Annotated in this window: 56 protein-coding genes and 1 pseudogene (1 of these 57 cut by a window edge); 11 read left to right on the forward strand and 46 right to left on the reverse strand. The window is 60.8% G+C overall.

Translation table 11 applies throughout. The annotated features are described in order from the left end of the window. Window positions 1-236: 236 nt before the first annotated feature. Window positions 237-1,436, forward strand: a complete 1,200-nt coding sequence (locus JKV55_RS05710) for an NnrS family protein (protein WP_202083085.1) — start codon at window positions 237-239, stop codon at window positions 1,434-1,436. A gap of 65 nt (window positions 1,437-1,501) precedes the next feature. On the opposite strand, the gene clpB is transcribed toward JKV55_RS05710, so the two are convergent. The 3 genes from clpB to rluD all read right to left on the reverse strand — a co-directional run bounded on the left by clpB (window position 1,502) and on the right by rluD (window position 5,882). Next, window positions 1,502-4,075, reverse strand: coding sequence for an ATP-dependent chaperone ClpB (gene clpB / locus JKV55_RS05715; RefSeq protein ID WP_202083087.1), 2,574 nt, complete (start codon window positions 4,073-4,075; stop codon window positions 1,502-1,504). Window positions 4,076-4,185: 110 nt separating this feature from the next. Further along, window positions 4,186-4,911 (reverse strand): purine nucleoside phosphorylase YfiH, encoded by a 726-nt coding sequence (yfiH, locus tag JKV55_RS05720; protein WP_202083089.1) that lies wholly within the window; start codon window positions 4,909-4,911, stop codon window positions 4,186-4,188. Then, window positions 4,902-5,882, reverse strand: coding sequence for a 23S rRNA pseudouridine(1911/1915/1917) synthase RluD (gene rluD / locus JKV55_RS05725; protein ID WP_202083091.1), 981 nt, complete (start codon window positions 5,880-5,882; stop codon window positions 4,902-4,904). Before rluD ends, yfiH begins: the two co-directional genes overlap by 10 nt. Before the next feature lie 113 nt (window positions 5,883-5,995). Between rluD and JKV55_RS05730 the strand changes: the two genes are divergently transcribed. Beyond that, entirely contained in the window at window positions 5,996-6,742 is a 747-nt protein-coding gene (locus JKV55_RS05730; protein WP_202083093.1) for an outer membrane protein assembly factor BamD, read from the forward strand. A 72-nt stretch (window positions 6,743-6,814) separates the two neighbouring features. Here the strand turns inward: JKV55_RS05730 and gshA are convergent, their stop codons facing one another. The 3 genes from gshA to JKV55_RS05745 are packed head-to-tail and all read right to left on the reverse strand — an operon-like array spanning window position 6,815 to window position 12,235. Further along, complete coding sequence (gshA, locus tag JKV55_RS05735) at window positions 6,815-8,407, reverse strand: glutamate--cysteine ligase (RefSeq protein WP_202083095.1); 1,593 nt, start codon at window positions 8,405-8,407, stop codon at window positions 6,815-6,817. Window positions 8,408-8,467: 60 nt separating this feature from the next. Continuing rightward, a complete protein-coding gene (locus JKV55_RS05740) occupies window positions 8,468-11,272 on the reverse strand; it encodes a M16 family metallopeptidase (RefSeq protein WP_202083097.1) in 2,805 nt (934 codons plus the stop codon). Between the two features lie 30 nt (window positions 11,273-11,302). Then, complete coding sequence (locus tag JKV55_RS05745) at window positions 11,303-12,235, reverse strand: NADP-dependent oxidoreductase (RefSeq protein ID WP_202083099.1); 933 nt, start codon at window positions 12,233-12,235, stop codon at window positions 11,303-11,305. A 167-nt stretch (window positions 12,236-12,402) separates the two neighbouring features. Here JKV55_RS05745 and JKV55_RS05750 point away from each other — a divergent pair, with 167 nt between their 5' ends. Continuing rightward, window positions 12,403-12,570, forward strand: coding sequence for a hypothetical protein (locus JKV55_RS05750; RefSeq protein WP_202083101.1), 168 nt, complete (start codon window positions 12,403-12,405; stop codon window positions 12,568-12,570). 68 nt (window positions 12,571-12,638) lie between these two features. On the opposite strand, the gene JKV55_RS05755 is transcribed toward JKV55_RS05750, so the two are convergent. The 15 genes from JKV55_RS05755 to JKV55_RS05825 form a co-directional block, all read right to left on the reverse strand. Continuing rightward, on the reverse strand, window positions 12,639-13,376 hold the full coding sequence (locus tag JKV55_RS05755) for an FAD-binding oxidoreductase (protein ID WP_202083103.1): 738 nt from the start codon (window positions 13,374-13,376) through the stop codon (window positions 12,639-12,641). Window positions 13,377-13,471: 95 nt separating this feature from the next. Next, a complete protein-coding gene (rplI, locus tag JKV55_RS05760) occupies window positions 13,472-13,921 on the reverse strand; it encodes a 50S ribosomal protein L9 (protein ID WP_202083105.1) in 450 nt (149 codons plus the stop codon). 37 nt (window positions 13,922-13,958) lie between these two features. Continuing rightward, window positions 13,959-14,186, reverse strand: a complete 228-nt coding sequence (gene rpsR, locus JKV55_RS05765) for a 30S ribosomal protein S18 (RefSeq protein WP_202083107.1) — start codon at window positions 14,184-14,186, stop codon at window positions 13,959-13,961. Between the two features lie 27 nt (window positions 14,187-14,213). Next, window positions 14,214-14,582 (reverse strand): 30S ribosomal protein S6, encoded by a 369-nt coding sequence (gene rpsF, locus JKV55_RS05770; protein WP_094040829.1) that lies wholly within the window; start codon window positions 14,580-14,582, stop codon window positions 14,214-14,216. Between the two features lie 275 nt (window positions 14,583-14,857). Beyond that, window positions 14,858-15,721 (reverse strand): DMT family transporter, encoded by an 864-nt coding sequence (locus JKV55_RS05775; protein ID WP_202083110.1) that lies wholly within the window; start codon window positions 15,719-15,721, stop codon window positions 14,858-14,860. Then, the gene (locus JKV55_RS05780; RefSeq protein ID WP_202083112.1) at window positions 15,709-16,167 is read right to left on the reverse strand and encodes a GNAT family N-acetyltransferase; all 459 of its coding nucleotides are present in this window, start codon (window positions 16,165-16,167) and stop codon (window positions 15,709-15,711) included. Before JKV55_RS05780 ends, JKV55_RS05775 begins: the two co-directional genes overlap by 13 nt. 133 nt (window positions 16,168-16,300) lie before the next feature. Continuing rightward, window positions 16,301-17,038: a 23S rRNA (guanosine(2251)-2'-O)-methyltransferase RlmB gene (gene rlmB / locus JKV55_RS05785; RefSeq protein ID WP_202083114.1), complete on the reverse strand. Its 738-nt coding sequence runs from the start codon at window positions 17,036-17,038 to the stop codon at window positions 16,301-16,303. Window positions 17,039-17,121: 83 nt separating this feature from the next. Beyond that, window positions 17,122-19,443 carry a ribonuclease R gene (gene rnr, locus JKV55_RS05790; protein WP_202083116.1) on the reverse strand — a complete coding sequence of 774 codons (2,322 nt, stop codon included), beginning with the start codon at window positions 19,441-19,443 and terminating at the stop codon, window positions 17,122-17,124. A 127-nt stretch (window positions 19,444-19,570) separates the two neighbouring features. Beyond that, on the reverse strand, window positions 19,571-20,080 hold the full coding sequence (gene luxS / locus JKV55_RS05795) for an S-ribosylhomocysteine lyase (RefSeq protein WP_202083118.1): 510 nt from the start codon (window positions 20,078-20,080) through the stop codon (window positions 19,571-19,573). 130 nt (window positions 20,081-20,210) lie between these two features. Then, window positions 20,211-20,549, reverse strand: a complete 339-nt coding sequence (glnB, locus tag JKV55_RS05800) for a nitrogen regulatory protein P-II (RefSeq protein WP_202083124.1) — start codon at window positions 20,547-20,549, stop codon at window positions 20,211-20,213. 10 nt (window positions 20,550-20,559) lie between these two features. Then, window positions 20,560-22,179 (reverse strand): NAD+ synthase, encoded by a 1,620-nt coding sequence (locus tag JKV55_RS05805; protein ID WP_202083126.1) that lies wholly within the window; start codon window positions 22,177-22,179, stop codon window positions 20,560-20,562. Between the two features lie 73 nt (window positions 22,180-22,252). Beyond that, window positions 22,253-23,875: a type IV pilus modification PilV family protein gene (locus JKV55_RS05810; RefSeq protein ID WP_202083128.1), complete on the reverse strand. Its 1,623-nt coding sequence runs from the start codon at window positions 23,873-23,875 to the stop codon at window positions 22,253-22,255. 3 nt (window positions 23,876-23,878) lie between these two features. Next, entirely contained in the window at window positions 23,879-25,033 is a 1,155-nt protein-coding gene (locus JKV55_RS05815) for a hypothetical protein (RefSeq protein ID WP_202083130.1), read from the reverse strand. A 1-nt stretch (window position 25,034) separates the two neighbouring features. Continuing rightward, window positions 25,035-25,700 (reverse strand): PilW family protein, encoded by a 666-nt coding sequence (locus JKV55_RS05820; RefSeq protein ID WP_202083132.1) that lies wholly within the window; start codon window positions 25,698-25,700, stop codon window positions 25,035-25,037. Then, window positions 25,694-26,179 (reverse strand): GspH/FimT family pseudopilin, encoded by a 486-nt coding sequence (locus tag JKV55_RS05825; protein ID WP_202083134.1) that lies wholly within the window; start codon window positions 26,177-26,179, stop codon window positions 25,694-25,696. The genes JKV55_RS05820 and JKV55_RS05825 overlap by 7 nt, the downstream gene beginning before the upstream one ends. 93 nt (window positions 26,180-26,272) lie before the next feature. Here JKV55_RS05825 and JKV55_RS05830 point away from each other — a divergent pair, with 93 nt between their 5' ends. Beyond that, window positions 26,273-26,665 carry a type IV pilin protein gene (locus JKV55_RS05830; protein WP_202083136.1) on the forward strand — a complete coding sequence of 131 codons (393 nt, stop codon included), beginning with the start codon at window positions 26,273-26,275 and terminating at the stop codon, window positions 26,663-26,665. Window positions 26,666-26,853: 188 nt separating this feature from the next. Beyond that, on the forward strand, window positions 26,854-27,876 hold the full coding sequence (locus tag JKV55_RS05835) for a sensor domain-containing diguanylate cyclase (RefSeq protein ID WP_202083139.1): 1,023 nt from the start codon (window positions 26,854-26,856) through the stop codon (window positions 27,874-27,876). Window positions 27,877-27,895: 19 nt separating this feature from the next. Here the strand turns inward: JKV55_RS05835 and ispH (JKV55_RS19905) are convergent. Beyond that, window positions 27,896-28,009, reverse strand: a pseudogene (gene ispH, locus JKV55_RS19905) (4-hydroxy-3-methylbut-2-enyl diphosphate reductase); the annotation flags it as partial. A gap of 69 nt (window positions 28,010-28,078) precedes the next feature. Between ispH (JKV55_RS19905) and JKV55_RS05840 the strand changes: the two are divergent. Further along, the gene (locus JKV55_RS05840) at window positions 28,079-28,612 is read left to right on the forward strand and encodes a GGDEF domain-containing protein (protein WP_237332705.1); all 534 of its coding nucleotides are present in this window, start codon (window positions 28,079-28,081) and stop codon (window positions 28,610-28,612) included. Window positions 28,613-28,631: 19 nt separating this feature from the next. Here JKV55_RS05840 and ispH (JKV55_RS05845) read toward each other — a convergent pair whose 3' ends face one another. The 6 genes from ispH (JKV55_RS05845) to murJ form a co-directional block, all read right to left on the reverse strand. Next, window positions 28,632-29,576: a 4-hydroxy-3-methylbut-2-enyl diphosphate reductase gene (ispH, locus tag JKV55_RS05845; protein ID WP_202083143.1), complete on the reverse strand. Its 945-nt coding sequence runs from the start codon at window positions 29,574-29,576 to the stop codon at window positions 28,632-28,634. A gap of 1 nt (window position 29,577) precedes the next feature. Continuing rightward, on the reverse strand, window positions 29,578-30,024 hold the full coding sequence (fkpB, locus tag JKV55_RS05850) for an FKBP-type peptidyl-prolyl cis-trans isomerase (protein ID WP_202083145.1): 447 nt from the start codon (window positions 30,022-30,024) through the stop codon (window positions 29,578-29,580). Further along, window positions 30,021-30,509 (reverse strand): signal peptidase II, encoded by a 489-nt coding sequence (gene lspA / locus JKV55_RS05855; protein WP_202083147.1) that lies wholly within the window; start codon window positions 30,507-30,509, stop codon window positions 30,021-30,023. The genes fkpB and lspA overlap by 4 nt, the downstream gene beginning before the upstream one ends. Further along, window positions 30,509-33,334, reverse strand: a complete 2,826-nt coding sequence (gene ileS, locus JKV55_RS05860; RefSeq protein WP_202083149.1) for an isoleucine--tRNA ligase — start codon at window positions 33,332-33,334, stop codon at window positions 30,509-30,511. Before ileS ends, lspA begins: the two co-directional genes overlap by 1 nt. A 5-nt stretch (window positions 33,335-33,339) precedes the next feature. Further along, entirely contained in the window at window positions 33,340-34,287 is a 948-nt protein-coding gene (ribF, locus tag JKV55_RS05865; RefSeq protein WP_202083151.1) for a bifunctional riboflavin kinase/FAD synthetase, read from the reverse strand. A 67-nt stretch (window positions 34,288-34,354) separates the two neighbouring features. After that, window positions 34,355-35,911, reverse strand: coding sequence for a murein biosynthesis integral membrane protein MurJ (murJ, locus tag JKV55_RS05870; protein ID WP_202083153.1), 1,557 nt, complete (start codon window positions 35,909-35,911; stop codon window positions 34,355-34,357). A 197-nt stretch (window positions 35,912-36,108) separates the two neighbouring features. On the opposite strand from murJ, the gene rpsT reads away from it, so the two are divergent. Beyond that, window positions 36,109-36,369, forward strand: coding sequence for a 30S ribosomal protein S20 (rpsT, locus tag JKV55_RS05875; RefSeq protein ID WP_094039150.1), 261 nt, complete (start codon window positions 36,109-36,111; stop codon window positions 36,367-36,369). Window positions 36,370-36,528: 159 nt separating this feature from the next. Here rpsT and JKV55_RS05880 read toward each other — a convergent pair whose 3' ends face one another. The 9 genes from JKV55_RS05880 to rppH form a co-directional block, all read right to left on the reverse strand. After that, entirely contained in the window at window positions 36,529-36,828 is a 300-nt protein-coding gene (locus JKV55_RS05880; RefSeq protein WP_202083310.1) for an ArsR/SmtB family transcription factor, read from the reverse strand. Between the two features lie 28 nt (window positions 36,829-36,856). Next, complete coding sequence (gene nhaR, locus JKV55_RS05885; RefSeq protein WP_202083155.1) at window positions 36,857-37,801, reverse strand: transcriptional activator NhaR; 945 nt, start codon at window positions 37,799-37,801, stop codon at window positions 36,857-36,859. Between the two features lie 87 nt (window positions 37,802-37,888). Next, the gene (gene nhaA, locus JKV55_RS05890; RefSeq protein WP_202083157.1) at window positions 37,889-39,085 is read right to left on the reverse strand and encodes a Na+/H+ antiporter NhaA; all 1,197 of its coding nucleotides are present in this window, start codon (window positions 39,083-39,085) and stop codon (window positions 37,889-37,891) included. 178 nt (window positions 39,086-39,263) lie between these two features. Further along, window positions 39,264-39,479 (reverse strand): thymidylate synthase, encoded by a 216-nt coding sequence (locus tag JKV55_RS20220; RefSeq protein ID WP_202083159.1) that lies wholly within the window; start codon window positions 39,477-39,479, stop codon window positions 39,264-39,266. A gap of 54 nt (window positions 39,480-39,533) precedes the next feature. Beyond that, on the reverse strand, window positions 39,534-40,724 hold the full coding sequence (gene nhaA, locus JKV55_RS05900) for a Na+/H+ antiporter NhaA (RefSeq protein WP_202083161.1): 1,191 nt from the start codon (window positions 40,722-40,724) through the stop codon (window positions 39,534-39,536). 181 nt (window positions 40,725-40,905) lie between these two features. Further along, window positions 40,906-41,700 carry a thymidylate synthase gene (thyA, locus tag JKV55_RS05905; RefSeq protein ID WP_202083163.1) on the reverse strand — a complete coding sequence of 265 codons (795 nt, stop codon included), beginning with the start codon at window positions 41,698-41,700 and terminating at the stop codon, window positions 40,906-40,908. After that, window positions 41,697-42,515: a prolipoprotein diacylglyceryl transferase gene (gene lgt / locus JKV55_RS05910; protein WP_202083164.1), complete on the reverse strand. Its 819-nt coding sequence runs from the start codon at window positions 42,513-42,515 to the stop codon at window positions 41,697-41,699. The genes thyA and lgt overlap by 4 nt, the downstream gene beginning before the upstream one ends. A gap of 97 nt (window positions 42,516-42,612) precedes the next feature. Continuing rightward, complete coding sequence (gene ptsP, locus JKV55_RS05915) at window positions 42,613-44,871, reverse strand: phosphoenolpyruvate--protein phosphotransferase (RefSeq protein ID WP_202083166.1); 2,259 nt, start codon at window positions 44,869-44,871, stop codon at window positions 42,613-42,615. Between the two features lie 26 nt (window positions 44,872-44,897). Then, on the reverse strand, window positions 44,898-45,410 hold the full coding sequence (rppH, locus tag JKV55_RS05920) for an RNA pyrophosphohydrolase (RefSeq protein ID WP_202083168.1): 513 nt from the start codon (window positions 45,408-45,410) through the stop codon (window positions 44,898-44,900). A 677-nt stretch (window positions 45,411-46,087) separates the two neighbouring features. On the opposite strand from rppH, the gene mutH reads away from it, so the two are divergent. Then, window positions 46,088-46,765: a DNA mismatch repair endonuclease MutH gene (mutH, locus tag JKV55_RS05925; RefSeq protein WP_202083170.1), complete on the forward strand. Its 678-nt coding sequence runs from the start codon at window positions 46,088-46,090 to the stop codon at window positions 46,763-46,765. Between the two features lie 206 nt (window positions 46,766-46,971). Here mutH and rplS read toward each other — a convergent pair whose 3' ends face one another. The 5 genes from rplS to ffh all read right to left on the reverse strand — a co-directional run bounded on the left by rplS (window position 46,972) and on the right by ffh (window position 50,484). Next, a complete protein-coding gene (gene rplS / locus JKV55_RS05930) occupies window positions 46,972-47,334 on the reverse strand; it encodes a 50S ribosomal protein L19 (RefSeq protein WP_202083172.1) in 363 nt (120 codons plus the stop codon). Window positions 47,335-47,366: 32 nt separating this feature from the next. Beyond that, window positions 47,367-48,113, reverse strand: a complete 747-nt coding sequence (gene trmD / locus JKV55_RS05935; RefSeq protein ID WP_202083174.1) for a tRNA (guanosine(37)-N1)-methyltransferase TrmD — start codon at window positions 48,111-48,113, stop codon at window positions 47,367-47,369. A gap of 27 nt (window positions 48,114-48,140) precedes the next feature. Then, a complete protein-coding gene (gene rimM, locus JKV55_RS05940; protein ID WP_202083176.1) occupies window positions 48,141-48,662 on the reverse strand; it encodes a ribosome maturation factor RimM in 522 nt (173 codons plus the stop codon). Window positions 48,663-48,685: 23 nt separating this feature from the next. Continuing rightward, window positions 48,686-48,937, reverse strand: coding sequence for a 30S ribosomal protein S16 (rpsP, locus tag JKV55_RS05945; protein ID WP_202083178.1), 252 nt, complete (start codon window positions 48,935-48,937; stop codon window positions 48,686-48,688). Between the two features lie 164 nt (window positions 48,938-49,101). After that, window positions 49,102-50,484: a signal recognition particle protein gene (gene ffh / locus JKV55_RS05950; RefSeq protein WP_202083180.1), complete on the reverse strand. Its 1,383-nt coding sequence runs from the start codon at window positions 50,482-50,484 to the stop codon at window positions 49,102-49,104. 145 nt (window positions 50,485-50,629) lie between these two features. Here ffh and JKV55_RS05955 point away from each other — a divergent pair, with 145 nt between their 5' ends. Together JKV55_RS05955 and JKV55_RS05960 are read left to right on the forward strand one after the other, a co-directional pair. Next, complete coding sequence (locus tag JKV55_RS05955; RefSeq protein WP_202083189.1) at window positions 50,630-51,418, forward strand: cytochrome C assembly family protein; 789 nt, start codon at window positions 50,630-50,632, stop codon at window positions 51,416-51,418. 68 nt (window positions 51,419-51,486) lie between these two features. Continuing rightward, window positions 51,487-52,755, forward strand: a complete 1,269-nt coding sequence (locus JKV55_RS05960) for an HlyC/CorC family transporter (protein WP_202083194.1) — start codon at window positions 51,487-51,489, stop codon at window positions 52,753-52,755. Here JKV55_RS05960 and nsrR read toward each other — a convergent pair. Continuing rightward, window positions 52,752-53,201, reverse strand: a complete 450-nt coding sequence (nsrR, locus tag JKV55_RS05965) for a nitric oxide-sensing transcriptional repressor NsrR (protein WP_202083196.1) — start codon at window positions 53,199-53,201, stop codon at window positions 52,752-52,754. The two genes, JKV55_RS05960 and nsrR, sit on opposite strands and share 4 nt — an antisense overlap. Window positions 53,202-53,308: 107 nt before the next feature. Continuing rightward, complete coding sequence (locus tag JKV55_RS05970; RefSeq protein ID WP_202083198.1) at window positions 53,309-53,962, reverse strand: tetratricopeptide repeat protein; 654 nt, start codon at window positions 53,960-53,962, stop codon at window positions 53,309-53,311. A 230-nt stretch (window positions 53,963-54,192) separates the two neighbouring features. Here JKV55_RS05970 and ptsG point away from each other — a divergent pair, with 230 nt between their 5' ends. Beyond that, window positions 54,193-55,632, forward strand: coding sequence for a PTS glucose transporter subunit IIBC (gene ptsG / locus JKV55_RS05975; protein ID WP_202083200.1), 1,440 nt, complete (start codon window positions 54,193-54,195; stop codon window positions 55,630-55,632). A gap of 71 nt (window positions 55,633-55,703) precedes the next feature. Here ptsG and mazG read toward each other — a convergent pair whose 3' ends face one another. Both mazG and relA read right to left on the reverse strand, forming a co-directional pair. After that, entirely contained in the window at window positions 55,704-56,507 is an 804-nt protein-coding gene (gene mazG / locus JKV55_RS05980; protein WP_202083202.1) for a nucleoside triphosphate pyrophosphohydrolase, read from the reverse strand. A gap of 12 nt (window positions 56,508-56,519) precedes the next feature. After that, window positions 56,520-56,911, reverse strand: partial view of a GTP diphosphokinase gene (gene relA / locus JKV55_RS05985; RefSeq protein ID WP_202083204.1) — the 3' portion only. It continues 1,822 nt past the right edge of the window; 392 of the gene's 2,214 nt are visible here — the last part of the coding sequence; the start codon falls outside the window, past its right edge; the stop codon is at window positions 56,520-56,522.

Raw genomic sequence — 56,911 nt, forward strand, 5'->3', positions numbered from 1 at the left:
GTCAAGCGTTAAAACCGAAGTTTCTTTGCCGCTTGCGACCCGGCGGGTTGCGCCGTGTCAGTGGATGCGCATTATAGGCAGCCGCGTTTTTTGCGCAAGGGCTTTTTTGATAAAAAAAATCGTTCGCTCAAAAAACAGACCGAACCGGCTTTTTTACCTTGTTTTGATCCTGATCCTGTTTTCCGGTGGCCGCCACCCTATAATTGGCATATTAAATACATGTATAGGTAAACCCCATGCAAATCCTGGATGCACAGAAAGAAAACAAGATATGGCCGCTGTTCCGCCTGGGCTTCAGGGCCTTTTTCCTGGGAGGGGCCCTCTTCGCCTGTCTGGCCATGGTACTGTGGCTTCTCACCCTGTCCGGTACTAAGGTGCTGCCGGGCATCGCCAATCCCATCTGGTGGCATGCCCATGAAATGATCTTCGGTTTTGGTCTGGCCATAGTGGCCGGCTTCGTGCTGACCGCCATCCAGAACTGGACCGGTATCCCGGGGGTTCGCGGTTGGCCGCTCGCGCTGGTCGCCGGGCTCTGGCTACTGCCCCGGCTGCTAATGCCATTAAGGGGAGAGACCAATATCCTGGTAATGGTGCTCGATCTCTTCTGGCTGCCGTTGGTGGCGGGCATGCTGGCCAGGCCCATCATTCAGATCAAGCAATGGCGCAACCTGTTCTTTGTTCCCCTGCTCAGCTTTTTGACCCTGCTCAACGCCCTGAGCTATTACGCCGCCCTCAGCCACGACTGGTTGCTGGCAGAACGCGTGTTCATTACCGCCGTACTGGCCCTTTCGGCGTTGATTGCGGTAATGGGAGGACGCGTGATCCCCTTCTTTACGTCGCGTGCCACCGCCACCGACAAACCCCGCCCCCTGCCCTGGCTGGAGCAACTGAGCCTGGGGTCGCTCTGGCTGGCGACGCTGGGCTGGCTGCTGCTGCCCAGAACTGGGCTGTTCGATGGCCTGCTGGCGCTGGTGTTGCTCACCGCCGCCTTCAGTAACCTGGCTCGTCTGGCCCGCTGGAACAGCAAACTGACCTTGAACATTCCCCTGCTGTGGATATTGCATCTGGGCTATCTCTTTATACCCCTGGGCATGCTGGCCCTGGCGGCCGCCCTGTTGCAACTCGGCATCACCGTCTCCCTGGCCAGCCACTGGCTGACCGCGGGCGCCCTAGGTGCGGTGATCCTGGGCATGATCGCCCGGGTCTCGCTGGGCCATTCCGGCCGGACGCTGGAGATAGGCAAGCCCATGGTGATGGCCTTTGCCTTGATTATTCTCTCTGCCCTGTTGCGCAGCCTGCTGCCGATGTTGGCACCGGGCTTGACCATGATGGCCTATCACGGCAGCGCCCTGGCCTGGACCCTGGCTTTCGGTGTCTTCAGTTGGCTGTACTCGCCGGTGCTGACCCAGCCGAGGGCCGATGGCCGGCCCGGCTGAACCGGTGAAGCGTGAGGCGTAATGAAAGAGGGGGAAGCATGGCCTCCCCCCTCTAGTTAGCCCGGTTACTGGTTGAGCACCAGGCCGCCGCCGTTGGCATCCAGTTCCAACGGCTTGCCGGGCACCACCCGTCCCGACAGGATGGCCTGGGCCAGCGGGTCTTCCACCTTGTGCTGTATCGCCCGCTTGAGCGGCCGGGCCCCGAACAGGGGATCGAAACCGGCATGGGCCAGCTTTTCCAGCAGCCGTTCGGTGATGGTCACATCAAAGCCCATGGCTTCGAGCCGATCCACCAGCCCCTGCATCTGGATACGGGCGATGGACTTGATATGATCTTCCGCCAGCGGGTGGAACACCACTATTTCGTCGATCCTGTTGATAAATTCCGGACGGAACTGGTGCCCCAGTACCTCCAGCAGCATGGCCTTCATCTGGTCATAGTCCTTGCTGGTGCTGTGTTCCTGAATCAGATCAGAACCGATATTGGAGGTCATGATCACCACCGTATTGCGAAAGTCCACGGTGCGCCCCTGGCCATCGGTGAGGCGGCCGTCATCCAACACCTGCAGCAGGATGTTGAACACGTCCGGATGCGCTTTTTCCACTTCGTCCAGCAGGATCACCGAGTAGGGTTTGCGCCGTACCGCCTCGGTCAGATAACCGCCCTCTTCGTAGCCCACATAACCGGGAGGCGCGCCGACCAGACGAGACACCGAGTGTTTTTCCATAAATTCCGACATATCGATGCGCACCATGGCGTCGCGGCTGTCGAACAGGAAATCGGCCAGCGCCTTGCACAGTTCGGTCTTGCCCACCCCGGTCGGGCCCATAAACAGGAAGGAGCCCACCGGCCGGTTGGGATCGGACAAGCCGGCGCGGCTGCGGCGAATGGCATTGGCCACCGCATCCACCGCCTCGTTCTGGCCGATCACCTGGTCATGCAGGCTATCTTCCATGCGCAGCAGTTTTTCCTTTTCGCCTTCCAGCATCTTGGCCACCGGAATACCGGTCCAGCGCGACAGCACGTCGGCAATCTCTTCATCGGTGACCCGGTTTTTCAGCAAGTGCTGCTCCTGCATCTCGGCCTGGGCCGCCAGGTCCAGCTGTTTTTCCAGCTCGGGGATACGCCCGTACTGCAGCTCGGACATCCGCGTCAGATCGCCGGCGCGCCGGGCGACATCCAGCTCCAGCCGCACCTGCTCCAGTTCGGCCTTGATATGCTGAGTACCGGCCAGGGCCGCCTTTTCCGATTTCCAGACTTCGTCCAGCTCGGCGTATTCCTGCTCCTTCTCCGCCAGTTCGTCACGGATCAGTTGCAGCCGCTTGCGGCTGCCCTCGTCGTCCTCCTTCAGCAGCGCCTGCTCTTCCAGCTTGAGCTGGATGATACGCCGATCCAGCCGATCCAGCGGCTCGGGCTTGGAGTCGATCTGCAGCCGGATGCTGGAGGCCGCCTCGTCGATCAGGTCGATGGCCTTGTCGGGCAACTGGCGATCGGCGATATAACGATGGGACAGGGTCGCCGCCGCGACGATGGCCGGATCGGTGATCTGCACATGGTGGTGCAGCTCGTAGCGCTCCTTCAGGCCGCGCAGTATGGCGATGGTGTCCTCCACCGTCGGCTGGTTGACCAGCACCTTCTGGAACCTACGTTCGAGCGCCGCGTCCTTTTCCACGTACTGGCGGTATTCGTCCAGGGTGGTTGCGCCCACGCAGTGCAGCTCGCCCCGGGCCAGGGCCGGCTTGAGCATGTTGCCCGCATCCATGGCGCCCTCGCCCTTGCCGGCGCCGACCATGGTGTGCAGCTCGTCGACAAAGAGGATGATCTGTCCCTCCTCCTTGGCCAGCTCGTTGAGCAGCGCCTTGAGCCGCTCTTCGAACTCGCCCCGATACTTGGCGCCGGCCACCAGGGCACCCATGTCGAGCGACAGCACCCGCTTGTTCTTGAGGCCTTCCGGCACCTCGCCGTTGATGATGCGCTGGGCCAGGCCTTCGACGATGGCGGTCTTGCCCACCCCCGGCTCGCCAATCAGCACCGGGTTGTTCTTGGTGCGCCGCTGCAGCACCTGGATGGTGCGGCGGATTTCATCGTCCCGGCCAATCACCGGATCCAGCTTGCCCTGCTCGGCCCGCTCGGTGAGATCGATGGTGTATTTCTCCAGCGCCTGGCGGTTTTCCTCGGCGTTGGGATCGTCCACTTTCTGGCCGCCACGCACCTGATCGATGGCCTGGGTCAGCCTGTCCTTGGAGAGCCCCACCCGCTTGAGCAGTTCACCCAATTCCCCCTTGTCGTCCAGCGCCGCCAGCAGGAAGAGTTCCGAGGAGATGTAGGCGTCCTTGCGCTGCTGGGCCAGCTTGTCGCACTGGTTGAGCAACCGGCCCAATACCGGCGATACCTGCACGTCCATGTCGCCGCCGCTCACCCTGGGCAGCCGGCCCAGGGCCTTGTCGAGCTCGACCCGCAGGCTGTTGCTGTCCACCCCGGCGGTGGTCAGCAGCGGGCGCAGGGTGCCCCCTTCCTGGTTGAGCATGGCCACCAGCAGATGGGCCGGCTCTATGTAGGCGTGATCCCGCCCCAGCGCCATCGACTGGGCGTCTTGCAGGGCGAGTTGGAATTTACTGGTAAGACGATCAAGACGCATCAGTGCTCTCCTCGAAACACCCGCCGGATGGCGGGGACACAAGCTCAATTACTGATACTAAAGATGGGGTTTTATGGCCGGATTTCAACCGACCTGAGTATAAGTTTTTACTAATCCAGCCAGATCAGGCTGGCCATACGTCCGGTTTCCTTGTCACGCCGATAGGAGAAAAACCGCTCCGGTTCGGAGTAGGTGCAATGCTCGCCGCCGTAGATATGATGCACTCCGGCCGCCGCCAGCCGCAGCCGGGCCAGATGATAGATATCCGCCAGCCATTTCTCGCCGTGAGGTACGAAGGCATCCGCCGCCAGTGGGGAATGCCGCATAAAGGCTTCCCTGACCTCCGCCCCCACCTCGAAGGCCCTCGGGCCGATGGCCGGGCCCATCCAGGCCAGCACGGACTCCGGGTCCACCCGCATCTCTTCCAGCGTCGCCTCCAGCACACCGGCGGCCAGGCCGCGCCAACCGGCGTGGGCCGCCCCCACTACTGTGCCGGCTTCATCGCAAAACAGCACCGGCAGGCAATCGGCGGTCATCACCGCGCACACCTGCCCCGGGGTGCGGCTCACCACCGCATCGGCCGTGAAGTTGTCGTCTTTCGCCGGCAGGCTCAGCACCCGGGTGCCATGCACCTGTTCCAGCCATACCGGCTCGGCCGGCAGGTTAAGGTAGGCTCCCAGCCGCTCCCGATTGATCCGCACATAGTGCTCACCGTCACCGACATGAGACCCCAGGTTCAGGCTATGAAAAGGCGCATGGCTCACCCCGCCGGTACGGCAGCTTTGCACCGCGCACACTCTGGCCGGCGCCGGCCAATCGGGCAGAATCATATCCATACCAGATCATCCGGATTCGCCTTGGTGTCGGCCCGCAGCACCTCCACCAGCGCAATCATGTCATCGGGCACCGGGGCGTGCCATTCCATCACTTCGCCGGTGATGGGATGCTCCAGACGCAGCATCACCGCATGCAGCGCCTGGCGCTTGAACCCCCGCAGGAATTCCAGCAACTCGGGGCTGGCACTGCGCGGCGGCTTGAGCCGGCCACCGTAGACGGGATCCCCCACCAACGGATGCTTGAGGTAGGCCATGTGAACCCGGATCTGATGGGTACGGCCGGTTTCGAGCCGCAACCGCAGCCGGGTATGAGCCCGGAATTTTTCCATCACCCGGTAGTGGGTCACCGCCGGTTTGCCAGCGGGAGTGACCGCCATCTGGATACGCTGGGTCGGATGGCGACCGATATTGGCATCGACGGTGCCGCCGGCGGTCATATGGCCGATGGCCACCGCTTCGTATTCCCGGGTGATTTCCCGCGCCTGCAATGCAGCCACCAGATGAGTCTGGGCCGGAACCGTCTTGGCCACCACCATCAGCCCGGTGGTGTCCTTGTCGAGCCGGTGTACTATGCCGGCACGGGGCACCTCGACAATGCTCGGACAGTGATACAGCAGGGCATTGAGCAAGGTACCGTCGGGCGTACCGGCGCCGGGATGCACCACCAGACCGGCGGGCTTGTTGATGACCATGATGTCATCGTCTTCATAGACGATGTCCAGTTCCATGGCCTCTGGCTCGAACCGCACTTCGTCTTCCAGCTCGGCGTTGACCAGCACCTGCTGGCCCGGCAGCACCTTTTCCCGCGGTTTGCTCACGACGTCACCATCCAGCCGTACCTGCTCCTGCTGGATCCAGGTTTTTATGCGTGAACGGGAATAATCGGGGAACATTTCCGCCAACGTCTGATCCAACCGTTGACCGTATTGATGATCGGCGACCACGCCGTTCAGTTCGATTTGCTGGCTCATAGAGACCACTGGTTACCAAAAGATGTTTAATTGGGTATTCTAGCGGTTCTTGACGCTGAGCTTAATCAGTTTCCGCTTACTTAGTTTCCAACTTGCAAAAATGGACTCATTCAATGGCTAAACAACGAAGCGTATGGCTCGCCCTGACCCTGACCTTGGCGCTGGCCGCCACTGGCTGCTCCAGCACCAAGAAAGATGCGGTGCCGGACGAGCCGCCCGAGGTACTCTATCAGGAAGCCCAGGAACGCTTGCAGGCGGGCAATTTCATCCGTGCCGCCGAACTGCTGGAAGCCATGGATGCCCGTTATCCGTTTGGTGCCTATTCCAACCAGGTCCAGCTCGATCTTATCTACGCCTACTACAAACAGGACGATACCGCCCGGGCGCTGGCCAATATCGATCGCTTTATCCGCCTCAACCCCAATCACCCCAGCGTGGACTACGCCCAGTACATGCGCGGCCTGACCAATATGGCCACCGACCACAACTTCTTCCAGGAACTGCTCAATATCGACCGGGCCGACCGGGATCCGGCCTATGCCCGCCAGGCTTTCGCCGACTTCCGCCAACTGCTGCGCCAGCATCCGGACAGCGCCTATGCCGCCGACGCCCGGGCAAGGATGATCAGCCTGAAAAACCGCCTGGCCAGATACGACCTGGCCGTGGCCCAATTCTACATGAAGCGCGGCGCCTGGCTGGCCGCCGCCAACAGGGCCAAGTTCGTGGTGCAGTCCTACCCGGACACCGACACCATGCAACCGGCGCTGGAAATCATGGCCGAGTCCTATGGCACCCTGGGCCTGACCGAGATGGCCAACAACGCCAAGGCGGTGCTCAGGGCCAACTTCCCCAACAGCTGAGCCTCACCGGCGACTCCCAAAGCAACAAGCCCCGCATATGCGGGGCTTGTTGCTTGCAGGGGGTCGAAAAACTCACAACTGCTGGTTGCTGAAGTAGGCGCTCAGGAAATCATCGAAGCTCAGGGTATCGGATCGCTCTATCTTGCGCTGACGGGCCAGGGAACGAACGCCCTCTTCATCGAAGTAGCTGTCGTCCCAGAATCGGGGGCGGCTGTTGAGCAAGTGATCATGGTAACGACCGGACAGGGCCAGCCCGAAAGGCAATATGTCCTGGCCGCTCTGCAGCAGCTCGCCCAACACCCGGGCCGACAGGGTCAGGGAAGGATCGCGGATGGCCGCCAGTTGCTGGCGGTGCGCCTCCCGGTAACAGCCCCGGCCGCAACAGGAGTCCAGCAACTGGGCCACCTCGGCCAGTTCGCCGAAATAGCGCTCGCCCAGGGCCTGCAGGCCCTGGGGCTCGCCGCCGAACAGTTCCAGCTCCAGACCGGGCTTGCGCCCTTCCAGCACCACCTTGGTGAAGTTGCGCCTGTTGAGGGCGATCTCTTCCTCGCCCAGGGGCGCGGAAGGGGTCAGCAGGCACCACAGCAGGAAGGTATCCAGGAAGCGGATCTGGGACTGGTCGATGCCCACCGGCGAAAACGGATTGACGTCGATGGAGCGGACCTCGATATACTCGACACCACGTGAGTCCAGCGCCTGGGACGGCTTTTCGCCGCTCTCGGTGGTGCGCTTGGGACGGATGGGTGCGTACAGCTCGTTCTCGATCTGCAACACATTGTCGTTGAGCTGGCGGTACTCGCCCTCCACCTTCACCCCAATCCTGGCGAACTCCGCCGCATGGGTGCCGATGGCCCGGCGCAGGGACGCCACATACTGATCCAGGCTGTTGAGTGAGATATTGAGCCCGGCCTGGGCGCTGTTGGTATAGCCCAGATCCGACAACCGCAGCGAGGTGGCGTAAGGCAGGTAGAGGGTACCCTTGCCGAGGCGCTCGAACGGCAGGTGATGCTCCTTGCCCTTGAGGAAGGAGCCGCACAGGGCCGGCGAGGCCCCGAACAGATAGGGGATCAGCCAGCCGAAGCGATAGACGTTGCGGATAAGCCCCAGATAAGCCTCGGACACGAAGTCCTGCAGGCAGCCGCCGTTGCCTTCCAGTTGGTGCCATTCGCTCCAGAAGCTGTCGGGCATGGAGAAATTGAAGTGCACCCCGGCGATCACCTGCATCCGGCTGCCGTAGCGGTGGTGCAGCCCCTGGCGGTACAGGGTCTTCATCCGGCCGATATTGGAGCTGCCATACTGGGCCAGGGGAATGTGATCGTCGCCGTTCAGCAGGCAGGGCATGCTCAGCGGCCACAGTTGCTCGTTGTCCAGGTGACGTACCGTGTAACGGTGGATGTCGGTCAGTTGCGCCAGCAGAATGTCCACCGAGTCCGATACCGGGGTGATGAACTCCATCAGCGATTCGGAAAAGTCGGTGGTGATATTGGCGTGGGTCAGGGCCGAACCCAGGCTGGCCGGATGGGGCGTCTGGGCCAGGTGACCGTCTGCGGTAATGCGCAGGCACTCACGCTCGATGCCACGGCGGATGCCCTTGATGGCAGGCAAGCGTTCGGGCGCCTGCAAAGCATGGACGCGCTCGGCCAGAGAAGGGGTTATTTTCGTCATTGTTCGTCACTCTGTAACACGGAGTTCGCTCAGTCACTCCGCGGGAGGCACCCGGCCTCATCAGTCAATGGTCAAATCGTGCACCGGAAGATTGAGTTGTGCCAGCGATTTTTCAAGTTTTGCCTTGTCACCCACCACCACAATCACCATGTCCTTGAGGCTCAGCCACTGGCCGGCCACCTCGGTCAGCTCCCCGGCATCGATGCCAGAGACGATGGACTGCTGCTCACTCAGATAGTCCGGCGACAGCTCCATCATCGCCAGCTGCAGCAGAAAACCGGCTTTTTTCCCCAGGGTTTCGTAAGACAGGGCATCCTGCTGGGAATAACTGCTGCGCAGATAGGACAGCTCTTCGCTACTGGGGCCGTCGGCCTTGAATTGCCTGAATTCCGCCAGGATATTCTCGATGGCCGGCACCGTCACATCGCCGCGAACATCGGTGGCCACCACAAACACGCCCGCATCCCGGTTGCCGGTAAAGTAGGAATGAGCACCATAGGTAAAGCCCTTGTCTTCCCGCAGGTTCTGGTTGATCCGGCTGTTGAAATTGCCACCCAGGTTGAAGTTCATCAGGTTGGCGTGGAAAAAGGGGCCGGTGGCATCCAGCGGCAAGGCCCGCCGGCCGATACGCAATGCCGACTGCAGCGAGCCCGGCACATCCACCACATAGACCCCGGCCTCGGCCGGCTGGGGAAGGATCTGGACTTGCGGCACCTCGGGGGCGGCGCCCTGCCAGCGGGTCAGAAAGGCGAAAGCCTCCCGCGCCTGCTGCGGTTCAAGATCACCCGCGACTATGACATGGCCATTGGCCGGATTGTAGAAACGCTCGTAGTAATCCCGCACCTGTTCAAGGGTCAGGGCGGCCACCGCCTCCGGCAAGCCGTCGTCAGGAAAGCCCATCCGGGTCTCACCGTACATCAACTTGCGAAAGCCGTGCTGGGCCAGCCAGGAAGGCTGGTGTCGGCTCTGGGCCATGGACTCCAGTACCCGTGCCTTGACTTGTTCAAAATCCGACGCGCGCAGACCCGGGCTGAACAGCAGCTCTTCCACCAACGCCAGGGTCTGAGGCAGCTTCTCGGTCAGGCTGGTCACCTCTATCAGGCTGGTATAAAAGCCGCTGCGCACATTGACGCTGGCTCCCAGGCGCTCCAGCGCCTCGCTGAAGTCACCATTATTGAGCCGCGCCGTGCCTTGGTTCATCATGGCAGCGGTCAAGGATGCCAGCCCCAACTCCCCCTCACTTTCGGCACGTTGGCCGCCGGGCAGCGCCAGGATCACCGACACCGCCGGGATTTCATCATTGACCGTGCCCAGCAGCCGGATGTTTTCTCCCAGGGTATGACGCCACAGCGGCGGCACCTGCACCTGCACCGGCTCTCCCGCTTCCGGCATACGGCTACGATCGAAGTTGTCCACCACCTCGCGCAGCGGCAGTTCATCGATATGGGCCCGTTCCGCCAGCCGGCGCTCCGGGATGGAGTAATCGGGTTCGGCGGCCTGCCACTCGGTTTTGCCCTTGGGCACCACGCTCAGGGTGGCGCTGGGCCGGGACTGCAGATACTGGCCATAGACGGCGGCTACGTCCACCGGTGTGGTTTCGGCCAATTGCCGCCAGGCATTGATGACATAGAGCGGATCGTCTTTCAGCACCTGCCCCAGGGACAACTGGCGCGCCTTGCCCTCGGCACTGTCCAGCCCCAGGATCAGCTCGGCGCGCAACTGGGTCACCGCCTTGCTGACGTCATCGGCATTGATGCCGCGTTCGGCAATGGCGGCGATGATGCGGTCGATTTCGCGCTTGAGCGGAGCCAGGGAACCGTCCCGGGAAGGATTGGCATAGGCCCAGATGCTGAGGGTACAAGCCAGCTCGGCACAGTAGTGGCTGGCACCGGTGCTGACCGCCTGGCCGGTTTCCACCAGCTGCTGGTACAGCAAGGAGCTCTTTCCGCCCCCCAGCACATTGGCCAGCACATCCAGCGCGGCTTCGTCCTCATGTCCCAGGTAAACGGTGGGATAGGCCAGGTAGAGCATGGGCAGGCGAATCCGGGCATCTTCCAGGGTCTGGTGCCGGCTGTGCTCGAGCCGGGCCGGCCTGGGGTGGTCCCGCTCGACCGCGGGCCCCGTGGGAATGGGGCCAAAATATTTTTCAATCCAGCCGAGGGCCTGCTCGGGCTCGAAGTCACCGGAAATCACCAGGGTGGCATTGTTGGGTCCATACCAACGCAGGAAAAACGCCTTGAGGTCGTTCACATCGACCCGATCCAGATCTTCCACATAGCCGATGGGTTGCCAGCTGTAGGGATGATCGCGTGGATACAGCAGTTCGCCCATGCGCTCGCCCACCAGGCCATAGGGCTGGTTGTCGACCCGCTGGGCCCGCTCGTTCTTGACGGTGTCCCGCTGAATTTCGAACTTGCGCTGGCTCACCGCTTCCAGCAGGAAGCCCATGCGATCCGCCTCCAGCCACAGTACCTTTTCCAGATGATTGGCCGGCACCGTCTGGAAGTAATTGGTCCTGTCCTGATTGGTGGTCCCGTTCATGGAGCCACCGGCCTCGTTGATCAGGCGGAAATGCTCCTGATCCCCCACATGCTTGGAACCCTGGAACATCATGTGCTCGAAGAAGTGGGCAAAACCGGTTTGATCCGCCTCTTCACGGGCCGACCCGACATGGTAGGTCATTTCCACATGCACCAGGGGATCGGACTGGTCCGGGTTAAGAATGATGGTCAGACCATTATCCAGCCGGTACATCCGGTAGGGGATGACCAGTTCATCCTGCCCCTTGTCGGCTTCCGCCACCAGCACGGGGGCGGCGGGCGCCAGCAAGGGACACAACAGCAACAACAGGGACCAATACTTCATGGTATTTCCTTAAGTGAACAACAGGACCACTCAGCCCCGCAGCAGCAATTTGCCACGGGTATGACCACTTTCAATCTGGCGATGGGCCGCAGCTCCCTCCGCCAGGGCATAGCAATGGGTCACCACCACCTGCAAGCTGCCGTCAGCCACCGCCTGGATCAACTGCTCCAGCTGCGTATTGTCGATCCGCCGGAGCATGCCGGTAGCCTGTAGCCCAAGCGCCCCGGCGGCGGCAATAATCTGCTCGGCGGTAATGGTCGGTACCGTCACCACCCGGCCGCCAGGTTTCACATGAGACAAAAGTGTGACCCCGGAAGTTCCGCCCACCAGATCGAAGAACAGGTCCACCGGTGCCAGGCCGGCCAATTGCGGCTCATTGCGGTAATCGATGACCTCGTCCGCGCCGAGTCCGCGCAGGAAGTCGTGATTATTGGGCGACGCCAGGGCCACCACCGTCGCCCCCAGGCCCTTGGCCAGCTGCACCGCCAGATGGCCCACCCCACCGGCCGCGGCGGAGATCAGCACCCGTTCACCGGCCTGGAGCGCACCGTGATCGGTCAGTCCCTGCCAGGCGGTGGCGCCGGCCAGTGACAGCCCGGCGGCCATCTCGTCCGGCACCCCGGCCGGCACCGGCAGCAGCTCGTCGGCCTCGACCACCAGCTCTTCGCCATAACCGCCTCCGGCCACCAGACCGAATACGCGATCGGCGGGTCGATAGCGGCTCACCTCGGCCCCGGTTTCCAGCACCGAGCCCATCACTTCAAAGCCGGGCGACCAGGGCAATTTGTCCTTGATCGCCTGGGCTCCCCAGCCCAGGCCGGCACGGGTCTTGGCATCGATGGGGTTAACCCCGGCATAATGCATCTTGACCCGGATCTGGCCTGGCGCCAGGGCCGGGCGCGCGGCCTCGACCAGCCTGAGTTGATCCGCATCACCAAAGGCCTGGATGACCAATTGCTTCATGTTTCACTCCTTGTGCGTTATCAGCGAGCCCTTGAGTAACCCTGCAACATAGCACGGCTTCAACTGGCCCTGAATGATAATTGGCTCGACTATGCTCTATTGATACAGTGCACAGATGGATTAACGCCACCCCAAATTCGACGTGATTCACCAAAAGGCCTTTTGCTATGACCCGATTGTTCTTACTGCCCCTGATCCCGGCCCTGTTCTGGTACCTGTTCCTGCTCTATAACCGCATCCCCGTCAAGCAGGGCGCCAGGGTGTTCTACTGGATTATCGGCCTCGGCTGGGGGCTGGCCGCCTTCCTGAGCCTGATGATATACCTGACCCGGTGACACCAAGCTGGAAGCTGAAGTAATTCGGGCTGCTTCAAGCTTCCAGCTTAAGGCTTCCGGCTTTGTGTTCACCAGTAATTTTCCATCAGGATCTGGCCGGGTTTGCGCCGCAAGTGCTTTTCCAGCCCCCGGCGTTTGAGTTCCTGGATGGTGTCGCGCACCATTTGCGGGTTGCCGCACAGCACCACCCGGCTGTGCTCGGCACTGAAGGTCAGTCCCACCCGGGCTTCCAGCCGGCCGTCGGCGATGGCCAGGGGAATACGCCCCGACTCGGCTCCGCCCACCGGCTCCCGGGAGACAAAGGGCACATAGTGAAATCCCTTGCGCCCTTCGGTCAGGGCCAGGATCCGCTCCCGGTATCCCAGTTCATCGGCAAAGCGAACCCCGTGCACCAGCACGATATGGTCGAACCGCTCCCAACAACGGCCTTCGGCCAGAATGGAAACAAAGGGCCCCACCCCGGTGCCGGTGGCGATCAGCCAGAGATCGCGCCCCGGTGGCACTTCTTCCAGGGTCAGGAAACCGGCGGCCTGCCGCTGCACCAGCACGTCGTCGCCCACGGCAAGTGCCGCCAATTGCGGGGTCAGCTGGCCTTCGGGAATGGTCACCAGGTAAAACTCGCAGTCTTCCCCCGGGGCATTGACGTAGGAATAGGCCCGGGCCACTTTTTTACCCCCCGTATTCAACGCCAGCTTGGTGAACTGGCCGGCCTTGAACGAGGCAACCTCGGCCTCCACCACCAGCGAAAACAGATTCTCCGACCATTGCCTGCGGGCTTTTATCTTGCCCGTGATCCACTCTGCCATCGGCTTGCCTCCGTCAGGGTTTACCTCACTTTAGCCTTATTACGGGCAATAAAAAACCCGCGACCAGCGCGGGTTTTTTCAAGCGGCAGCCTGATTTAGGCGGCAACCACCTGGAGCTTGACGGTGGCCTTGACGTCGGCGTGCAGTTGCACACCCACTTCGTACTCACCGACGTTGCGCAGCACGCCGTCGTACAGGCGGACTTCGCTCTTGGCCACGGCCACACCGGCAGCGGTGATGGCGTCGGCCACGTCGCGGGCACCGATGGAGCCGAACAGTTTGCCTTCGTCACCGGACTTGGACGCGATAACCACGTTTTCCAGGGCGGACAGTTGGTCGGCACGGGCCTGAGCGGCGGCCAGTTGCTCGGCCAGCTTGGCTTCCAGCTCGGCGCGGCGGGCTTCGAAGGCCGCTACGTTGTCCTTGGTGGCCAGTACGGCTTTGCCCTGGGGCAGCAGGAAGTTACGAGCGTAGCCGGACTTAACGGTTACCTGGTCGCCCAGGCCGCCCAGTTTGGCGATTTTATCAAGCAGAATAACTTGCATTACCTTTCCTCTTTAAGTGAACGAGTTAGGCCGCTGCTTACTTGTGCAGATCGGTGTAAGGCAGCAGGGCCAGGTAACGAGCGCGTTTGATCGCACGGGCCAGCTGGCGCTGATATTTAGCGCGGGTGCCGGTGATGCGGCTCGGTACGATTTTACCGGACTCGGTGACGTAGTTTTTCAGGGTTACGATGTCTTTGTAATCGATCTCGGTAACACCGTCAGCGGTGAAACGGCAGAACTTACGACGACGGAAATAACGTGCCATGATTTTCTTCCTCAGCTAAAACGTGAATTATTCAGCGGCTTCTACACGAGCGTCGTCACGACGGGGTTGACGCTCTTCCTTGGCCTTGGCCATTTCGGAGGGCTCGGTAACCGCCTGCTTGGTGCGCATGATCATGTTGCGCAGCACGGCATCGTTATAGCGGAAGTTGGTTTCCAGCTCGTCGATCACAGCCTGGTCGGCTTCTACGTTCATCAGAACATAGTGGGCCTTGTGCAGTTTGTTGATCGGGTAAGCCAGCTGGCGACGGCCCCAGTCTTCCAGGCGGTGAACCTGGCCACCGGAAGTGGTGATGGCGCCGGTATAGCGCTCGATCATGCCGGGAACCTGTTCACTCTGATCAGGGTGAACCATAAATACGATTTCGTAATGACGCATGGATTGCTCCTTACGGGTTATAGCCTCTGCGCGGGCTCAGTCACACCAGCGGAGGCAAGGAACGTATGATGTAATGACTGATTTTAAGGCCGCGTAGTGTAAGGGATAACCGGGAGAAAAGAAAGCGTTAAGCTGTGAGCTGGAAGCCGAAAGCTGCCCGAGTGGTTTTTAAGGTTGCCTTGAACAGCGGCCTCAGCGGTGCAGGCATGAAACCACCAGCCCACAGCAATGCTGTTTGTCTTCCAGCTTCTGGCTTCAAGCTTCCAGCTAAAGCGTCAGCGCAGTCGCCGCTGCAGGCCGATGGCGAGAATGACGATAACGGCGCCCAGATAGACGTTCCAGGCCGGGAATTCGGCGAACAGCGCCATGCCCATCAGGGTGACAAAAATCAGCCCCGAATACTCGCTGGTGGCGATCTTGCTGGCGTCCGCCATGGCATAGGCCTGTACGCACACCCCTTGGTAGATGATGCCGATCAGGGTGGCTCCCACCAGCAGCCACCACACCTGCGGCGCTATCGGCTGCCAGTCGGGCAGCGCCAGGGCAAAACTCACCGGGATGGCCAGCGCCTGGGTCAGGAACAGGGTGGCCAGCACAGAGCGTCCCTTGGGCAGGCGGCGCACCAGCACATTGCTGGCCGCCATGGCGAAGGCGGTGAGCAGCGCCAGCCAGCCGGCCCAGTGCCACTGGGCCGGGTTGAGTACTACCAGTATGCCCGCGAAACCGAGCAGGCTGATGCCATAGGCCGGCAACCGCACCTGCTCCCTGCTCAGCAGGGCGGCCAGCGGCAGTGTCATCAGCGGCGCCGCGTAAAACACCGCATTGGCGGTGGCCAGGGGGAGAAACATCAGGCTGACAAAGACGCAGACCGAGCCCATCAGCAGCAGGTGCCCGCGCAACAGGTGGATTTTCCACTGACCCAGCCCCCGCCGCTCCCGTGGCAACCGCCACCAGAACGGCAGCAGCAGCAGGGAGGTCATCACAAAACGCAGAAACACATACTGATAAGGACTGACCGCCGTCTGCCCCAGCAACTTGACCAGCACATCGCCGAAAGAAATCATCAGGTTGCCGAGCACCAGCAGCAGTATCGCCAGCAGTTGCCGGTCGGCGGCCATGCGTGCCCTTATGCTTTGCACCTGAACTCCATCTGCTGATGGGGAATGCCGTCTTCCAGGTATTCAGGCCCCAGGGGCGCGAAGCCCAGCGACAGGTAGAAATCCCGCACATAGGTCTGGGCACCCAACCGCAGCGGATAGCCGGGCCAGCGCCCGGCCGCCGCCGCCATGGCACGCCGCATCAACTGGCGCGCCAGTCCCTGCCCCCGCGCCTGTGCCGCCACCGCCACCCGGCCAATCCAGACATGCTCCGGGGTATGTACCCCGGGGCCCAGCAGCCGGGCGGTGGCCAGCAGCCGTTCGCCTTGCCAGGCATTCAGGTGCAAAGTACCGGGGGCAAGATCCCGGCCGTCCAGATCCTGGTAGGCGCAGCCCTGCTCCACCACGAAAATGTCACTGCGCAGCGCCAGCATCCGATAAAGCTGGGTCGTGCTCAGTTCATTAAAGGCCGCGAGTTGCCAATGCATCAGATATCCCCGAGTGCTGTCCAGGCTCCCAGGCTCAGCCTGGGAGTGAATACCGCCTTGTTGGCAATAAATGCTGTTCCGCCGGGCGGAGGCCAGGCTGAATAACGGAGCCAAAGGTCAGGCCCGCTCCTTCTTACTGCGAACGCTGGCGCACCATCTCGAACAGGCAGACGCCGGTGGCCACCGACACGTTCAGGCTGGACACCGAGCCCGCCATGGGGATGCTCACCAGTTCGTCGCAATGTTCGCGGGTAAGGCGACGCATGCCCTTGCCCTCGGCACCCATCACCAGGGCCAGGGCGCCGGTCAGCTTGGCCTGGTACAGGCTGTGATCCGCCTCGCCGGCGGTACCGACCACCCAGATGCCCCTGTCCTGAAGATGGCGTAGGGTACGGGACAGATTGGTCACCTGAAACAGCGGCACCACCTCGGCGGCACCGCAGGCCACCTTGCGCGCCACCGGGGTCAGCCCGACGGATTTGTCCTTCGGCACTATGACGCCATGCGCCCCGGCGGCATCGGCGGTGCGCAGGCAGGCGCCCAGATTGTGCGGGTCGGTGACGCCGTCCAGCACCAGTAGCAGGGGGTTGGGCTGGCTGCCGAGCAAGGCGTCCAGATCCGCTTCGTTCAGGGTCGGGAGCCCCTTGATGCGGGCCACCACCCCCTGGTGCTGGTTGCCGTCCGCCTTGCCGTCCAGGGTTTGACGGCTGGCAAACTGCACCTTGACGCCCACTGCCTGCAACCGCGCCTGCAAGGCCTGCAAGCGGGCGTCGTCCCGCCCTTTCAGCAGCCAGACTTCCAATATATTTTCGGGATGGGATTCGAGGGTGGCATCCAGCGCATGGATACCGAAAATCAGTTCACTACTCATTGTTTTGTCTCGGGGATTGGGGAACCGGGACCGGGTACCGGGCCGGGTCAATCCCGGCCTCCTGTCCCCGGCCCCTGACGGGATCAGCGGCGCTTTTTGCTACGGGAGCGGGACTTTTCGCCCTTTTCTCCCTTGTCGCCGCTCTTGGGCTTGGCACGCTGACGCGACTTCAGGTTTTTGGCCCCTTTACCGGTCTTGGCCCCGGCCGGCAATGCCTCTTCCACCGTTTCGAAGTCGATCTTGCGATCATCCAGGTTCACCGCCATTACCCGCACCTTGACCTTGTCGCCCAGGCGATAGCGGCGGCGGAAGGTTTCGCCGATCAGCATCTGCCGGGCCGGGTCGAACTGGTAGTAATCGTTCTGCAGGCTGGAGATATGTACCAGGCCGTCGATGTGGATTTCATCCAGGCGTACGAAGAAGCCAAAACCGGTGACGTTGGCGATGGTGCCGCCAAACTCGTTGCCCACATGGTCGAGCATGTATTCACACTTCAGCCAGTCAGCCACGTCGCGGGTGGCGTCATCGGCCCGCCGCTCGGTCAGCGAACAGTGTTCGCCCATGGGCGCCACTTCATCATACTGGTAATTGATGCCGCCGGTCGGGGTTCCTTTCTGACTGGGACTGCCCTGCAATCTGGCCAGCTGATACTTGATGGCCCGGTGCAGCACCAGATCCGGATAGCGGCGGATGGGCGAAGTAAAGTGGGCATAGGATTTCAGCGCCAGGCCGAAGTGGCCCATGTTGTCCGCCTGGTACACCGCCTGTTTCATGGAGCGCAACAGCATGGTCTGGATCAGCTCCGCATCCGGCCGCTCCTTGATCTGCTCGGCCAGCAGGGCGTAGTCCGCAGGCTGAGGCTCCAGGCCACCTTTCAGCTCCAGCCCCAGCTCACCGAGGAAACTGCGGAACCCAACCAGTTTCTCCTCGCTCGGCTTGTCGTGTACCCGAAACAGGGAATGGGCCTCTTGCTTCTCGATAAAACGCGCGGCGGCCACGTTGGCCTGGATCATGCACTCTTCGATGATCTTGTGGGCATCGTTGCGCACCAGGGGAACGATGCGCTCGATCTTGCGCTGGGGATTGAACACGAAGCGGGTTTCTTCGCTTTCGAATTCCACCGCGCCACGCTGATGCCGCGCTTCCTTCATCACCTGATAGAGCCGGTTCAGTTCTTCCAGATGGGGGACCAGGGGCGCATAACGCTCCCGCAGGCCCTCGTCTCCCTCCAGGATGGCCGCTACCTTGGTATAGGTGAGGCGGGCATGGGAATTCATCACCGCTTCATAGAATTTGAAGCCGGACTGCTTGCCGGTGGCCGAGATGGTGATCTCCGCGACCATGCACAGCCGATCCACCTGGGGGTTGAGCGAGCACAGGCCGTTGGACAGGACTTCCGGCAGCATGGGGATCACCTGCTCGGGGAAATACACCGAGTTGCCGCGTTGATAACCTTCGCTGTCCAGGGCCGTGCCCGGGCGAACGTAATAGGACACATCGGCAATGGCGACCCACAGCCGCCAACCGCCGGAACGCTTGGGCTGGCAGAATACCGCATCATCGAAGTCACGGGCGTCTTCCCCGTCGATGGTGACCAGCGGCAGCTCACGCAGATCCTTGCGGCCTTTCTTGGCCTCTTCCGGCACCTGCTCGGTCAGCTTGGCGATTTCTTTCTTCACCTCTTCCGGCCACACATGGGGGATGCCGTGGCTGCGCAGGGCAATTTCGATCTCCATGCCCGGATCCATGGTTTCGCCCAGCACCTCGGTGACCTTGCCCACCCCGGTCATCCGCTTGGTCGGGCGTTGGGTAATGGAAATCACCACCACCTGGCCCATGCGCGCGCCCATGGTTTCCCCTTGCGGGATCAGAATATCCTGGGCGATACGACTGTCGTCCGGCACCACATAGCTGACGCCGTTTTCCACAAAGTAGCGGCCGACCACCTCTAGGTCTCGCGACTTGAGCAGACGCACCACCCGTGCCTCGCGGCGCCCCTTGGCGTCGAAACGCAATGGTTGCACCAGTACATAGTCGCCGTGCATCAGGGCATCCATCTCCCGCTGGGCCAGGAACAGATCGTCACCGCCGTCATCGGGGCGCAAAAAGCCGAAGCCTTCCCGGTGACCGATAACATAGCCTTTGACCAGATTGAGTTTGTCGGGCAGGGCGTAGCATTGATTGCGGGTAAAGACCAGTTGGCCGTCCCGCTCCATGGCGCGCAGGCGGCGCCGCAAGGCTTCGGCCTGCTCTTCGCCGGCCAGGGTCAGCTCGGCAAAGAGTTCGTCCCGGGAAATGGGCGTTTGCCTGGCTTTAATGTGCTCCAGGATAAATTCCCGGCTGGGAATGGGGTTTTCATATTTTTCGGCTTCCCGCTGAAGGAAAGGGTCGTAATTTTGTGACATAAAGTGGTCCATTTGAGCACTGGAATAAGAGAAGTATATCAGTAGAGAAAGAATAAAGAGTGACAAAGCGCCCGGTTAAGCCAGTGCTTGCCTGAACCGGGCGCGAGTGCCAGAGGGGGCCGGAATATTAAAGGGTTTTCAGCATATCTTCCGGCAAGGAGAGTGCCTGGTTACTGTTGATGCCGATACCACGCTCGATGATATTGCGGGCAATGGCCTTGGCTTCATCCAGCGAGTGCATCACAAAGGTGCCGCATTGATATTCATTCAACTCGGGGATCTGGGACTGATCCTCCACCTTGAGTACGTCTTCCATCGCCGCCTTCCAGGCATCGGCCACCCGTTGTTCGTCCGGCGCCCCCACCAGACTCATATAAAAACCGGTACGGCAGCCCATCGGGGAAATATCGATAATCTCCACCCCGTTGCCGTTGAGATGGTTACGCATAAAACCGGCAAACAGGTGTTCCAGGGTGTGGATGCCCTTTTCCGACAGGATTTCCTGGTTCGGCAGGCAAAAACGCAGATCAAACACGGTAATGGTGTCGTCATGGGGGGTCGCCATGGTTTTGGCTACCCGCACCGCCGGGGCCTCCATACGGGTATGGTCGACGGTAAAACTGTCCAGCAGTGGCATTTGGTATTCCTCGACTGATGATTCTATAGGTCATTGTGGCAAAAAAGCCGGGCCGTTAAAACCGGGGACTGGGGATTCGGAAATCCGTCGTGGTCGGTCGCTACCGACCAGCCCCGAGCCCCCCGGCCTGTTATACCGCTTCTTCGTTCTGCTCGCCGGTGCGGATGCGGATCACCCGGCCCACATCGAACACGAAAATCTTGCCGTCGCCGATTTTGCCGGTGCGGGCGGTGTTCTCGATGGCCTCGATACAGGCTTCGACCAGGTCGTCCTGCACCACCAGTTCCAGCTTGACCTTGGGCAGAAAATCCACCATGTATTCGGCGCCGCGATACAGTTCGGTGTGACCTTTCTGGCGGCCAAAGCCCTTGACTTCGGATACGGTCATGCCGGTGATGCCGCGTTCGGCCAGGGCTTCGCGCACGTCATCCAGCTTGAAGGGTTTGATGATGGCTTCGATCTTCTTCATCGGTGGCTCCTTACCAATTTATTTTGCCGAACCCGGAGGTGATGGGGTAACGCCGGTCCTTGCCGAAGTTGCGCGGCGTGATCCGCGGCCCCACCGCGCTCTGGCGACGTTTGTATTCGTTGATATCAACAAGCTTGATCACCCGGCGCACATCGGCTTCGGCAAAGCCGGCCGCCAACAGTTGCTCCAGGGATTTGTCCTGTTCGACATAAGCTTCAAGGATGGCGTCCAGCACATCATACGGGGGCAGGCTGTCCTGGTCGAGCTGATCCGGTGCCAGTTCGGCGGAAGGCGGCCGCTCGATCACCCGCTGGGGGATCACATAGCCCAGGCTGTTGCGGTATCTGGACAGCTCGAACACCAGGGTTTTGGGCACGTCCTTGATCGGGGCGAAACCGCCCACCATGTCGCCATAGAGGGTGCAGTAGCCCACCGCCACCTCGCTCTTGTTGCCGGTAGTCAGCACCAGGCGACGACGCTTGTTGGAAATGGCCATCAACAGCACCCCCCGGGCGCGAGCCTGCAGGTTTTCCTCGGTGGTATCGCGCTCGGTGCCCTCGAACAGGGGCGCCAACTGGCCCATAAAGGCGTCGAACATGGGCTCGATGGAAACGATATTGAACTCCACCCCCAGGTGGCGGGCCTCTTCCTCCGCGTCCTCCACGCTCATGGAGGCGGTGTAACGGAACGGCATCATCACCGCCTGCACCCTGTCCTTGCCCAGGGCGTCGACCGCGATGGCCAGGGTCAGGGCCGAGTCGATGCCGCCGGACAGGCCCAGCACGGCGCCGTTGAAGCCATTCTTGTTGACGTAGTCGCGGGTGGCCAGCACCAGAGCCTGGTATACCTCGGCCAGGGGGTCCAGTGCGGGCCGGATCTCGGCGGCCACCGGCGCCTTGTCCGTCAGTCGCACCAGGGCCAACTGCTCACCGAAGGCCGGCAGGTTCTGGGTCAGCTCGCCCGCGGCGTTGAACACCTTGGAACGACCGTCGAACACCAGTTCATCCTGTCCCCCCACCAGGTTGAGGTACAGCAGGGGCAGCCGGTTGTCGCGGCTGCGTTGGGCCAGCAGGCTCTCGCGGATCCAGGCCTTACCCCTGTGATAGGGGGAAGCGTTCAGGCTCAATACCAGCTCGGCGCCGGCGGCCTTGGCATTGGCCATGGGCGCAGGCTCCCACACGTCTTCACAGATCAGCAGGCCGAGTTGATGCCCTTTGAACTCGATCACGCAGGACTGCTCACCGGCACTGAAATAACGCTTTTCGTCGAACACGCCGTAGTTGGGCAACAACTGCTTGAAGTAGCGCCCCAGCAGCTGGCCCTGGTAAAAAAAGGAAGCGGCGTTGTACAGCCTGCCGCCCTCCCGCCAGGGATGTCCCACCACCAGGGCGGTGTGCCGGCTGGCCGCCGCCAGCCGGCTCAGGGCGGCGTCTAGCCGCTGGTAAAGATCGTCGCGAAACAGCAGATCTTCCGGCGGATAGCCGGTCACGGCCAGTTCGGGAAAGAGCACCAGCTCGGCGCCCTGCTCCGTCGCCCGTTCGGCGGCGGCCAGCATGGCATCGGTATTGGCTTCGATGGCACCCACGGTCAGGTTAAGCTGCGCCAGGGCCAGGGTAAGGTGTTGGGACATGGGTCTGTCTGTGGTTGGGTCCTGATAACTGCATAGTAAAGAAAGAAGCGGGGCTTGTCAGGCCCTACCGCGCTCAGGGAGCCTCTGACACATGAACATCCAGGGTCGTTATCACAGGATTCTCCCGCTCAAACGGGGAAATGGGACTGTTGCTGGTTAGGCCGCTATTGCTGCGAAGCATACTGGCTCTGAGAGTTGTTTCACCCTGGGTACCTGCCTTCAGCTCGCTGCCGGACTCCACTCCGGCAATATCCTTTTCGTCACTGCTCCAGCTTACCTTGTCGGTAAGCTCTTTCTCTTCAAAGGGAAGGTAACGAATAAATCCTTTTTCCAGTAATGTAGCAATAGAAGTATTTTCACCATCCTCCATTCTGAGCAGCAAGGATTGGCGGTAGCCGGGAGATATAATATCCACATAGATACCCCTGGCCACCAGCCTGGTAGTTGATGAAGGCTGCACTGTGATTGATTTCTCAATCCCCAGGAAGGAATAGAAGGACTCAAATTCGGCAGGAAGCGTATAACCATTTACATCATAAGCATCACCGTCCTTTATCTGGGCCCTCATATATTCCAGCGCCACCCTCCTCACATATTCTTGGTATTTCTCTTCTTTCTCACTCAAGAAGTGTTCTGGTAACACATTGAACACCACCAGGTTCCAGTCGCTGGCCACCTTGAAAAAGCCATCAATACGGACAAGGCGGCAGGACTCCAGGTAGGGGGAGGAAACATTTTCAACGGCCATTCCTGATGGAGTATCATAATGGGCATGAGGGCCATCTATTTTTTCGCCATTCTTCCACTTGATTGCATCATGCCAATGGCTAAATTCGTGTCTAGAGCCATCGAAGTGGTTTTTACAGCAAAGCCCGCAAAAAGGATCCTGTTGATTATCTATGGGGGCTCCTCTTTTTTTATTCTCCCCTCCCCCCCGCCGCCAGTAGGACAACTGCCCCAAAAGGCTTCTCTGGGCAGGCAGTTCAGCATCGCCGAGACTCTCTAACTTGCAGGTGCAGGATACCGTTTCCACCTCCTGTTCTTGCCGCTTGTTATTCGACGAGTCGTAGATCACCGTTTTTTCACTCACACGAATACTGGCGGGATCCTTGGCAACGGTAATAACCGCTTTACTGGTTTCCTGAATAAGATCATCGCCTAGGTTGATCGCTACTACATCAGGAAACTTGCCTGGAGTATGGGATATCCTGGGTCCCCCTTTACCTGAGCCCAAGTTATCACCACCGGTACCGAAAGGACCGCTGCCGATGGACAGATGGGGTGACAGCACCGATTCGAGCCGCAAGCTCCCGCCGCCATCGGGCTGGCTCCAGCCTACGGTGATGTCGATCGCCTTCTTCCCGGAGGCCACCCCCGAAGGGAGCGGCGTCACCCAGGCGCCGCCGTCCCAGCCATAGTCGCTCACTCCCCATTCGATGGCATAGTCGGTATCGTCCACCCGGACCGATTCGGGAGCGCTGCTGCTGGCTATGGCCTGGTAATCGGCGATACGGCCAAACCCCCTTAGTTCATCGAGTTTCGACTCGGCCAGGCGCAGCGCCACCTCCCGGTAACGGCCGTCCCGGCTGTATTCCAGGTATACCTTGTGCAGTTGCAGCAGGGAGCCGGCCGTGACCGCCACCAGAATAAAGGCGATCACCACCTCGACCAAACCGAACCCCGCCTGCTTTTTCATTGCCTACTCCCAGTCCTTCCAACTGCCGGGGACATAACCGAGGGCAACAAAGGGGCTTCCACCAGCGCCCGGGCCCCCTTCGTCACAGTCATTGATATGGCAAAGCACTTTGGGGTCGTAGATGGCGGCATAATTGCCGTTGGGAAGGTCGATGTTGTTATGATTGACCAGCATCATGCCAAAGAGTTTGGCGCCGCCATTGATGGTTATCTTATATTCGTCTCCTCCCGAGGGATCGGAGTCATAGGCAAAGACCAGGCCGTAAACCTGGCTGTTGGCGTTGATGGTAAGCTGGCTGTCCTTGATAATCAGCACCACGGGCGCCGCCTGGGTTCCAATAGAACCTATGGTGCAGTGTTGGACCTTTTCCACGATAAAAACGCCGGCACCGCCCGTGATCCTGGGATCGCTGCAGCTGTTGACGATCGCCGTGGCCCGCGCTTCGATCCTGGCCCAACCTGCGGCACTGTCCGGCTCGCCAAACACATAGTCCACCAGGTCGCCGGGAAAGTCGGCAGCGTTGGCGACAATATCCGGCCCGATAAGGGTTTCGCCGCCCGCCTTGTAGCTGTAGGCATTATCCTTGTTGCAGCCACCGTGGTGATATTCGTCCAGGCCGCAGGTCGTTGCATTGCCACCGATATCGACCTTTCCGGCCGACCAGATGGACACGGGGATGCCGGGGCCGCCGCCGTTGGGGTTGGCTACCACGGTAATAGTACCGTTGGCAGGAAAAGTGCCGGCCACCAGCAAGGGCGCGGCCGGCCCGGAATGGGCCGGATTCAAGATGCCACGCGCCGCTACCTGCACGCTGACGGTGGCAACGGTGCCGGTTGCCAGAGTGGCCACCGACACCATATCGGTGACATTCGCCACCCCGTTGGGCGTGATGGTGACCTGGTAACTGCCGCTGGCGGAGGCGCTGGCAATGCCGCCGGAGATGGCCGTGGTGGCGGGGTTGACCCTGAGTTCCGCCATGGCCTCACTGATGCCCTTTTCGGCTGCCGCCATGGCTACCCGGTATTCGATTTCATTCAGGGTCAGGCGTTTGTCGGCGATCAGCACCTTACCGATAAAGGCCGATACCGCCGCCAGTATCGACAGCAGTATCAGGGTGAGCGCCAGGGTGGTGAATCCACGGCGCCTGGCGTGACTCATATCAGTAGTCATCGTTTCTTATCTTCACCCGTCGCTCCAGGCTGAGGGACAGTTTCGGATTTCTGGCATGGGTGGCGGACAGACGGATATTCACCGCCCTGACCCCGCTAGGGTTACCGCTGGAAACCAGTTCGAATTCCAGATTATCGATCACCACTTCCGGGCTGGCCACCAGCTGGGCACCGGTGCTGCAGTCGGCACTGGCCAGGGCGGCACCGGCAGGCTCGGTATACAGGGTATTGACCCTGAGCAGCTTGCCGGAGGAAGAATAGCCGTAGGTTCTGACAATACTGCCGAAACCCGAAGCCGGCTCCGGATCCCAGTATTTCACCCTGATGCAGCTGGGCCGAGTGTCCCCGGCGGCGGTATAGAGGTCAGCCGTAGTGGAAAAGATGTATTTCCTCGCCACCGACAGGGCCGGAGAAACCTCATCGGCCATCTCCAGGGCGGCGCCGGGATGATACCCCGCCCGCTGAATATCCCGGGCGATCATATCGATCACCGCCTGCACCTCCTGATTCAGGCGAGACAGCATCAGGGTGGTAGTGCCGGATACGATAACGGCGCTAAAAAGCGCGACGCCCCCGGCCACCACCACCAGGCCGGCGACCAACGACACCAGCATTTCCACCAGGCTCATACCTTGCTGTTGCTTTACCCTCAGCATCGCGGCACCCCTATCAGACTGTCGTCGGAGCAGGTGCGGATGATGCTGTTGTTCCAGGTCATCACCTTGATGCCGTGGCTGCCATGGGAAAGGGTGACATTGCCGGCAGTCAGGGTATTGCGCCGGGGCCGGAAGGTCAGCAGGCCGCCACCATAGCTGGCGGTGAGGGTGATGGCGGGAAAGCCCTGCCCATTTACGCTTTCCAGCACGGTGCCGGTACAATCGGCGGAATCCCGCAGCTGATAGCTCCAGTTGGTACTGCCCAAGCCGGTAAAGCAGACAGTGACCGCCCGGTTACGCTTGATGGACTCGCTCCGCGCCAGTTGCAGATCCGAGTAGACGACCATGCCGGCGCTGCGCACCAGATACTGCTGACGCAGCGTCTGAAAACTGGGTACGGCAATCACCAACAGCACGGCCAAAACGGCCATGCCGACCAAGAGCTCGACCAGTGTGAGACCTGCGTGACCCCGTGTCATCTGCTTCTCCGTGAAGGGGGAGATGGCTACGGCAAAAGGCGCAGCTTGGAGTAAGCTTGATCCACAGGCCAGCTTTAGACAAGGAAGGAGCCGATGCGGAAGAGCCATGGATTGAGCCTGATGGAACTGCTGATCACCATGGCCGTGCTGGCGATCATCACCGCCGTCGCCTACCCGTCGCTTGCAAGTTATATGATAAAAAGCAAGAGGATAGAGGCGATTCAGATGCTGTATCGAATGCAGCTCCAGCAGGAAGAATGGCGCATCTCCCATCCGGCGTACACCAGCTCGGCGGCCGATCTGATCCATCCCACCAGCAGCGCCCACTACAGCTTTAGCGCCGCCCTGTCCGGCAGCAGTTATACCCTTACCGCCACCGCCAAACCCGGTTCAGCCCAGCAGAACGACAAGGAAGGCGGCACCAGTTGCAGTGTACTGACACTAAACCGGAGCAGTGAAAAAACGCCACCGGAATGCTGGCGATAACCGGAGCCGAAGCGCCCGCCGCCTACGACTAAAACAATGGCATTTTCACCGCGCCCGCCTCATACTCTGGCATCAGGGGCCATCATGACCCCGCCGGCCGTCAAGAGCCAACAGATCCGCACGGGTACAAACAGCAACAGGTATTGATGTTTTTTCCCCGGCAGGAGACCTTGATAACGGTGAACGACATGGCTTCGGAACAGCAACGGTTAGCGGCCCTGCGCCGTTACCATATTCTGGACACCCCGTCTGAGTCCTCTTTTGATGATATTGCCCAACTGGCCGCCTATGTCTGTGACACGCCGGTCGCGGTGATCAATTTTATCGATGATCGGCGGCAGTGGTTCAAATCGGAAGTAGGCCTGGGCGTGCGGGAAACCCCGTTGGATATCTCCATCTGTGCCCACGCCATTCGGCAGGAAGGGCTGTTCGTGGTGCAGGATACCCGTGAAGATCCTCGTTTCGCCGGCAATCCACTGATCACGGGGGAGCCCTACCTGCGTTTTTATGCCGGCGCCCTGCTGACCACGCCGGAAGGGCTGGCCCTGGGTACCTTGTGCGTCCTGGATTATCAGCCCAGGATCCTGAGTGAGCGGCAGCAAACCTTGCTAGCGGCACTGGCTCGCCAGGTGATGCGGCTGCTGGAATTGGGCCGGACCAACCGGCAGCAAGCAGAGATGCTTAACGATCTGGATCAAACCCGGGAAAAATTGGCGGTGCTGGCCGCCACCGATCCCCTGACCGGCCTGGCCAATCGCCGCGCCTTCAGCGCCCTGCTCAAGCAGCACCATCAGCAGCTCACATCCAGGTCCGAGCCGGCCAGCCTGTTGATGATCGATATCGACTACTTCAAACAGCTCAACGACGACTATGGCCACCAGGTGGGTGACGATGCCCTGCTCCATTTTGCCCGCCTTGCCCGCAACGTATTTCGAGCCACGGACACCATAGGCCGCTGGGGAGGTGAAGAATTCCTGGTCTTGCTGCCCAATACCGATGCCGACAGGGCTCTGGTGGTGGCCGAACGGCTACGCTCCACCCTGGCCAGCACCCCGGTACCTACGCCGGCACCGCAGCCGACCATGACGGTGAGCATCGGGTTGGTGGAGCTCAGTACGACACGCAGCTTGTCCGCCACCCTCAAACGGCTGGACGACACCCTCTACCAGGCCAAGCAAGGCGGCCGAAACCAAACCCGAGTCGCCATATAGGCCTCGGGTTCAGGCCACGTCAGGAAACCGGTTTAACCTTTAGTTCGGCCGGGACTTCAAAGACGATGTTTTCTTCCCGCCCCGGGTGTTCCACCACGGTGCGCCCCCCCAGTTGCCGCAGGTGATCGACGACCTAGCGGCACTGGCTCGCCAGGTGATGCGGCTGCTGGAATTGGGCCGGACCAACCGGCAGCAAGCAGAGATGCTTAACGATCTGGATCAAACCCGGGAAAAATTGGCGGTGCTGGCCGCCACCGATCCCCTGACCGGCCTGGCCAATCGCCGCGCCTTCAGCGCCCTGCTCAAGCAGCACCATCAGCAGCTCACATCCAGGTCCGAGCCGGCCAGCCTGTTGATGATCGATATCGACTACTTCAAACAGCTCAACGACGACTATGGCCACCAGGTGGGTGACGATGCCCTGCTCCATTTTGCCCGCCTTGCCCGCAACGTATTTCGAGCCACGGACACCATAGGCCGCTGGGGCGGTGAAGAATTCCTGGTCTTGCTGCCCAATACCGATGCCGACAGGGCTCTGGTGGTGGCCGAACGGCTACGCTCCACCCTGGCCTGCACCCCGGTACCTACGCCGGCACCGCAGCCGACCATGACGGTGAGCATCGGGTTGGTGGAGCTCAGTACGACACGCAGCTTGTCCGCCACCCTCAAACGGCTGGACGACACCCTCTACCAGGCCAAGCAAGGCGGCCGAAACCAAACCCGAGTCGCCATATAGGCCTCGGGTTCAGGCCACGTCAGGAAACCGGTTTAACCTTGAGTTCGGCCGGGACTTCAAAGACGATGTTTTCTTCCCGCCCCGGGTGTTCTACCACGGTGCGCCCCCCCAGTTGCCGCAGGTGATCGACGACCTCCTGCACCAGCACCTCGGGTGCCGAAGCCCCGGCGGTGACCGCCACCCGGGCCACGCCGTCGAGCCAGGCGCCATCGATCATTTCGACACAGTCGATCAGATAGGCTTGGGTGCCGACTTTTTCGGCCAGTTCGCGCAGGCGATTGGAGTTGGAGGAATTACGCGAGCCCACCACCAGCATCAGCTCCACCTTGGTAGCCAGCTCCCGCACCGCGTCCTGTCGGTTCTGGGTGGCGTAGCAGATGTCGTCCTTGCGCGGCCCTTCGATGGTGGGGAAGCGCAGGCGCAGGGCGTCGATCACATCCGAGGTCTCGTCCACGCTCAAGGTGGTCTGGGTCACGAAGGTGAGGTTGTCCGGATGCTTGACCTCGAGGCTGGCCACATCGGCCGGGCTTTCCACCAGGTACATGCCGCCCTCGGTGCTTTCATACTGGCCCATGGTGCCTTCCACCTCCGGATGGCCGGCATGGCCGATAAGGATGGTTTCGATGCCTTTCTTGCTGGCCCGGTGTACCTCCATATGCACCTTGGTCACCAAGGGGCAGGTGGCGTCGAACACCTTGAGTCCCCGGTTTTTCGCCTCTTCCCGCACCGCCTTGGACACGCCGTGGGCGGAGAAGATCACGATATTACCGTCCGGCACCTGGTCCAGCTCGTCCACGAACACCGCGCCCGCGTCCTTGAGCTTGTTCACCACATAGCGGTTGTGCACCACCTCGTGGCGCACGTAGATGGGCGCCCCGAATTTTTCCAGGGCGCTCTGTACTATGCTGATGGCCCTGTCCACACCGGCGCAAAAACCGCGGGGATTGGCGAGTAAAATATCCATGTCAGGCTCCGGATTGATCGACGGCCAGGATCTCCACCTCGAAGGTCACATTATGACCGGCCAGGGGATGATTGAAGTCCACGGTGACCGAGTCACCGGCCACGCCGCGCACTATGCCGGGAATTTCGGCGCCGTTGGGCTGGGTAAAGGACAGGATGGCGCCCTCTTCCAACTCCATGTCAGCGGCGAAACGGCTGCGTTCCATATGATGGATATTGTCCGGGTTGACCGCCCCGAAGGCGTCGTCCGGCCCCAGCTCAAAGCGCTTCTTGGCGCCGGCTTCCAGCCCCAGCAGGCAGGCCTCGAAGTTGGGGGTCAGGCTGCCGTCGCCCATCTGCAGCCTGGCGGGCTTGCCGTGCAACTGGGTACTGTCGGCCACCGAGCCGTCTTCCAGCTTGATGGTGAAGTGAAACAGCACCTCGCTGCTCGGACCTATCTGTTTGCTCATTGGGGGCTGTCCTTCCTGAAACTGTCGATGATGATCATGGCGGCACCGACGAAGATAAAGCTGTCGGCCAGGTTGAAGGCGGGCCAGTGCCAATTGCCCACGTAGAAGTCGAGAAAGTCCACCACGTGGCCCAGCGCCAGGCGGTCGATCACGTTACCCAGGGCACCGCCGATGATCAGCGCATAGGCCGCCGGCAGCCAGCGGGCGCTTCTGGGTGCCTTGTACATCCAGATGCTGAGCAATAGTGTCACGGCGCAGGCCAGGCCGGCGAAGAACCAGCGCTGCCAGCCGCCCTGATCGGCCAGGAAGCTGAACGCCGCGCCCGGGTTGTATACGTGCACCAGGTTGAAGAAGGGGGTGATTTCCACCCCCGGGTAGCCGTAGTCCAGATAGGACACGGTGAGCCACTTGGTGACCTGATCCAGCACCATGGCGACGATGGCCAGCCACCACCAGCGCAGACCGGTATCGAACAAGGGCTTCATCAGGCAAACCGGCGAACTTCGCCGTCTCCCGCCACGTTGGACACACAGCGGCCACAGATGCCGTCGTGGCCCTCATGGCTGCCCACGTCTTCCACATGGTGCCAGCAGCGGCCGCACTTGTCGGCGCCACTCTTGGCCACCCGCACCTTGAGCCCGGCCAGTTCGGTGTCGGTCGCACCGTCGGCCTCGGCCAGCGGCTTGACCACCGCCCTGGAGGTCAGCATCACGAAGCGCAGCTCGTCCTCCAGCCGGTTCAGTCTGGCAGCCAGCGCCTCGTCGGCAAACAGGGTGATCTCGGCTTCCAGAGCGGCCCCGATGACCTTGTCGTTACGGGCGGTTTCCAGCGCCTTGTTCACCGCCTGGCGCACCTTGAGCAATTCGGCCCAGTAAGCGTCGTTCAGTGGCTCGCCTTCCGCCAGGCCGAAGAGGCCGTCGTAGAATTCCTGGGTGAACACGAAGCGATCCCGCTCGCCGGGCAGCAGGGCCCAGATTTCGTCGGCGGTAAAGCTCATGATCGGCGCCATCCAGCGCACCAGGGCCTCGACGATATGATAGAGGGCGGTCTGGCAGGAGCGGCGCGCCTGGCTGTCGGCCTTGGCGGTGTACTGCCGATCCTTGATCACATCCAGGTAGAAGGAGCCCATTTCCACCGAGCAGAACTGCATCAGCTTCTGGGTCACCTGATGGAAATTGTACTCGTCATAGGCCTTGGTGATGTCCTGCTGGATGGACTGGGCCCGGCCCACCGCCCAGCGGTCGATCACCACCATGTCTTCCGGCGCCACCATGTCAGTGGCCGGGTCGAAGCCATTCAGGTTGGCCAGCAGGAAGCGGGCGGTATTGCGGATGCGGCGGTAGGCATCGGCGCTGCGCTTGAGGATCTCGTCGGAGACGGTCATCTCGCCGGAGTAGTCGGTGCTCGCCACCCACAGCCGCAGGATGTCGGCACCCAGCTTGTTCATCACTTCCTGGGGGCTGACCACGTTGCCGATGGACTTGGACATCTTGCGGCCCTGGCCGTCCACGGTAAAGCCGTGGGTCAGCACCTGGCGATAGGGAGCATGGCCTTTCATGGCGGTGGAGATCATCAGCGACGACATAAACCAGCCCCGGTGCTGATCCGAGCCTTCCAGGTACATGTCGGCCGGGTAGCCCTGGAACTCGGGCCGCACGTCCACCACCGAGGCGTGGGTAGAGCCGGAGTCGAACCAGACGTCCAGGGTGTCCAGCACCTTCTCGTACTGGCCGGCCTCCTCGCCCAGCAGCTCGGCGGGATCCAGATCCCACCAGGCCTGGATGCCGGCCTGCTCCACCCGTTTGGCGACCTGCTCCATCAGCTCGGTGGCACGGGGATGCAGGGCCTGGGTGTCCTTGTGCACGAACAGGGCGATGGGCACGCCCCAGGTACGCTGGCGGGAAATACACCAGTCGGGGCGGTTTTCCACCATGGCCTCGATGCGGTTCTGGCCCCACTCGGGTACCCACTGCACCTTGCGGATTTCGCTCAACGCCCGGCTGCGCAGCCCGGCCTGCTCCATGCTGATGAACCACTGGGGCGTGGCCCGGAAGATGATGGGCGTCTTGTGGCGCCAGCAGTGCGGATAGGAGTGGTTATAGGCTTCGTGGTGCAGCAGGGCACCGCGCTCCTTGAGCACCTCCACCACGGCGTCGTTGGCCTTGAACACGTGCTGGCCGGCGAACAGTTCGGTGTCGGGCAGGTAGACGCCGTTGCCGCCCACCGGGTTGGCCACTTCCAGGCCGTACTTCTGACCGACCACGAAGTCTTCCTGGCCGTGGCCGGGGGCGGTATGCACGGCGCCGGTACCGGAGTCGGTGGTGACATGCTCGCCCAGTACCACGGGCACCTCGTAGTCGTAGAAGGGGTGGCGGAAACGCTTGAGCTCGAGCGCCGCCCCCTGGCAATAACCCAAGTTGTGGTAGTGGGCGATGCCGGCCCTGTCCATCACGTCCTTGACCAGATCGGCGGCCAGGATCAGCCGCTCGGGGCTGTCGCCTTCCACCTGCACCAGGGCATAGTTGAGCTCGGCATGCAGGGCCACGGCCCGGTTGGCCGGCAGGGTCCAGGGGGTGGTGGTCCAGATCACCACCGACACCGGGCCCCGGCCGGTGTGGCCATCGGCGCAGTCGAAGCTGGCCACGGCGGCGGCTTCATCCGCCGCCCGGAAGCGTACGTCGATGGCCGGCGAGCGCTTGTCTTCGTATTCCACCTCCGCTTCCGCCAGGGCCGAGCCGCAGTCGGTACACCAGTGCACCGGCTTGGAGCCCTTGTGCAGGTGGCCGTTGTCGATGATCTTGGCCAGGGAACGGATAATGTTGGCCTCGGTGTCGAAGTTCATGGTGAGGTAGGGATTGTCCCAGTCTCCCAGCACCCCCAGGCGGATAAAGTCGGCTTTCTGCGCTGCTATCTGCTCCTTGGCGTAGGCCCGACAGGCCTCGCGGAATTCGGCGGCAGACACCTTGACCCCGGGCTTGCCGACCTTGCCTTCCACCTTCAGCTCGATGGGCAGGCCGTGGCAGTCCCAGCCGGGAATGTAGGGGGAGTCGTAGCCCAGCAGGCCCTTGGACTTGACGATGATGTCCTTGAGGATCTTGTTGACCGAGTGACCGATGTGAATGCTGCCGTTGGCGTAGGGAGGACCGTCGTGCAGAATAAAGGGCTTGTTGCCGGCCTTGGCGCGACGAACGGCACCGTACAGGTCCTCTTCGAGCCAGCGCTTGAGCATCTCCGGCTCGCGCTGAGCCAGGTTGCCGCGCATGGGAAACTCCGTTTCGGGCAAATTCAGGGTATTTTTATAGTCGCTCATGAGTCCTATATTCCGTTCGGTTCTGATGGCGCCAGCCCGAGCCATTGGCGGGCGGCGGCGGCATCGCGTTGAATCTGCTCCTTTAACAGTGCAAAGGATGCGAATTTTTGTTCGTTCCGCAATTTGTGGCGGAGCTCCACTTCCACCTGCCTGCCGTAGATATCGCCGGCAAAGTCGAACAGATGGACTTCCAACAGGGCGCGGGTGCCGCTGACGGTGGGCTTGTGGCCGATATTGGCCACCCCGGGATAACGCCTGCCGCCGAGCAGCAGCTCCACCACATAGACCCCGGATACCGGTATCACCTGGCGCTTGAGCGCCACATTGGCAGTGGGAAAGCCGATGGTCCGCCCCAGCTTGGCGCCATGGGCCACCCGGCCGTGCAAGCTGAAGGGCCGCCCCAGCATCTGGTTGGCGTTGTCCAGCCGCCCTGCCGCCAATGCCTCGCGGATCAGGGTGCTGCTGACCCGCTGGCTGTTCATCCGCCAGCTCTGGGTGCTGACCACCTCGAAATCGAAGGCGCGCCCGGCCCGGGTCAGCAGCCCGAAATCCCCGCCCCGGTTGCGACCGAAGCGGAAATCATCGCCCACCACCAGAAAGCGCACGCCGAGCCGGTCGACCAGCAGGCCGCGGATAAAATCGTCCGGCGACTGGGCGGCGAAGGCGACGTTGAAGCGCACACACAGCAGGCGGTCGATACCGAGCCGGGCCAGCTGCAGGTATTTCTCCCGCAGCCGGGTCAGCCGGGGCGGTGCCTCGGCCCCGGCAAACAATTCCTGGGGCTGGGGCTCGAACACCATGACGCAGGACGGCACCCCGAGCCTCTGCGCCTGCTCGGTCAGGCGGTGCAACACCGCCTGGTGCCCCAAATGCACGCCATCGAAGTTGCCGATGGTCAGCACACAGCCGTGATGCCATGGCTTGATGTTGTGAATGCCGCGAATAAGCTCCATAAACTCCGCTGCCGGCCCCTGCAAATCGGCGGATTATACCCCAGGCGGCCTTAAGGATCAGCCCTTGCTACCCGGTTTTGAAGTGCTTAATCCGTACCCCGCCCAACAGCAGCAGGACACCGTAACACAGGGCGCCGGCCCCGATATAGCCGCACAGATGCAGGCTGCTGCTCAGCAGACCCCATCCGGCCCATACCGCCAGCGGCGGCGACAGCCACCATAACAGCCCCGCCATGCCACTGCCGGCCAGCGCGACCTTGAGGGCAAAGAGCCCGGTTTCCCGGCTGGGATGGTATACCCCGCGCCGATGCAGACCCCAGGCCAGCAGCCCGGCATTGAGTATGCCCGACAGGGCCGTGGCCAACGCCAGGCCCACATAACCGAGGGGGAAAATCAGAATGGCGTTGAACAGCATATTGGCCATCATGGCGATGATGCCGAAACGCACCGGCGTCCTGGTGTCCTGGCGGGCATAGTAACCCGGCGCCAGCACCTTGATCAGCATAAAGGCCTGCAGCCCCAGGCCATAGGCCACCAGGCTTTTGCCTGCCGCCGAAACCTCCTCCATACCGAATTCACCGCGCATAAACAGCACCCGTAGCATGGGCTCGCTCAGCACGATCAGCCCCAGCATGGCGGGGAACCCCATCAGCAGCACCATCCGCACTCCCCAGTCCATGGTGGCGGCGAAACCATCCCTGGCATCATCCACATGGCGGCTGGACAGGACCGGCAGGATCACGGTGGCGATGGCGATGCCGAACAGGCCAAGGGGGAACTCCAGCAACCGGTCCGAGTAGTACAGATAACTGATGGAGCCGGTGGCCAGGAAGGACGCCAGCATGGTGTCGAACAACAGGTTCACCTGGCTGACCGATACCCCGAACAGCGCCGGTATCATCAGGGTACGGATTTTCACTACCCCCGGATGGTGCCAGGCCCAGCGCGGCCGCACCAGCAGATGCAGCCGGGCCAGAAAGGGAAACTGGAACAAAAACTGGAGCAACCCGCCGGCAAAGACGCCGATGGCCAGCCCCAGCTCGGGCTGGGCCAGCCGCGGCGACAACCAGAGTGCCGCCGCAATCAGCGCCACATTGAGGAACACCGGGGTGAAGGAGGACACCGCGAACTTGCCGAAGGTATTGAGAATGGCGCCGGCCATGGCGGTGAAGCTGATAAACCACAGGTAGGGAAAGGTGATTTTCAGCAGCAGCGAGGCCAGTTCAAACTTGTGCGCCTCGGGCCCGTCCTGCAACCACTCCATAAACCAGCCGGCCCCGAACAGGGCGGTAACGGCACCGGAGCCGATGATGCCCGCCAGGGTCACCCCGGTCACGATCAGTCCCAGGGTGCCGGACACCGCCGCCAACAAGTCCTGGGTATCCTTGAAACTGCGGGTCTGCTTGTATTCGGTCATCACCGGCACGAAGGCCTGGTTGAAGGCGCCCTCGGCAAACAGCCGGCGCAAAAAGTTCGGAATGCGGTTGGCAAAGAAGAAGACGTCGGCCGCCGCCCCGGCCCCCATCAGGTTGGCGATCACCACATCACGTACCAGGCCCAGCACCCGGGAAACCAGGGTCATGGCGGACACAATCAGGCCCGATCGCAAAAGCGCCTTGCTCAAAATGAAAACCTCGCGGTAAGAAAATTGCTGAACGCAGGGGAATGCTGCTAGAATTCGGCCGACAGTTTAACCCCCCGCCCTGTGCCTGACCACAGGGCGGTGTTTATTTGCACAAATCAATTGACAATCAGCGGTGAAAAAGGCATATTCCTCGGCCTTTTAAGAACACTCGCTAAGACAGTTTTAGGAGTTTTACCTTGGCTAATATTAAATCTGCTAAGAAACGCGCGATTCAAGCAGAGAAACGCCGTAAGCACAACGCCAGCCGCCGCTCCATGGTGCGCACCTACGTCAAGAAAGTAGTTGCCGCCATCGCTACCGGTGACAAAGCGAACGCTCAGCAAGCTTTCAACGCCGCTCAGCCGCTGCTGGACCGCATGGCCACCAAAGGCCTGATCCACAAGAACAAGGCTGCTCGTCATAAGAGCCGCCTGAACGCCCAGATCAAAGCCCTGTAACAGCGGCTTCTTCTGATGCGTCAAAAAACCGGCCTTGGCCGGTTTTTTATTGCCTGTAGAAAGGTGAGGTGTGAACATAGCCCCGCCATCTGCTTTGTCCTAATTTTCAGGCACAGTCCGGAGTCGCTCCCATCCCCCTAACTCCTCCTGCCTCACTCTTCATTCTTCACGACAGTAAAGCCGGTGCAGCAGGGCGATCACCTCGCGCACCTCTTCGCTTTTCAACGAATAAAAAACGGTTTGTGCCTCTTTCCGGGTTTGCACCAGATCGTCGTTGCGCAAAATGGCCAGATGCTGGGACAGCGCAGACTGACTCAGGCCCAGGTGCTGGTTCATCTCCCCCACCGACAATTCCTTGTCGAGCAAGTGACACAAAATAAACAGCCGGCGCTCATTGGCCAGGGCCTTGAGCAGCTTGACCGCCTGGGCGGCGTTGGCCTCCATTTCTTCCATATTCAATGCCATCATGGTGTCCACATTCAGATTGTCAACTCAGCTCGCTGTCGAAGGTCGCCGGAGGCGTAACCGCGGAAAAATCGTCCAGGCCGGAGAACAGCGAGGTGAAGTCACTCTCGCACAGTCGTTTAACCGCCGGGTGCTGGATCATCCGCTCGGCAAAGATGACATAATACTCTTCCTTCAGCTCTTCCACCCGGCCAATCTCGATCACCGGCTGGTACTGTAGAATCGCATCCCGGTAGATGGCCGGGGCGACAAAAATCCCCTGGTTAAAAAAACCGAAGGCCTTCATCAGGGCCGCATCGTCGAACTCGCCCAGGATCTGCGGCTTGAGTCCCTGCACCTCCAGCCAGTGCCGTAGCTGTCGCCCCATGGCGGTGCGTCGCCCCGGGATCAGCAGCCGCCGCTCCTCCAGGCAGGCGGGAAAGGGCCGGGTGGGCAGGGGCTCGCGGCAGTAGAAGCCGATATCGCACTCGCCCAGCTTCTTGGACAACAAGCCCGCGTGCTGGGCCGAGTCCACCGGACAATCGGACAGTATCATGTCCAGCTTGTGCTGGCTGAGCTGCTCCAGCAGCATCTCGTGGGTGGACTCGTAGCAGCGCAGGTGGATGGAGCCGTCGTTGGGGATCACCGACAGCAGCACCCGGCTGGCCAGTCGCTTGGACAGGGCATCGGCGATGCCCACCTCGAACACCAGGTGATCTTCCTTGCGGTAGTTGACGATATCCAGCATCTCGTAGGACAGGCTGAACATGCGATCCGCATACTGGAAAACCAGTTGCCCCAGCTCGCTCGCCTCCAGTTGCCGGCCCTTGCGCTTGAACAGCTTGCCGCCCAGGCGCTGCTCCAGCTGGCGGATCTGGCCGGTGACCGTCTGCGGGGTCAGGAACAGGGCCTCGGCGGCCTTGGTGACCGACCCCTTCTTCTGGGTCATCCAGAAATAATAGAGATGGTTGTAATTCAGGTGTGACAAGGTGCCGTCTCCGATGCTCAATGCTCCATCATAATGAAAGCGGCCGGGTTTTTACACCCGGCCGGCATGGGGAGAGACGGCAATGCCTCAGACCGGTTGCGTGTGCGCCTGCTCTGCGCGCGCCGGCACCTGTTGCGGCAGTGCCCACTTCAGCATCAGGTAGCCGGCCACGGCCGACATGCTGGATCCCATCAGAATGCCGAGCCGTGCCAGGTTGGCCAGTTGGGCCTGCTCGGCAAAGGCCAGCGACGAGATAAAGATGGACATGGTAAAGCCGATGCCGCACAGCACCGACACCGCGAAGATTTGCCGGAAACCGACGCCGGTCGGCAACTGGGCGTAGCCCAGGCGCACCGCCAGCCAGCTGAACAGAAAGATGCCCATGGGCTTGCCCAACAGCAGCCCCGCCATGATGCCGAGGGGCAGGGTCGAGGACAGGTCGGCGAACGACAGTCCCTCCAGCGACACACCGGCGTTCGCGAAGGCGAACAGCGGCAGTATCATGAAGCCACACCAGGGGTTGAGAAACTGCTCCAGCTGCTTGGAGGGCGAGAAACGATGGCCGTAGAGCGGGATCAGGAACCCCAGTATCACCCCGGCCAGGGTGGCGTGAAGACCCGACTTCAGCACCGCCACCCAGACGATCCAGCCCAGCACCAAGTAGGGCACCAGATTGCACACCCGGGCCCGGTTCAGCCACATCAGGCCGGCAATGCCGAGGCCGGCTGACGCCAGCGCCGTCAGCTCCAGGCCGTGATTGTAAAACAGGGCGATGATGATGATGGCCCCCAGATCATCGATGATCGCCAGGGCCAGCAGAAACACCTTGAGGCTGAGCGGCACCCGCTTGCCCAGCAGCGTCATCACCCCCAGGGCAAAGGCGATGTCGGTGGCGGCGGGAATGGCCCAGCCGCTCTGGTTGACCGGCTCACCGAGATTCAGCAGCATGAACCAGAGGGCGGGAAACAGCATGCCGCCGATGGCGGCCAGCGCCGGGAACAGGGCCTTTTCACGGGTGCAGAGCGCCCCCTCCACCATCTCCCGCTTGACCTCGAGTCCCACCAGCAAAAAGAACACCGCCATCATGCCGTCGTTCACCCACAGCAGCAAGGGCTTGTCCAGATCCAGTTCACCGATGCGCAGCTGGATGCTCGTATTGAGCAACTCTTGATAAAGGCCGGCCAGGGCGGTATTGGCCATCAGCATGGCGATCAGGGCGGCGATGATCAGCAACACCCCGGCGGCCGATTCCATGGCCAGAAAGCGTTTAAGCACACGAGACATATACGAGCTCCTTCTCAAAGTGCAGGCCCGAGTGCAATCAGCTTGTCGCACAGGTAGTCATCGGTTTTTTCTGATTAACACCTCGGGAAAAACGAACCAAAGAGCAAAATGACTCATCAATGCCGATGAAATCAAAATATTAATCTTAAGTTAAGATTTATTTAAAAACAAAAATCTGTCAAATGGCAACAGGTGCTTTTATATGCGGGCAAGGATGGCAGTACCGCAGAATAAAACACCAACAAACATACTCAAACAGGGATGCCGGGCGGCGCGCCAACCGCATTCCGGGCAAAGATCTTGGCTCGCGGCCGAGTTGCAGTCGGGCCTGCTCCAGATGGTTGCCATTGGGCCGTGACAAAGCACCCGCTCCCATGGCGAGAGCCCCCATCATAATGAAAGCGGCCGGATTTCAATACCCGGCCGCCTGCTGGGCTACTCCGGCCGCTCAGACCCGAACCGACTCCCCGGCTATCGCCGGCCGGGCCCGGGGCAGGGCCAGGTGCAGCATGGCGTAACCGATCAGGGCCGCCAGGGTCGAGCCCAGCAGTATCCCCAGCCGGGACAGGTTGGCCAGGTCGGCGTGGCCGCCGAAGGCCAGGGAGGTGATGAAGATGGACATGGTGAAGCCGATGCCGCACAGCACCGAGACCGCGAAGATCTGCTTGAAGCAGACCCCTGCCGGCAACTGGGCGATGCGCAGCTTCACCGACAGCCAGCTGATCAGGAAGACTCCCATGGGCTTGCCCATCAGCAGCCCCATCATCACCCCCAGCGGCAGGGCGGAGGAAAGATCGCCCAGCGACAGCCCCCGCAAGGATACACCGGCATTGGCAAAGGCGAACAGCGGCAGGATCAGGAAGGCGCACCAGGGATGCAGGGCATGCTCCAATCGCTTGGAGGGAGAGCCGCCGGCATGGTACAGGGGCACCAGAAAGCCCAGCAGCACCCCGGCCAGGGTGGCGTGGATGCCGGACTTGAGCACCGCCACCCAGACCACCAGCCCCAGCAACAGGTAGGGTGCCAGGCTGCCGACCCGGCTGCGGTTGAGCAGCAGCAGTCCGACGATGGCGAGCAGGGCTATCCCAAGGGGAGGCAGGGAGAGGCCATGGCTGTAGAACAGGGCGATGATGAGGATCACTCCCAGATCGTCGATGATGGCCAGCGCCAGCAGGAATACCTTGAGGCTCAGGGGCACCCGCTTGCCGAGCAGGGCCATCACCCCCAGGGCGAAGGCGATGTCGGTGGCGGCGGGAATGGCCCAGCCGTTCCGGGTCAGGGGATCGTCGGCAGTGAACAGCAGGAACCAGAGAGCCGGAAAGACCATGCCGCCGAGGGCCGCCAGGGCGGGAAAGAGCGCCTGCTCCCGCCGGGACAGGGCCCCTTCCACCAGCTCGCGCTTGACCTCGAGGCCGATCAACAGGAAGAACAGCGCCATCAGGCCATCGTTCACCCATAACAGCAGCGGCTTATCCAGATCCAGGGCGCTGATGCGCACCTGGACTCGGGTGTCGAGAAAGGAGCTATAGAGATGGGCCCAGCCGCTGTTGGCCAGCAAAATGGCGGCCAGGGCCGCCAGGATCAGCAGGATGCCACTGGCCGATTCCATGGCCAGAAACCGCTTCAATACGTTTGACATAGATGAGACTCCACGACTCGGAATCACCCGAGTGTAATCAGCTCATCTGGGCAGGAGTAATCGGTTGTTTCGGCTAAATAATTCTGAAAAACAGAATAAAACTACAATTAAACACTATTATATCCGATATAAAACAAAACCTGCCACCAACCTCCAACATTGTTAACAGTAAAAATACCGCTTAAATGGCCACCGGCGCCTTGATATGGGGATGCGGCTCATAGCCTTCGAGAATGAAATCCTCGAACGCATAATCGAACAGGGACTCGGGCTTGCGGACCAGGCGCAGGGTCGGCAGCGGCCGGGGCTCACGGCCCAGTTGCAGCCGGGCCTGCTCCAGGTGGTTGCGATACAGATGCACATCGCCCCCGGTCCAGACGAAATCACCCACCTCCAGTCCCGCCTGCTGAGCCATCATATGGGTCAGCAGGGCGTAGCTGGCGATATTGAAGGGCAGCCCCAGGAAGACATCGCAACTGCGCTGATAAAGCTGGCAGGAGAGCCTGCCGCCGGCCACGTAGAACTGGAACAGGGCGTGGCAGGGCGCCAGCGCCATCTGGTCCAGCTCGCCCACGTTCCAGGCCGAGACGATGATACGGCGACTGTCCGGATTGTGCCTGATGGTGTCCAGGGCCTGGCTTATCTGATCGATGACCCGGCCGTCCGCCCCCTGCCAGCTGCGCCACTGGTGGCCATAGACCGGGCCCAGATCGCCGTGCTCGTCGGCCCACTCGTCCCAGATGCTGACACCCTTGTCCTTGAGGTAGGCGATATTGGTGTCTCCGTTCAGGAACCACAGCAGCTCGTGGATGATCGATTTCAGATGGCACTTCTTGGTGGTCACCAGGGGAAAGCCTTCCCGCAGATTGAAGCGCATCTGATGACCGAATACCGACAGGGTACCGGTACCGGTGCGGTCTTCTTTTTGCTCGCCCTGCTCCAGAATGTGCTGCATCAGCTCCAGGTAGGCTTTCATGCGGTTTTTTCTCCGTTGGCAAACCAGTGGGAACGGCGGCAGGCCGCCCATATCATGATGAGACCGGCCACCATCATCGGCATGGACAGCAACTGCCCCATGCTGAACAGGTTGAGATAGAGGCCGAGGTGGGCATCCGGCTCGCGCACGAACTCGACCATAAAGCGGAACAGGCCGTAGCACAGCAGGAACAGGCCGGACACCACGCCGCGCGGGGCCTTCAGGCGCCAGGCCAGGTTGAGGATGATCAGCAGCGCCACCCCTTCCAGCGCGAACTGATAGAGCTGGGACGGGTGGCGCGGCAGTGCGCCCGCCGCCGGGAAGATAATGCCCCAGGGCACCTCGGTGACCCGGCCCCACAACTCACCGTTGATAAAGTTGCCGATGCGGCCGGCGCCCAGGCCGAAAGGGATCAGCGGGGCGATAAAATCGGAAACGGTAAAGAAGGTTTTCCTGTGCTTGCGGGCAAACAGCCAAAGCGCGGTAATGACCCCGACCAGGCCACCGTGGAAGGACATGCCGCCGGTCCAGATCTTGATGAGGTAGAGGGGATCGGCCAGGAAGGTGTCGAATTGATAGAAGAACACATAGCCCAGGCGACCGCCGAGGATAACCCCGAGAAACCCGTAGAACAGAACGTCGGACACCTGATCCCTGGTCCAGCCGGAGCCCGGCTGCGCCGCCCGGCGGTTGGCCATCCACCAGGCGAAGACAAACCCCAGCAGATACATGAGTCCGTACCAGTGGACCGCCAGGGGACCGAGCTGTATGGCGATGGGATCGAACCCGGGAAACACCCAGTGGCTTGCTGACATGCAGTTACCCCGTCAAAAACAAAAGCGGTATTGTGCATGCAATCGCGTCAATCTAAAAGCAGGAACTACGTCGCTAAGGCCTATCGCCGGCGGAGGCCTATCTGCCGGCGCGCAACAACCCGCCCAGGCCCCGCTCTTCCAGGTAACGACCGAAGACGCCCTTGAGAGCGCCGGTATGCTGATGGCTCAAGGCTTCCTGGAACACCTTTTGCAGCTCATCGGTGCGGGACTGGCGCACGATATACTTGATACGCATGATATTGCTGTTGTTCATGCTGAAACGGCGATAGCCCATGGCCAGCAATACCAGCACCCCGACCGGATCCCCGGCCAGCTCGCCACAAATGGAAACCGGCTTGGCATAGCGACGGGCCGCGTCGATGATCTGCTGCAAGGCCCGCAATACCGCCGGGTGCATGGCATCGTAGATATCCGCCACCCGACCGTTGTTGCGATCCACCGCCAGCAGATACTGGGTCAGATCGTTGGTGCCCACCGACCAGAAGTCCACCAGCGGCGCCAGCTCCGGCAACTGGTAAAGCAGCGAGGGCACTTCGATCATCACCCCCAGACTGGGGTAGCGGATCACTTCCTGCTGGGTCGCGGTCTCGGCAGACACCTCGCGCCAGGCCCGGTCCAGCAGCCGGCGGGCCACCCGCACCTCGTCCAGGTTGCCGACCATGGGCAGCATGATGGAGAGGTTGTCCAGCCCCTGACTGGCGCGCAGCATGGCCTTGAGCTGCACCAGGAAGATCTCGGGGTGATCCAGGGTCAGGCGGATGCCGCGCCAGCCGAGGAAGGGGTTTTCCTCGACGATGGGAAAATAGGGCAGCTGCTTGTCGCCGCCCACGTCCAGGGTCCGCATGCACACCGGCTTGCCCACATAGCTGGTCAGCACCCGGCGATAGTTGGTGGCCTGCTCGTGCTCGGAAGGAAAGCGATCCCGCATCATAAAGGGGATTTCGGTACGGAACAGCCCCACCCCATCTGCGGCATCGTTCATGGCAATATCGGTATCGGCGCTCAGGCCCGCGTTGAGCAGCAAGGACACCGTGACCCCGTCCAGCGTCACCGAGCGCTCGTTGCGCACGGTGGCAAACAACTCGTCCATCTGCGCTTCTTCGGCGATCAGCCGGCGGTATTCTCGCAGTACCGACGCCACTGGCTCGACCAGCAGCTCGCCACTGTAGCCGTCGACGATCAGCGTACGTTCCTCCAGCAGCTCGAAGGAGTGATCGATGCCCATCACCGCAGGGATGCCCATGGCCCGGGCCAGGATGGCCGCATGGGAGTTAATGGAGCCTTTCGCCGAGACTATGCCTTTCAACTTGCCGCGGGGGATCTCGGCGATCAGGGTGGCGCTGATCTCATCCGCCACCAGAATAACCGGCTCCGCCAGGGGCACAGGGCCTTCATCCTCATGGATCAACCGGGTCAGCAGTCGCTGCCCCAGATCGCGGATATCCGCCGCCCGCTCCCGCAGATAAGGATCGGACATGGTCGAGAACTGGGCGATTTGCTTTTCACAGACCCGCTTGACTGCACTGCCGGCGCGCCAGCCCCGCTCAATCTCTTCACGGATCAAGCCGATGAACACCGGATCCTTGAGGATATACTGGTACACCTCGAACACCGCGACCGACTCACTGGCCTGGGACTCCTTGAAGCGCAGGGCCATGCTGTCGAGTTCATCCTCCACCTGGACCAGGACCTTGTCGAAGCGCGCATGCTGCACCGCCGGATCATCCGCCTTGCGCTCCGCTATCTGGTCCAGCTCGACCTTGGGCCGCCACACCCAGGCACGACCGATGGCCACGCCGGGCGAGCCGGCCAGGCCGCGCAACATGCCGTGCCAATTGGGGGACTTGAGGTTGCCCTTGGCCTCCGCATGGGCAATCACGGTGGCCAGCTGGGAAGCCAGGGTCACCAGGAAGGACTCTTCCCCTTCCTCGAACAAGCGCACCTGTTTCTGCTGTACCACCAGTACACCCAGGGCTTTGCGCTGGTGAATAATAGGCGCGCCCAGGAAAGACTTGAAGGCATCTTCATGGGCTTCGGGCAGGTATTTGAATTTGGGGTGGTGCTGGGCATCGGCCAGGTTGATCAGTTCTTCTTTTTCACCGATCAAACCAACGATACCCTCCCCCAGCGGGATTTTGGCATGCCCCACCGCCTCGGCCGCCAAGCCGTCGGTAGCGGCAAGCAGGTAGGCCTGCTCCAGATCCTGGCGCAGATAAATGGAGCAGCAATCGACCTGCATGGCTTCACGGGTCTTCCTGACCAGCTCGGACATGGCTTCGTTGAGATCGGAGCTGGCCGTTACCCGCTGAACGATTTCTCGCAATTCCTTTAACACTGCCGCCTACTCCTTTGTCGAACGGGCTATCGGTACCGTTTACGCCCGTCTTTACGGCCTTGCTCCGCCATCACAATGGGGGCAAATTCCCTCAGTACCCGTCGATACACTTCCCGTTTGAAAGACACCACCTGCCGCACCGGATACCAGTAGCTGACCCAGCGCCAGTCATCGAACTCCGGATGCCCGTGGCAGCCGAACTCGATGTGTGATTCATGATCCGAATCCAACCGCAGCAGAAACCATTTCTGCTTTTGACCTATGCAGACGGGATTACTATCCCACCGCACCAAACGCTTGGGTAACTTGTACTTGAGCCAGTGGCGGGTCACCGCCAGCAGGGTCACGTTTTCGGGCCTGAGCCCTATCTCCTCGTACAGCTCCCGGTACATGGACTGTTCCGGTGTTTCACCATCGTCCACCCCGCCCTGGGGAAACTGCCAGGAGTGTTGCCCGTAGCGTCTGGCCCATAATACCTGGCCTTTGCGATTGCAGATCACTATGCCTACATTGGGACGAAAACCGTCGCCATCTATCACGCAATCACCAGACTAATAAAGCTAACATAAGGATGATTGTTCCATATTCCCCTATTTCCGGCAAATGATGCTGCAGAAGGGAGGAGGGCAACGTATGTTGAATAACTTGGTTTTTTGTCAATAGTTATAAACAGAAAAAGGATCGTGCGGCGATCATTTTCCCCCAAATCATGTGGATAAACTTGTGGTAAAGGTTGTATAGCTTATTGATCATCAACGAGAAGTGATTTTCATCACGGCGAAAAACATCGACACACCAAAGATAAAAAGCAACAAAATCAAATGATTAAATTCAAAAAAAGGGATCTTCCTGGATCTTTGCACAGCTCGAGTCACCACAGCGGCTGTGTTAATAAGTCTGATAGCTCAAAGATCAATCACCGGCAACTTATCCACAGACCCCGGGTAAAGCAGAGGTTAACGACAGGGAAAAAATCCTGTTTTTTGACTTTATACGGGCCGTAAAAATCGATCCTGTGGCTTCCCGGCCAGTTATCCAGTATTTCTGTGGATAAGGCTGTGCAACAGCATGTTTATACTCAGGTAAAACCGGTATATCATCTCCCTACGCTAAAAAATACCAAAGGCAAAACATAATTACTTTAAAAATCATAAACTTAAAAAAATAATCAGCCTAGATACCACAAGCAGCCCCAGCCCCGGAGAGCGATTAAATTTTGAACAATTCCGTATCCCGCCCTTCCTCCATCGACGCCCTGGTCGCGCGGGCCGAGCAACTGGCCGGCCTGTCCCTGGGCGAACTGGCCCAGCGCCTGGCGATCGAGGTTCCCCCCCATCTGCGCCGGGACAAAGGCTGGATAGGGCAACTGCTGGAACTGGCACTGGGTGCTTCGGCTGGCTCCAAGCCGGAGCAGGATTTTCCCGAACTGGGTGTCGAGCTGAAAACCCTCCCCATCGACAGCAACGGCAAACCGCTGGAAACCACCTTTGTCTGCGTGGCACCACTGATCGATATCGCCGGCCTGCGCTGGGAATACAGCAATGTACGTAACAAGCTGTCCCGGGTGCTGTGGATACCGGTGTTGGGAGAACGCGGTGTCGCCCCCGGTGACAGGATCATCGGCCAGCCCCTGCTATGGGAGCCAGATGAAGAAGAGGAACGATTGTTGCGTCAGGATTGGGAAGAAATCATGGAGCTGATAAGCCTGGGCCGGGTGCGGGAGGTTACCGCTCGCCACGGCCAGGTGCTGCAACTCAGACCCAAGGCCGCCAACGGCCGGGCCCTCACCGAAGCGGTTGGCCGGCAGGGGCAGCCGATCATGACACTGCCACGCGGCTTTTACCTCAAAACCGGTTTCACCGCCGCCCTGCTGGCCCGCCACTTTATGCTGTAACCGGATGTTCTACGTTCAGCCGCCAGAGCGGTGGCCAAGGCCCCAAAGGGTAATAGGCATTGAAAGACTGGTGGGATCAGGGAAAGCCTGGTACCGACCACTATTCTGCTACCCGGGCAGCCCGGACGGCAGAGCAGGTGCGGGAAAGGATACTAATCAAAAAGCCCGCAATTGCGGGCTTTTTTCGACAGCCGAACCGGCTTGGCTTACTTGCCGTTCTTGGCGGTAAGACGCTCTTTGATACGAGCAGACTTACCGGCACGGTCACGCAGATAGTAAAGCTTGGCGCGACGCACGGCACCGCGGCGCTTCACTTCCACGCTGCCGATCAGCGGGCTGTGAGTCTGGAAGGTACGCTCAACGCCTTCACCGTTGGAGATTTTGCGCACGGTGAAAGAAGAGTGCAGACCACGGTTACGCTTGGCGATGACCACGCCTTCGTAAGCCTGCAGACGCTCTTTGCCACCTTCGGCAACGCGTACCTGTACACGCACGGTGTCGCCCGGACCGAAGTCGGGGATATCGCTGCGCAATTGTTCGTCTTCAAGCTGCTTAATGATGTTGCTCATGATATTTCCTTACCTAGGGTAAACTGAAAACTCTACTGCTTGTCACTGCAATCGCGGACAAATTCGGCAAGAAGCTGCTCTTGCTCGTCAGTCAGAGCTAGGTTATTCAAGAGTTCCGGCCTTCTTAACCAGGTCCGGCCCAATGACTGCTGCATTCTCCAGCGCGCCACGTCGGCGTGGTTGCCACTCAGCAACACTTTGGGAACGGCCATTCCCGCCAGTTGCTCCGGACGTGTGTAGTGAGGATGATCCAGCAAGCCTTCACTGAAGGAATCCTGCTCCGCACTCGCCATGTCACCCAATACGCCGGGCACCAGACGGGCCACCGCATCGATCAGTACCATGGCCGGCAATTCGCCGCCACTGAGCACGTAATCCCCGACCGACCACTCTTCGTCGACATCGGCCTGGATGACGCGCTCATCCACTCCTTCGTAACGCCCGGCCACCAGGATCAGTTTCTCCTGCCTGGCCAGTTCGGTTACGCCTTGCTGATCCAGCTTGCGGCCCTGGGGAGACAGGTAAATCACCCTGGCCCCCTCGCCCGCCGCCGCCCGCGCCGCCGCAATGGCGTCACGCAGGGGCTGAACCATCATCAGCATGCCGGGCCCGCCCCCGTAGGGTCTGTCATCGACAGTGCGGTGTTTATCCCGGGCGAAATCCCGCGGATTCCAGCATTCAAATGTCAGCAGGCCATCTGTCACGGCCCTACCGGTTACGCCATAGTCGGACACTGCCCGGAACATCTCCGGGAAGAGGCTAACCACCCCTATCCACATGATTTTCTCCGTGCGGTTCGACTGGAATTAAAAATCCGGATCCCAATCTACTTCGATGACGCTGTCCTGAAGATTCACGGACTTGATCACCTGATCTTCCAAAAACGGGATCAGCCGTTCTCTTTGACCAAATGCATCGTTGGCATTGGCTTTTACTACCAGCACGTCGTTTGAACCGGTTTCCATCAGTTGAGCCACCAGGCCGAAGTCATAGCCTTTGGTGTTTTTCACCCGACAGCCGATCAGATCGCGCCAATAGAATTCGTCATCCGGCAGCGCAGGAAAGACTTCCGCACTCACCGCGATGTCGGCACCGGTCAGCACCTGGGCCTGTTCCCGCTGGTCGATGTCGGCCAGCTTGCAGATCAGGCTTTTGTTATGACGTTTCCATCCAGTTACCTGGATTTCACGCCAGCCGCTGCCGTCTTTTATCAACCAGGGTTGATAATCGAAAATGCCTTCTGGCTGGTCGGTAAAGGAGTTGACCTTCAACCAACCTTTAATGCCGTAAACGGCGCCCAGTTGGCCTACTACTACCGGTTCGCTCACCTTAACTCCCTACCCGTAAAGACTTAGGCCGCTGCTTTGGCTGCGTCTTTGATCAATTTGGCTACGCGATCAGACACGTTAGCACCCTGGCCTACCCAGTGGTTGATACGCTCCAGGTCCAGGCGCAGTTTTTCTGCCTGACCGGTGGCGATCGGGTTGAAGAAGCCAACGCGCTCGATGAAACGACCATCGCGAGCGTAGCGGCTGTCAGCAACAACTACTTGGTAGAACGGACGCTTTTTCGCGCCACCACGTTGTAAACGAATGGTTACCATACCGTCCTCTATTTACTTGAAACAAACAAGGTCCGCAGACAATGCGAACCCTGGCTTAAAATAAGCCGCATAATTGTACTCCGATCCGGCGAGAATGCAAGCAAGGCGGGCGGACACGACCGGGACCGCGGACAGTCCCCGCGCCCCCGTTACCGGCTTCGCCGTCAGAACGGGCCGCGCCGGCCGCCACCCAGCCCGCCCGGGCCCATCATGCCCTGCATCTGGCTCATCATCTTGCGCATGCCGCCCTTGCCGGACATTTTCTTCATCATCTTCTGCATCTGGGTGAACTGCTTGAGCAGCTTGTTCACCTCCTGCACATCGGTACCTGAACCCAGGGCGATGCGGCGCTTGCGCGCTCCCTTGATCAGATCCGGATGGCGGCGCTCTTTCGGCGTCATGGAATTGATGATGGCCTCCATCCGTACCGTCAGCTTGTCGTTGACCTGATCCTTGACGTTGTCCGGCAGCTGGTTCATGCCCGGCAGCTTGTCCATCAGGCTCATCATGCCGCCCATGTTGCGCATCTGCACCAACTGGTCGCGGAAATCCTCCAGATCGAAGCCCTTGCCCTTTTTCAGCTTCTGGGCCATTTCGGCGGCCTTGCCCTTGTCGACCGAGCGCTCCATCTGGTCGATCAGCGACAGCACATCGCCCATGCCGAGGATGCGCGACGCCACCCGATCCGGGTGGAAGGGCTCCAGGGCATCGGTCTTTTCGCCGACGCCGATAAACTTGATCGGCTTGCCGGTGATGTGCCGCACCGACAGGGCGGCCCCGCCCCGGGCGTCACCGTCCGCCTTGGTCAGGATCACCCCGGTCAGCGGCAGCGCCTCGCTGAACGCCTTGGCGGTATTGGCCGCGTCCTGACCGGTCATGGCATCGACCACGAACAGGGTTTCGATAGGGTCTATAGCCGCGTGCAGCGCCTGGATCTCCCCCATCATCTGTTCATCGACATGCAAACGGCCGGCGGTATCCACCAGCACCACGTCGAAGAATTTCTTGCGGGCGTAATCCACGGCGTTGCGGCCGATATCCACCGGCTTCTGCTGGATATTGCTGGGGAAGCACTCCACTTCCAGATCCGCCGCCAGGGTTTCGAGCTGCTTGATCGCCGCCGGGCGGTAGACGTCGGCACTGACCACCAGCACCTTCTTTTTATAACGCTCTTTCAGGAACTTGGCCAGCTTGCCCACCGAGGTGGTTTTACCGGCGCCCTGCAGACCCGCCATCAGGATCACCGCCGGCGGTGCAACCGCCAGGTCGAGCGCCTCGTTGGCCTCGCCCATGACCGCCACCAGCTCGGCGTTGACTATCTTGATAAAGGACTGGCCCGGGCTCAGGGACTTGGATACTTCCTGGCCCACCGCCCGTTCCTTGACCCGGTTGACGAACTCCCGCACCACCGGCAGGGCCACGTCGGCCTCCAACAGCGCCATACGCACTTCGCGCAGGGTCTCTTTGATGTTTTCTTCGGTCAGGCGACCGCGGCCACTGATGTTTTTCAGCGTGCGCGACAACCGTTCGGTGAGATTTTCAAACATGAGTAGGTCCGCAATTGGCGAAAATTGCGACCAGTATACCCAAGTTGCCGGCCGAACTTAAGCGACCGCAGGTAGCGATATGACTTGCCTTGAGGGTATACTGGCCGTTCTTCTTTATTTTACCGGTTAATGGCTTACCTTCATTATGGAATTGCTTGCTGTTTTGGCGATGGCATTTTACCTGTTGGCGGCCTTCGCCTGTGTACATAATCTGCTCAACCCCCAGAACCAGGGGCGCCGCTACGGTTTGCTGGCGGCCCTCTTTGCGCTCGCCCTCCATGGGCTCTGGCTGTTCGATACCGTGGTGATGGTGCCCGGTCAGAACCTGAGCATGCTCAACGTGGCTTCCATCGTCAGCCTGATCATCTGCCTGCTGATGACGATACTGGTCAGCCGCTTCAACGTCTGGCTGCTGATGCCGGTGGTGTATGGTTTTGCCGGCCTGCTGCTGGCCACCGATTACCTGCTGCCCAGCTACTACGGCATGTATCTGGAGACCCGCCCGGCGGTGTTGCTGCATATCGGCCTGGGGCTGATGTCCTATTCCCTGCTGGTGATCGCCTGCCTGTTGGCCATCTTGCTGGGTTTCCTCGACAACCGGCTGAAAAAACACAAACTCACCAACCTGCCGGCGATGCCGCCGCTGATGACCATAGAACGTTACCTGTTCCGGCTGATCTTCGTCGGCGTGGTGTTGCTGACCCTGTCCATCTCCAGCGGGCTGTTCTTCCTGCAGGAAATGTTCAGCCCCGGCAAGGCCCACAAGGCCATTCTCACCATTCTGGCCTGGTGCGTCTATGTGGGCCTGCTGTGGGGCCACCACCGCCTGGGCTGGCGCGGACGCAAGGTGATCTGGACCAGCGTGGCCGGCAGCATATTGCTCACCCTGGCTTATTTCGGCAGCCGCTTCGTGCGGGAAGTCCTGCTGGGTTAGCCTCGACTTGACACCGCCCGCTCAAACCCTTAGAAATTGATCAGCTTTTTCACCACAGGACGGTCTGCTTGGACGACATATCCACGGGTACCCTTACCGGTATCCTGATAGCCTTACTCTGTATCTCCGCCTTTTTCTCCAGCTCTGAAACCGGCATGATGTCACTCAACCGCTATCGGCTGCGGCATCTGGTGCAAAATCGACATAAATCGGCCACCCGGGTGGATAAACTGCTCTCTCGCCCCGATCGGCTGATAGGCCTGATCCTGATCGGCAACAACCTGGTCAATATCCTCGCCTCCGCCATCGCCACCCTGATCGCCATCCGCCTGTTCGGCGACTACGGTGTGGCCGTGGCCACCATCGCCCTGACCATAGTGGTGCTGATCTTCGCCGAGGTGACCCCCAAGACCCTGGCGGCACTGTATCCGGAGCGGGTCGCCTTTCCCGCCTCCTTTATCCTCAAACCGCTGATGGTACTGCTCTATCCGGCGGTATGGACCATCAACGCCATCTCCAACGGCCTGCTGTCGCTGTTCCGTATCAACCCGCACAACCGGGAAGATACCGCCATCAGCTCGGAAGAGCTGCGCACCATAGTCAACGAAGCCGGTGCTCTGATCCCGCGCCGACACCAGGACATGCTGGTGTCCATCCTGGATCTGGAAAAGGTGACGGTGGACGATATCATGGTGCCGCGCAACGAAATTTACGGCATCGACGTGACCCAGGACTGGAAAACCATCAGCCGGCGGCTGTTGCAGAGCCCCCATACCAAGGTGCTGCTGTACCGGGACAATATCGACGATGCCCTGGGTTTTATCCACGCCCGGGACGCCCTGCGCCTGCTGGCCAAGGAGGAGTTCAGCAAGTCCAGCCTGATGCGGGCGGTACGCGAAATCTACTACATTCCCGAAGCCACCCCGCTCAACGTGCAGTTGCTCAAGTTCCAGCGCAACAAGGAGCGCATCGGCCTGATCGTGGATGAATACGGCGACATCCAGGGCCTGGTCACCCTGGACGATATCCTGGAGGAGATCGTCGGCGATTTCACCACCACCATCAGCCCGACCCTGAGTGACGAAATCAAGCCCCAGGAGGACGGCTCCTACCTGATCGAGGGCTCGGCCAGTATCCGGGACATCAACAAAGAGCTGGGCTGGAAGCTGCCCACCGACGGCCCCCGCTCCCTCAACGGCTTGATCCTGGAATACCTGGAAGAGATCCCCCAGGCCAACATCGGCCTGCGGCTGGCGGGTTACCCCATAGAAATACTGGAAGTGGAAAACAATATGGTGAAACTGGCCCGGGTACTACCTCACTACTATCGCCCCTAGGCTTTGACGGCCTGAGGTTCGAGCTGGTTGAAGATGACCATCAGTTCGTCCCGGTTACCCACCAGATCGGCCAGGGTATAACTTTCCATGACGCGCAAGAAGGCTTCCATCGCCAGCTTGAGCGCATCCTTCAGTCGACAGGCCGGTACCAGGTAACAGGCCGGGCTGCCGCAGTCGATGCCCTTGAGGTTGTGTTCCAGGGTACGGATCACCTGGCCGATATTGATGTCTTCCGGCGCCCGGGCCAGCCGGATGCCGCCGTTCTTGCCCCGTACCGCATGGATATAGCCTTCCCGCGCCAGCTGGTTGACCACCTTGACCATATGGTTGCGGGACACATCGTACAGATGAGAAACATGGGCGACGCTGGTCAGCTCCCCCTTGGGCAGGGTGGCCAGGTACATCATGGCTCTCAGTCCGAAATCGGTATAGGTGGTCAGCTTCATTCAGCGGGTATCCTGGGCAGGGGCGAATATATATACATGATACACATTAGTGCACACTAAGGTGACATGAAATGTCCGCGCTGACAAGCACAGGCCCCGGCGGGGACTCAGAACAGCAGCTGGTGGTTCAGCTCCTTGACCTTGTGGGGGGGCATGCGGGCAGCCAGCCCCTTGCTCAATCGCTCCGCCTCCCGGTGCTGGGCCGGATCGGCGGTGACTATCTGCTTCAGCCACAGGTAGGCCTGGGGGTAGTCCAGCGGGCTGCCGGCCCCTTCCAGCAGCCAGCGGGCCCAGGTGAACTGGGCTTTTTCAAAGCCGAGGCTGGCCGCCTCCTGCATCAGGGGGGCGGCTCGCTCCCGGTTCTGCTGCACCAGGGTACCGTTGTAATAATAACGCCCCAACTGCTCCAACGCCGCCGGCAGGCCCTGCTCCGCCGACTTCCAGATCATCGCCATGCCCCGCCGCGGCTGTCTGGGGACACAGACCCCCCAGGCCAGCATGTCCCCCCACAGAAACTGGTAGGACGGCAGCCGCAGCACTTCCGCCCTGGCCTCGATATCCTGCACCAGCTGGCAGCTGTCCCTGTCCCGCACCTGCTGCAGATGACGGTTGTTGTTGATCCAATGGATCAGCTCATGTTCTTCATAGAGGGGGACGGCCCTGAGTTCCTCCGCCGCAGAAGTGCCGGCAGGCTCGGCCTGCTCCTGGGCCAAGGCCTGCAGGCTGCAGCAAAACAGTAAAAAACAGGATATAAGCTTCATCGGTCATCCTCCTGGCCTATCTATCGGCGCAGTGCGGCAAAGGTTGAGCCCTGTGTAACATTTTGTAAGAAACTGTTGCATTGTTATCGATAAACGCCGGGGAAATGCGCACTCGGTCCCCCTTTTAAAACTCCAACTTGCACAAGCTGAATCGATTCAATCAATATAAGCACAACAAGCTTCTATACTACCTGAAAATCCTTTATTTCCTTTTACCCGGAGTGTTTTTTATGTTTAAAAACGCCTTTTCCAACCTGCAAAAAGTAGGTAAATCACTGATGCTGCCGGTATCGGTGCTACCCGTTGCCGGTTTATTACTCGGCATCGGCGCCGCCGATTTCAGTTGGCTGCCCCATCTCGTGTCCATGCTGATGGCCCAGGCCGGCGGCGCCATCTTCGGTAACCTGGCGCTGATCTTCGCCATCGGTGTCGCCCTGGGCTTCACCAACAACGACGGCGTCGCCGCCCTGGCCGCCGTGGTCGGTTACTTCGTGCTGACCGCCGCCATCGGCGTCATGGGCCCCATCGTCACCGGCCTGGATCCGGTCGCCGACGCCACCCTGATCAAGCAGCTGACCGACACCGGTGTGCTCGGCGGCATCATCGCCGGCGGCATCGCCGCCTACCTGTTCAACCGCTTCTACCGCATTCAGTTGCCCGACTACCTGGGCTTCTTCGCGGGCAAGCGCTTCGTGCCCATCATCACCGGCGTCACCGCCATCTTCACCGGCGTGGCCCTGTCCTTTATCTGGCCGCCCATCGGCAGCGCCATCAACAGCTTCTCCGACTGGGCCGCCTACCAAAACCCGGCCCTGGCCTTTGGCATCTACGGCGTGGTGGAGCGGGCGCTGATCCCCTTCGGCCTGCACCACATCTGGAACGTGCCCTTCTTCTTCGAGGCCGGCAGCTACACCAACGCCGCCGGTGAAGTGTTCCGCGGCGAGATCGCCCGCTATATCGCCGGTGACCCCAGCGCCGGCAACATGGCCGGTGGCTACATGTTCAAGATGTACGGCCTGCCCGCCGCCGCCATCGCCATCTGGCACTCCGCCAAGCCGGAAAACCGCGCCAAGGTGGGCGGCATCATGCTCTCCGCCGCCCTGACCTCCTTCCTCACCGGCATCACCGAGCCCATCGAGTTCGCCTTCATGTTCGTGGCGCCGGTGCTCTACGCCATCCACGCCCTGCTGGCCGGCTCCGCCTATGTGCTGACCATAGTGCTGGGCATGAAGCACGGCATGACCTTCTCCCACGGCTTCATCGACTTCGTGGTGTTCTTCTCCCAGTCCACCAAGGGCTGGATGTTCCCCATCCTGGGCCTGGCCTACGGCGCCCTCTACTACACCCTGTTCCGGGTCGCCATCGTCAAGCTGGACCTGAAAACCCCGGGCCGGGAAGAGGCCAGCGAGGAAGGCGCCAAGCAGGGCGGTTCCGAAATGGCCGAGCAACTGGTCACCGCCTTCGGCGGCAAGGGCAATATCGCCAGCCTGGATGCCTGCATCACCCGGCTGCGGGTGGGCGTGAAGGACGTGGCCCAGGTGGACCAGGCCCAACTGAAGAAACTGGGCGCCGCCGGGGTGGTGGTGGCCGGCTCCGGGGTACAGGCCATCTTCGGCACCCGCTCCGACAACCTGAAGACCGACATGGATCACTGGATCAGGGACAACTGATCCCGCCAGTCCGCCGATAGCAAAACGCCACCCGCAGGGGTGGCGTTTTTGTTTTCATCCGCATCGGCGGCTCAGGATTCCCGCGCCTTTACCCGGTTCCAGTAGCCGTCCAGCTCTTCCAGGCTGCAGGCCCGGCTGTCCTTGCCGTCGGCCTGCAGCGCCTGCTCCACCGCCCGGAAACGGCGCTCGAACTTGTCGTTGGCCCGGCGCAGCACCGCCTCCGGATCCTGCTTGAGGTGGCGCACCAGGTTGACGCAGGCGAACAGCAGATCTCCGAGCTCGTCCGCCACCCTGTCCTGATCCCGCTCCGGCTCGTCCAGCTCGGCCATGACCTCGTCCAGCTCTTCGCGGATCTTGTCCACCACCGGCGGCAGTTCGCGCCAGTCGAAGCCGACCGCGGCGCAGCGCTTCTGGATTTTGTTGGCCCGGGACAGCGCCGGCAGGCTGCGGGGAATGTCGTCCAGGGCGCTGGTGGCCGCGGCGTCCTTGGCCAGGCGTTCCTCGGCCTTGGTGTTTTCCCAGTTGGCCTTGACCTGTTCTTCACTGTCGAAGTCGGCGTTGCCGAATACATGGGGATGGCGCGCCACCAGCTTGTGGCTGATGGACTGCACCACGTCGCCGAAGTTGAACAGGGAGCGCTCTTCCCCCAGGCGGGCATAGAACACCACCTGGAACAGCAGGTCGCCCAGCTCCCCGGGCAGCTCCGCCAGCGCGCCCCGCTCTATGGTGTCGGCCACTTCATAGGCCTCTTCCAGGGTGTAGGGCACTATGCTGGCGAAGTCCTGTTTCAGATCCCAGGGACAGCCGGTTTCCGGGTCCCGCAATGCCGCCATGATGGCCAGCAGATCGCCGAGCGAGTAGTGGTAATGTTCCATCCGTGCTCCCTATTACAGCCGCTTGGCTTCCAGTATGTCCGGCAGCTGGCTGATCTTGGCCAGGGTCCGGCTCAGGGTGTCGATATTGTAGACTTCCAGCTCCATGTCGATGATGGCGGTCTGCTGCTTGCGGTTGGAGCGGCTGTTGACGCCCATCACGTTGATCTTCTCGTTGGCCAGTATGGTGGTGATGTCCCGCAACAGGCCGGATCTGTCGTTGGCCACCACCCGCATGGTGAGGTTGTAGCCGCCGGAATAGTTCTCGCCCCAGACCGCGTCCACCATCCGCTCCGGGTGCTGGGCCGCCAGCTCCTTGAGCTGCTCGCAGTCGGCCCTGTGGATGGAGATGCCCCGCCCCTGGGTGATGAAACCGATGATCTCGTCGCCCGGAATAGGCTGGCAGC

Source organism: Zobellella iuensis, from assembly GCF_016746085.1.
Taxonomy (GTDB): domain Bacteria; phylum Pseudomonadota; class Gammaproteobacteria; order Enterobacterales; family Aeromonadaceae; genus Oceanimonas; species Oceanimonas iuensis.

Coding starts and splice junctions, on each gene's coding strand:
- fkpB (WP_202083145.1), bottom strand. CDS start 30,024: ATGAGCAAACAGATAGGTCCGAGCAGCGAGGTGCTGTTTCACTTCACC.
- lspA (WP_202083147.1), bottom strand. CDS start 30,509: ATGAAGCCCTTGTTCGATACCGGTCTGCGCTGGTGGTGGCTGGCCATC.
- JKV55_RS05755 (WP_202083103.1), bottom strand. CDS start 13,376: ATGGCAGAGTGGATCACGGGCAAGATAAAAGCCCGCAGGCAATGGTCG.
- JKV55_RS05810 (WP_202083128.1), bottom strand. CDS start 23,875: ATGAAAAAGCAGGCGGGGTTCGGTTTGGTCGAGGTGGTGATCGCCTTT.
- JKV55_RS05730 (WP_202083093.1), top strand. CDS start 5,996: ATGGCTAAACAACGAAGCGTATGGCTCGCCCTGACCCTGACCTTGGCG.
- lgt (WP_202083164.1), bottom strand. CDS start 42,515: ATGTCAGCAAGCCACTGGGTGTTTCCCGGGTTCGATCCCATCGCCATA.
- JKV55_RS05815 (WP_202083130.1), bottom strand. CDS start 25,033: ATGAGTCACGCCAGGCGCCGTGGATTCACCACCCTGGCGCTCACCCTG.
- ribF (WP_202083151.1), bottom strand. CDS start 34,287: ATGGAGCTTATTCGCGGCATTCACAACATCAAGCCATGGCATCACGGC.
- nhaA (WP_202083157.1), bottom strand. CDS start 39,085: ATGTCTCGTGTGCTTAAACGCTTTCTGGCCATGGAATCGGCCGCCGGG.
- rluD (WP_202083091.1), bottom strand. CDS start 5,882: ATGAGCCAGCAAATCGAACTGAACGGCGTGGTCGCCGATCATCAATAC.
- JKV55_RS05740 (WP_202083097.1), bottom strand. CDS start 11,272: ATGAAGTATTGGTCCCTGTTGTTGCTGTTGTGTCCCTTGCTGGCGCCC.
- JKV55_RS05710 (WP_202083085.1), top strand. CDS start 237: ATGCAAATCCTGGATGCACAGAAAGAAAACAAGATATGGCCGCTGTTC.
- nhaA (WP_202083161.1), bottom strand. CDS start 40,724: ATGTCAAACGTATTGAAGCGGTTTCTGGCCATGGAATCGGCCAGTGGC.
- yfiH (WP_202083089.1), bottom strand. CDS start 4,911: ATGGATATGATTCTGCCCGATTGGCCGGCGCCGGCCAGAGTGTGCGCG.
- JKV55_RS05745 (WP_202083099.1), bottom strand. CDS start 12,235: ATGAAGCAATTGGTCATCCAGGCCTTTGGTGATGCGGATCAACTCAGG.
- rplS (WP_202083172.1), bottom strand. CDS start 47,334: ATGAGCAACATCATTAAGCAGCTTGAAGACGAACAATTGCGCAGCGAT.
- rpsF (WP_094040829.1), bottom strand. CDS start 14,582: ATGCGTCATTACGAAATCGTATTTATGGTTCACCCTGATCAGAGTGAA.
- JKV55_RS20220 (WP_202083159.1), bottom strand. CDS start 39,479: ATGATGGGGGCTCTCGCCATGGGAGCGGGTGCTTTGTCACGGCCCAAT.
- JKV55_RS05820 (WP_202083132.1), bottom strand. CDS start 25,700: ATGCTGAGGGTAAAGCAACAGCAAGGTATGAGCCTGGTGGAAATGCTG.
- thyA (WP_202083163.1), bottom strand. CDS start 41,700: ATGAAAGCCTACCTGGAGCTGATGCAGCACATTCTGGAGCAGGGCGAG.
- JKV55_RS05805 (WP_202083126.1), bottom strand. CDS start 22,179: ATGTCCCAACACCTTACCCTGGCCCTGGCGCAGCTTAACCTGACCGTG.
- JKV55_RS05780 (WP_202083112.1), bottom strand. CDS start 16,167: ATGCATTGGCAACTCGCGGCCTTTAATGAACTGAGCACGACCCAGCTT.
- glnB (WP_202083124.1), bottom strand. CDS start 20,549: ATGAAGAAGATCGAAGCCATCATCAAACCCTTCAAGCTGGATGACGTG.
- JKV55_RS05840 (WP_237332705.1), top strand. CDS start 28,079: ATGCTTAACGATCTGGATCAAACCCGGGAAAAATTGGCGGTGCTGGCC.
- JKV55_RS05825 (WP_202083134.1), bottom strand. CDS start 26,179: ATGACACGGGGTCACGCAGGTCTCACACTGGTCGAGCTCTTGGTCGGC.
- JKV55_RS05750 (WP_202083101.1), top strand. CDS start 12,403: ATGACCCGATTGTTCTTACTGCCCCTGATCCCGGCCCTGTTCTGGTAC.
- trmD (WP_202083174.1), bottom strand. CDS start 48,113: ATGTGGATAGGGGTGGTTAGCCTCTTCCCGGAGATGTTCCGGGCAGTG.
- JKV55_RS05835 (WP_202083139.1), top strand. CDS start 26,854: ATGGCTTCGGAACAGCAACGGTTAGCGGCCCTGCGCCGTTACCATATT.
- rpsR (WP_202083107.1), bottom strand. CDS start 14,186: ATGGCACGTTATTTCCGTCGTCGTAAGTTCTGCCGTTTCACCGCTGAC.
- rlmB (WP_202083114.1), bottom strand. CDS start 17,038: ATGAGTAGTGAACTGATTTTCGGTATCCATGCGCTGGATGCCACCCTC.
- ptsG (WP_202083200.1), top strand. CDS start 54,193: ATGTTTAAAAACGCCTTTTCCAACCTGCAAAAAGTAGGTAAATCACTG.
- ileS (WP_202083149.1), bottom strand. CDS start 33,334: ATGAGCGACTATAAAAATACCCTGAATTTGCCCGAAACGGAGTTTCCC.
- rnr (WP_202083116.1), bottom strand. CDS start 19,443: ATGTCACAAAATTACGACCCTTTCCTTCAGCGGGAAGCCGAAAAATAT.
- JKV55_RS05970 (WP_202083198.1), bottom strand. CDS start 53,962: ATGAAGCTTATATCCTGTTTTTTACTGTTTTGCTGCAGCCTGCAGGCC.
- clpB (WP_202083087.1), bottom strand. CDS start 4,075: ATGCGTCTTGATCGTCTTACCAGTAAATTCCAACTCGCCCTGCAAGAC.
- nsrR (WP_202083196.1), bottom strand. CDS start 53,201: ATGAAGCTGACCACCTATACCGATTTCGGACTGAGAGCCATGATGTAC.
- luxS (WP_202083118.1), bottom strand. CDS start 20,080: ATGCCACTGCTGGACAGTTTTACCGTCGACCATACCCGTATGGAGGCC.
- gshA (WP_202083095.1), bottom strand. CDS start 8,407: ATGACGAAAATAACCCCTTCTCTGGCCGAGCGCGTCCATGCTTTGCAG.
- ffh (WP_202083180.1), bottom strand. CDS start 50,484: ATGTTTGAAAATCTCACCGAACGGTTGTCGCGCACGCTGAAAAACATC.
- ispH (WP_202083143.1), bottom strand. CDS start 29,576: ATGGATATTTTACTCGCCAATCCCCGCGGTTTTTGCGCCGGTGTGGAC.
- mazG (WP_202083202.1), bottom strand. CDS start 56,507: ATGGAACATTACCACTACTCGCTCGGCGATCTGCTGGCCATCATGGCG.
- JKV55_RS05955 (WP_202083189.1), top strand. CDS start 50,630: ATGGAATTGCTTGCTGTTTTGGCGATGGCATTTTACCTGTTGGCGGCC.
- JKV55_RS05830 (WP_202083136.1), top strand. CDS start 26,273: ATGCGGAAGAGCCATGGATTGAGCCTGATGGAACTGCTGATCACCATG.
- rplI (WP_202083105.1), bottom strand. CDS start 13,921: ATGCAAGTTATTCTGCTTGATAAAATCGCCAAACTGGGCGGCCTGGGC.
- rpsP (WP_202083178.1), bottom strand. CDS start 48,937: ATGGTAACCATTCGTTTACAACGTGGTGGCGCGAAAAAGCGTCCGTTC.